Genomic DNA, 57671 nt, shown 5'->3' on the forward strand with positions numbered 1-57671 from the left:
CGAGGCATACGGATGGAGTAACTGACACCGGGATGGATCCTGCCCATACAGATCGCTGTTCACCTTCACGTCTCCGCAGAGCAGCGCCCGGGCATCAAACTCCCCGACAGCATGGCGTATTTTGTGCAGCATCAACCAAGCGGTCTTGTAGGTGACCCGGATCACCTGGCTCAGCCGCAGCGCCGAGATGCCATCAGGGAGCAGGAACAACTCCAGCGCCTGGAACCATTTCAATATGGGCAGATGCGTTCGTTCAAAAATCGTGCCGGCCAAAGCCGACGTTTGATGCCCGCACCTTCCGCACTCGAACAAGGGGATACGCCGGGAGGTCAAACGGCTGCACCGGGTGTGAGCGCAGCACGGGCAGACAAAGCCGTTAGGCCACTTCATCGCAATCAACGCATCCATGCAGGCCTGCTCGCTGTGATAACGGCGACTGAAGGGTTGAAGATCCGTTCCCATATTGACCTCCATGTCCGCTCGCCCCCGAATCAATAATTCACGCACATATGTTCGCTTTGTTTCATTATACCAAACGCACGTTCCTATTTCAAGCCGAAAATCTCATCTGAACCGCCTCATTTTTTTCCTTATCTCTTTTTTTATCCCTAACCCTCAACCCCTGCCCCCCCTGAACGAAAGGGATAATCGTGCAAAGCAGTGTGCAGGGACATCAAGATGCAACCCAATAGACAGTCACCAAAGCCACCGAAGTCCGGCATCCTGGAATCATTAGGGCCAAACTCCATAAAAAAGGTAGGTATGATAACCCTCAAAGATTCAATCATCTTTGCAATTACTAGCAGAACGCCATTGGGCGTTTTTTGTCGTTATAGGGCATTTACCGGCAACCTAAGGGAATTCCCTGATGGGAAGGCGAAGCGATCGACTCCATAATGGAGACAGAAGAATGAATAACCTTGGATTCCCCGTCAAAGGCATTCATTTAGGGCTATGAAGGAGTGATCGCTTCCGATGAAAAAAAGATCAGGGCTTACCTTTTTCAAAAAGGCGGAATCTGTTTCGGGAAATTGGACGAAAGTAGAAGAAAAAAGCCGGGAATGGGAGAACATGTACCGCGGCCGCTGGTCGCACGACAAAGTGGTGCGGACGACGCACGGCGTGAACTGTACCGGCTCTTGCAGCTGGAAGGTATTTGTGAAGAACGGCATCATCACCTGGGAGAATCAGCAAATCGACTACCCGTCCTGCGGGCCGGACATGCCGGAATTCGAACCTCGCGGATGTCCGCGAGGCGCTTCGTTCTCCTGGTACGAATATAGCCCGCTTAGGGTGAAGTACCCGTACATGCGCGGCCGCTTGCTGCGGTTGTGGCGGGAGGCGCTCTCGCGGCACAACGATAATCCGGTGGAGGCTTGGGCAAGCATCGTCGAGAACCCGGAAGCCGCCCAATCCTATAAACAGGCCCGCGGCAAAGGCGGCCATGTGCGCGTCACATGGGAAGAAGCCACCCGGCTGATATCGGCGCAACTTATCTATACCATCAAAAAATACGGACCCGACCGGATTGCCGGCTTCACGCCGATTCCGGCCATGTCGATGATCAGCTACGCTTCGGGCGCACGGTTCATTTCTTTGCTGGGCGGCGAAATGCTCAGCTTCTATGACTGGTACGCCGATTTGCCGCCGGCATCGCCGCAAATTTGGGGCGAGCAGACGGACGTACCGGAATCGTCCGATTGGTACAATGCCGGGTACTTGATCATGTGGGGCTCCAATGTGCCGCTGACGCGGACGCCGGACGCCCACTTCATGACCGAGGTCCGGTATAAAGGAACCAAAGTCGTATCCGTGGCGCCGGACCATGCGGAGAGCGTCAAGTTCGCCGACAACTGGCTGGCCCCGCACCCGGGAACGGACGCGGCGGTAGCCCAGGCGATGACGCATGTGATCCTGGACGAGTTTTACGTGCAAAGACGGGAACCGATGTTTCTGAGCTATGCCAAGCAGTATACGGACATGCCGTTCCTGATTTTTCTGGATCCGCATGAAGGCAAGCTGAAAGCCGGACGGTTCTTGCGGGCCAGCGATTTGGGACAAACGACCGAGCATGCCGAGTGGAAGCCGGTCATTTTCGACGAGGCCGCGGACGAGCTGGTCGTGCCGAACGGAACGATGGGCCAGCGTTGGGAAAAGGACGTCAAGTGGAACCTGATCCTGGAGCGCGAAGACGGGACGAAGATCGAGCCGGCCTTGTCGGTCGAGAACCACGGGGCGGAGTGGATCGAAGTCGTGTTCCCTTACTTCGATTCGGCCGGCAACGGCACGTTCACCCGGTCGATTCCGGCCAAAACGATTAACTTGGCGGATGGTACCACCCGGCTTGCCGCGACCGTCTACGATTTGATGCTCAGCCAATATGGCGTGAAGCGTCCGGGCGCGTCGCATACGGCTGCGGGCTACGAGGATGCGGAATCCCATTATACCCCGGCCTGGCAGGAGCCCGTGACCGGCGTCAAAGCGTCGCTTGTCGTACAAATCGCCCGCGAATTCGCGCAAAACGCGATCGATACCGGCGGACGTTCGATGATCATCATGGGCGCGGGCATCAATCACTGGTTCAACAGCGACACGATTTACCGCTCCATTCTCAACCTGGTCGTGCTGACGGCATCCCAAGGCGTAAACGGCGGCGGCTGGGCGCATTACGTCGGCCAGGAGAAATGCCGGCCGATCGAAGGTTGGTCGACGATCGCTTTCGCCCGCGACTGGCAAGCGCCGCCGCGGCTACAAAACGCGACTTCGTTTTTCTATTTCGCTACGGATCAATGGAAATATGAAGAGATGAGCGCGGATTCGCTGAAATCGCCGACGGGCGGCGACATCCCTTACAGCCATCCCGCGGATTACAACGTGCTGGCGGCTCGTTTGGGCTGGTTGCCGTCGTACCCGCAGTTCAACAAAAGCAGCCTGGCGTTTGCCGCGGAAGCGGCGGCTAAAGGCCAAACCGAAAACGCCGAGATCATCCAGCACGCCTATGAACAAATCGTTTCCGGCGAAACGAAGTTTGCGGTGGAAGATCCGGATGCGCCGGAGAACTTCCCGCGTTCGCTATTCGTCTGGCGCTCCAACCTGATTTCCAGTTCGGCCAAGGGGCAGGAGTTCTTCATGAAGCACCTGCTCGGGACGCACAACGGGCTGCTGTCGACGCCAAACGACGAGGAAAAGCCGGAGGAAATCGTCTGGCGCGACGAAGTGGAAGGCAAGCTGGACCTGCTGGTCGCGCTCGACTTCCGCATGACCGCCACGCCGATGTACGCCGATATCGTGCTGCCGGCGGCAACGTGGTATGAGAAGATCGACATTTCATCCACCGATATGCACCCGTTCGTGCATCCGTTTAACCCGGCGATCGATCCGCTTTGGGAATCCCGTTCCGACTGGGATATCTACCGCACGTTGGCCGGGGTCCTGTCGGACATGGCCAAGGAGCATCTGCCCGGCGTTTACAAAGATTTGGTCTCTTCGCCGCTCGGCCATGATTCCATGAGCGAAATCGCCCAGCCGTACGGCGAGGTGAAGGACTGGAAGCGCGGAGAAACCAAACCGGTCCTCGGCAAAACGATGCCAAGCTTTACTGTCGTTGAACGCGACTATACGCAAATTTACGATAAATACGTGACGCTGGGGCCGAATCTCGAAACCGGCAAGGTCGGCGCGCACGGCGTTACGTTCTCCGTGAAGGAAGAATACGAGGATTTGAAGAAGATCAACGGTTCTTATTACGACGAGACGATCAAAAACGGCCGTCCGAAGCTGCGTACGGCGAGACATGCGGCCAATGCCGTGCTGCATTTGTCCTCGGCCACGAACGGCAAAGTGTCGCAGCGGGCCTGGGAATCGGCCGAGCAGGATACGGGCGTGGAGCTTAAGGACATTTCCGCCGACCGCGCCGCCGAGCGGATCACGTTCGCGAATATCACCGCGCAGCCGCGGGAGGTCATTCCGACGCCGGTATTCAGCGGTTCGAACAAATCGGGACGCCGCTACTCGCCGTTTACGACCAATATCGAACGGCTGGTGCCGTTCCGAACGCTCACCGGCCGCCAGCATTTTTACCTGGATCATGAGATCTTCCTGCAGTTCGGCGAAGCCTTGCCGGTATTCAAACCGACGTTGCCGCCGATGGTGTTCGGTCCCCGCGACAAGCAGGTCGAGGGCGGGAAAGACGCGCTGGTGCTGCGGTATTTGACGCCGCACGGCAAATGGAACATCCACAGCACGTACCAGGATAACCTGCACATGCTGACGTTGTTCCGCGGCGGTCCGACCGTCTGGATCAGCAACGAGGATGCGGAGCAGCATCAAATAGGCGATAACGATTGGCTGGAAGTCTACAACCGCAACGGCGTCGTCACGGCAAGAGCGGTGGTCAGCCATCGCATGCCGAAAGGCACGATGTTCATGTACCATGCCCAGGATAAGCACATCAACGTACCGGGCTCGGAAATTACCAAGGAGCGGGGCGGCAGCCACAATGCGCCGACGCGCATCCACCTGAAACCGACGCAGTTGGTCGGGGGATATGCGCAGCTCAGCTACGGCTTCAACTACTATGGACCGATCGGCAACCAGCGGGACGTGTACGTAGCCGTGCGCAAACTGAAGGAGGTCGATTGGCTTGAAGATTAAAGCGCAGATCGCCATGGTGTTGAACCTGGACAAATGCATCGGCTGCCATACGTGCAGCGTGACTTGCAAGAGCACCTGGACCAACCGCGAAGGCGCCGAATACATGTGGTTCAACAACGTGGAAACGAAACCGGGCATCGGGTATCCGAAGCGCTGGGAGGACCAGGAGCATTACAAAGGCGGCTGGACGCTGCGCAAAGGCAAGCTGGAGCTGAAATCCGGCAGCAAGCTGTCCAAAATCGCCCTCGGCAAAATTTTCTACAACCCGGATATGCCGGAAATGAAAGATTATTATGAGCCTTGGACTTACGACTACGAGAAGCTGACGAATTCCGGAGAGAAAAAGCATCAACCCGTGGCGCGCCCGAAATCGGCCGTCACCGGCGATAAAATGGACCTCGAGTGGGGGCCGAACTGGGAAGACGATTTGGCCGGCGGCCATATTACCGGACCAAAGGACCCCAACATCGAGAAAATCGAAGAGGAGATCAAATTCAACTTCGAGCAATCGTTCATGATGTATTTGCCGCGGCTCTGCGAGCACTGCCTGAATCCGAGCTGCGTGGCGTCCTGCCCGTCGGGTGCCATCTATAAGCGCGACGAGGACGGCATCGTCCTCGTCGACCAGGAAGCTTGCCGCGGCTGGCGTTACTGCATGACGGGCTGTCCGTACAAGAAAGTGTACTTCAACTGGAAGACGAACAAAGCGGAAAAATGCACCTTCTGCTTCCCGAGAATCGAAGCGGGACTCCCGACGGTATGCTCCGAAACGTGCACCGGGCGCATCCGCTACCTGGGCGTGCTGCTGTACGACGCGGACCGCGTGCAGGAAGCGGCATCGACACCGAACGAGCAGGATTTGTACGAGGCGCAGCTCGGTTTGTTCCTCGATCCGCATGATCCGAAAGTCATCGAGCAGGCCCGCAAAGACGGCCTCTCCCAGGAGTGGATCGAAGCGGCTCAGCAATCGCCGGTCTATAAATTGGCGATCGAATACAAGCTGGCGTTCCCGCTCCATCCGGAATACCGCACGCTGCCGATGGTGTGGTACGTACCGCCGCTCAGCCCGATCATGAGCCATTTCGAAGGCAAGGATTCGATCCGGAATCCCGACCTGATCTTCCCGGCGATCGAAGAGATGAGAACGCCGGTGCAATATTTGGCCAATTTGCTGACAGCCGGAGATACGGCGACCGTGAAGATCGCCTTGCAGCGCATGGCAATGATGCGTTCGTATCAGCGGGCGCAATTCTCGAAGCAGCCGTTCGACGAAAGCCGCTTGGAACGGGTGGGACTTACCGCCCGGCAAATCGAAGAGATGTACCGGCTGCTGGCGATCGCCAAATACGAAGACCGGTTCGTGATTCCGACCTCGCACAAGGAAGGTTATATGGATCCGTACCGCGCTCAGGGCTCGGAAGGGTTCGGCATGGACTGCGACGGCTGCGGGCCGCCGACGCCGGCGACGCCTTCGAATTTCGGCAAAAGCGGCCGAGAGCAATACGAACAAAACTTTTACGGGGGGATCTGGCGTGATTGATCTGGTGAAGCTGCACGAGAACAAAGAATATTTCGGCTTTTTTGCCGGACAGTTGACCTACCCGGACAAGGAGACGTTTGCGCAAATCCGCGAAGGCGGGGAGGAGGCCATGCCTCCGTCCATTCTGGAACCGGTCGCGACATACCGGGAACGGATGCTTCAGCTCAGCATGGACGAGATCGAGGAAGTTTATGTGGATACCTTTGATTTCGAGAAAGCGTCGACGCTGTACATGACGTTTGCCAAATACGAAGATTCGAAGGAACGCGGCCAAATGCTGACCACGCTCAAAACGATCTATGAAATGTTCGGCATGGAAATGACGGACCGGGAGCTGCCGGACTGTTTGCCGCTCATGTTGGAGTTCCTGTACGCGGCCGATTGGCTGGATCATCCGCGAGGCGAGGTCGGCATGCATACGGTCATTACGGTCCTGGAGGATGGAAGCTATCAACTGATGAAATCGCTCGAGAAAGCGGAAAGCCCCTATTATTACCTCATCAAGGCGCTTCGGGAGACGTTCAAGCTGTGCCTCCAGCAGGAGGTGAGCGCATATGAACATGATTGATCAATTTATTTGGGTGATCTTTCCTTACCTGTGCATGATGACTTTCGCGGTAGGGCATATTTTCCGCTACCGCTACGATCAGTTCAACTGGACGGCGAAATCCAGCGAATTCATCGAGAAAAAACAGCTGATGATCGGCAGCCTGCTGTTTCATATCGGCATTATTCCGGTCGTCATGGGGCATGTCGCCGGACTCGGGATCCCGAAATCGTGGATGAACGCCATCGGGGTGAACGATCATTTGTACCATATCGGCGCCATGTACGGCGGGGGATTCTTCGGCGTCGTCACGTTTGCCGGGATGCTGATCCTGACCGCGCGCCGTCTGTCGAAGAAGAATGTCCGCCGCCTCAGCTCGGCTTCGGACATGATCGTCAACGGGCTGTTGCTGTTCATCGTGTTTATGGGAATGTTCTCCACGCTGGTCACGAATAACGTGCAGCCGGAGTTCGATTATCGGGAGACGATTTCGGTCTGGTTCCGCAATCTGTTGATTTTCCGCCCGGACGCTTCCTATATGGCGGAGGTTCCTATGTCCTTCCAAATCCACATCCTGGCGGGATTCCTGATCTTCGCCCTATGGCCGTTTACCCGGCTGGTTCACGTCTGGAGCGTACCCTTGAATTATGCCCGTAGAAGCTATATCCTTTATAGGAAGCATCGCCAGCATAATGCTGGGCAATAAGGATTAGAAGTTAGGGAGCCGTGTATATGAATCCAACCTCCTGTCAGTATCAGGCCATCATAGATCAATTAAAAGTGCGTATGGGCTACGACTTCGTCTCGCTGGCTTTTGCCGAGTCGGCGGTGAACGATTTCGTCATCACTTGGAAGTATGCCTCGGGCAATTTGAACAATCGCTATAAACGCATCGTCCTTCAGTCCGGAAAGGGGATTGCCGGTATCGTCTTCAAAACCGGCAGTCCCATGCTCGTTTCCAGCGTGGCGGACGAGTTGAAGTCCCAGGATTTGTTCAACTATCCGATCCTGGTCTCGGAACGGCTGACCAGCGTGGCGGCGATCCCCCTGTATTTGGCGGACCGCGTCGAAGGCGTGCTGCTCGTCGGCTACCGCGCGGATCAACGAATGTCGGAAGAGGCGTTCCGGCAGCTCCATGAATCGCTTCAGGGCAAGTTTGGCGATTTCGACATAAAGGAGTTGACGCTCCAATGATTCGGCAGCCCTTGAATCTCCCGTTCGAACTGCTCGCGAAAATGTATGAGAACAGCTCGGATTCGATCGTGTTCTTCGATGCGCAACATCGGATCATGGCGATGAATCCGCAGGCGGAAAGCTTATTGGATCGCCGGGTGCTTGAAGAGGATAATGAACCAAACGGCAACTCGTTTTGTTTTTCGTGCCGGGGATATACGAGCGAAGAAGAGCCGATGTCTTGCCTGAATTGCTATCTTTCCGACACGGAAAAGGACTTCAGCTCGTTCCAGCTCTATCTGGAAACCAAGAGCAAAAAGGTGGTCCCGTTTTCGGCCAGCTTCCATATCGTGGATGCAGAGGCGGGAATCCGGGTGCTGATGCTGCGCGATTTGACGAATCAACTGATGACGCAGCAGACGCTAAACCATAATACGATCACGAAAAGCATCATTAAGGCCCAGGAAGACGAACGCAAGCGGATTTCCCGCGAGCTGCACGACAGCGTGGCGCAGGAACTGATCAGTTCGCTCGTCGATCTGCGGGTTTTGAAATATTTGAACGTGCAGGACGAAGCCCTGCAGAAAATCCAGCAAACGGAGGCCTCGCTGACGCGGCTGCTGGAGCAAATCCGCAACCTGTCGGTCGAGCTGCGGCCGGCTTCGCTGGACGATCTGGGGCTGGACGCCGCCTTCCGTTCGCATTTCAAATGGATCGAGAAAAATTACGGCGTGCTGGTTCATTTTAATGCGGAGCTGGAGGGCCGGCGCTTTAACAGCGAAATCGAAACGGTCGTTTACCGGGTCTGCCAGGAATCGGTGCTGAACGCTTTGAAATATGCCGACGTGGACGAGATCGAAGTCCGCTTGTTTGCCACCAAACAAACGCTGGAGCTGACCGTTACCGACCACGGGAATGGATTCAACGTCTATTCCCGCGACCCGAAAGGCACCGGGCTTGGCTTATATGGGATGAAGGAACGGACAGAGCTCGTCAACGGTGAGCTTGCGGTCACCTCCGAGCCGGGCAAAGGCACGAAGGTATGCCTGCTGATTCCGACTGGAGATACCCGGTAAGACGGGAAACTAAGGTTGATCGGAAGAGACAAATCGTGGTTAGGAGGGACGATAGCGGTGAAAGTGGTAATCGCCGATGACCATGCGGTCGTCAGAAGCGGGTTTGCGATGATCATTAATTTTCAGGAGGATATGGAGGTCGTGGCGACGGCCGCGGACGGCTTGGAAGCCTACACGATGGTGGCCAAACACCGGCCCGACATTTTGTTGATGGACCTCAGTATGCCTCCCGGGGAAAGCGGCCTTATTGCAACAGCGAAGATCAACGAGGATTTTCCCGAAACCAAGATCATCATTCTGACGATGCATGACGACGAGGAATATTTATTTCATGTGCTTAAGAATGGCGCGCGCGGGTATGTGCTGAAAAATTCGCCGGACGAACAACTCGTTTCGGCCATCCGCATGGTGCATCAGGGCGGCGTCTATATCCATCCCAAACTGGCCACGTCGCTCGTTCGCGAGTTCGTGAACCAAAATCAGCAGGTGGACGAATCGAATCCGTACCAACTGCTGTCGACCCGTGAAATCGAAATTTTGCCGCTCGTCGCCAAAGGGTACGGGAATAAGGAGATCGCGGAAATGCTGCATATTTCCGTCAAAACCGTCGAAGCCCATAAAGCCAAAATGATGGAAAAGCTGAACTTAAAAACGAGACCGGAGCTGGTGGAATACGCGCTTAAGAAAAAGCTCCTGGACTTTTAACGGAGGTCGACTTCATGGAACAAGGAACGTTGTTATTTGAATCGCCCGCCACGCGCATTCTGGAAAATGAGCACCGCTATTTGACGCATCTGATGAACGAGTGGCACGCGATCGTGTTGGGGCTCCAGAACGATCGATACCCCTTGGAACAAGCCAGGGGACAATTGGTTCGCTTGCGCGAGCTGCTGACCCAATTCAAGGCACCATTGCGCAAACATTTTTCAAAGGAAGAGACATATTTTTTCAAAAGGTTGGGGCATCATATAGGATATGAGCAAGGCCCGATCGTAGCGATCGAGAACGAACACGAAGAGATCTTCGCTTACATCGATCACTTTTTGCACTATTCCGAAGGCGAATTTTCGCTGGAGCAGATGAGAGCTTTATCGCGGGATGCCGGCGAAGCGTTTGAAATTTTGACCGTCCATTTCGTCAAGGAAGAGACGGTGTTATTTCCGATGGTCATGCAAGTCATGAAGCCGTCGGAACGAGAGCAGTTGAATAAAGAGCTTTATACCCTGATTGTTGAATAGTTTCCCCGTTCAATGAGAAGCCCATAAACATCGTTAGGTGCTTATGGGCTTTTTCGTGTCCAAACGATGCGGTTAGGGAATTTCCGGGGCGATTCGGGGGAACTCCCTATTAAGGAGTCCGTTACGCTTAAGCTAAAATACGATTGGGGAATCTAATCGAGATTCATTCAGTAACTTGGAAAAGGTGATCGATTTGATAAGAAAAGTTCAATTGCCGCTACAAACGTTAAATCTGATTGTCGGCTTTGCGGTATGGGTGATCATCTCATCCCTGCTGTCCTTTATGGGGGACGACATCCAAATCCCGCCCGACAAAGTAGCCATCATTACGGCGATTCCCGTCGTACTGGGCTCCGTCCTGCGGATTCCGATCGGCTACTATGCCAACATTTACGGAGCGCGGATCGTCTTCCTGATCAGCTTCGTGCTTCTGCTGTTTCCGGTGTATTACATCAGCGAAGCGAACTCCTATATGGATCTGATCATCGGCGGGTTGTTCCTTGGGATCGGCGGGGCCGTGTTTTCCGTCGGCGTCACCTCGCTGCCCAAGTATTATCCGAAAGAACGCCACGGCTTGGTCAACGGCATTTACGGCCTGGGCAACCTCGGGACCGCGGTAACTTCCTTTTCGGCGCCGCTCGTGGCGACGCAAATCGGCTGGTCGATGACCGTCAAGCTGTATCTGATTATCTTGCTGGTGTTCGCAGGGCTAAATCTCTTCCTGGGGGACCGCAAGGAACCGAAAGTAAGAACTTCGCTCGTCGAACAGATCAAGGGCGTATACAAAAACGAAAAGCTGTGGTTGTTTTCGCTATTGTATTTCATAACGTTCGGTTCGTTCGTCGCGTTCACGGTGTATTTGCCGAATTTCCTGGTCACGAATTTTGATCTCGGCAAAGTGGATGCCGGCATGCGGACGGCGGGATTTATCGCTTTGGCCACCTTTATGCGTCCGGTGGGCGGATGGCTGGCGGACCGGTTTAACTCGCTGTATCTATTGATCGGCATTTTCTCGGCCTTTACGGTTGCCGCCATCATTCTGGCGTTCTCGCCGACGTTCACGTTGTACACGATCGGCTGCCTGGTCATCGCGACAGTCGCGGGTTGCGGGAACGGGGTAATCTTCAAACTCGTGCCGCAGTATTTCAACAAGCAGGCCGGGATCGTCAACGGGATCGTCTCGATGATGGGCGGGTTGGGCGGTTTCTTCCCGCCGCTGCTCTTGTCTTACATCCATTCGGTGACGGGGCAGTATTCGATCGGATTCATGCTGCTGTCGCAAGTGGCTTTGGCCAGCTTGATCCTCGTGCTTTGGATGGTGTACCACAACAAGCTGAGCTTGTCTTCGGAAGTGTTCAACAATACGGGACAAGGCATTCTCGTGACCGATCCGAAGGGGACGATCGTGGCGGTGAATCCGGCATTCACTTCGCTCACCGGATTTGCTGCCGAAGAAGCGGTGGGGCAAAAGCCGAACATCCTTCGCGCAAACCGGCAGTCCCCCGATTTTTACAAGGAGATGTGGAAGAGCATCAAGGAAACCGGCATGTGGCAGGGAGAGATCTGGAACAAACGCAAAAACGGCGAGGTTTATCTGCAAGTCCTAAATATCAGCGCCGTCAAGGATGAGACCGGGGAAGACATCCGGTATGTCGGGACGTTCGCGGAGCTCCCGGATACGAATGGCAAAAATCAATAATGCAGGCAACCTAAGGTTATTTCAGGGAGGGGAAACGGATGGCGGTTGGTCCATCGTTACGGCAGCGGCATGCCCATCAAGCAATCCATAGCGGCGGCTTGGCGGGTGCCCGGGACAAAACGGAAGAGGTCGAGCAGTACTATGCCGGCGGGCAGCTTGAGCAGGCGAATGCGGCAACCGACGAATTGCTGGATTATTGGGAGACGCGCATCTTGAGCCATGCCGACGCCGAAGAAGACGGTTTCTATCAGGAAGTGGCGGAACGGGATCCGGCGTTGCGGGAAACGGTCCTGCAATTGAAGCGGGATCACGACCTGATGCGAATCATCGTCAAAGATATTCACGATCTGCGGGAAACGACGGGAGTCACGGAGGAGATCCGGCGTAAGCTCCATGCGTTGCTCGTCGTCAATGAAATCCACAGCCGGGATGAGGAACGGTTGCTCTTTGAGTAATCCCCAAAAAGCGAGTAAACAGTACCAATCTGTTTGCTCGCTTTTTGCTTTTTTGTCGACTTTAGCTGGGCTTTAAATGACGTAGAAGTATTCCTTCGCTTGTTTATGCTGTATGCCGAATTCGAACGTGTCCTGACGGAGTCCGCGCCGCATCGTCTCCAGCGAAAGGATATCCTGGGGCTGAATGTTCCCCAAATGCACGCCCGGGCCGAATTTTCTCAGCAGCAGCACTTGCTGTTGTTTGAGCGGCGCTTCCCACATCAGTCTTTGTCTGTCCGGCACGAACTTGAGGATATTGTCGAGAATATCCAGGCGGCACTCGCCGTGCTCATCGAAAATGCCGACTCCCATTCCGGACTCCCGGGCTTCTACGGTCATCAGCTCGGCGCCGGCTTCGAGATCGGATTCCTGGGTTTCCGCCAGATGGGTGGCATCGATCAGGGAACCGGACAGTTTCTTGCCGAATTCGGTAACGACGCGCAGGCCGCGTTTCTTGCCTTCGGCGATCAGTTCCGTCCGCTGTTTGCGGGGGAGGTCGATCGTGCCGTCGGAGACTTCGATGCCGTTGAAGCCGAGGCGGCAGACCGTGTCGAAAAACGCGGGAACCACGTCCTGCTGAACCGCCGTTTCCAGCAAGGTCCCCCCCGGCATAACCATGATGCCGTGCCGTTTGGCCAGGCCGATTTTGTACATCAGCAGCTCCGTCGTGTACAGCGGGGCGGTGCCGAAACCAAACTTCACGCAGTTCACGTAATTAGCCGCAAGTTCTACGAAATCCGTAAACGCGCTTCGACCAAGCCCTTTATCGATGACCATCGTAAGCCCGGGGCCGGTTACCGGCAATTCGGGCAAACGCTCCTCCGTTTCGGAAGCTTGGCGTCGTCCGCTCGGGTCAAACAACTCGGAAGGCCATACAGCACGTAACGTACTTTTCATCTGGGATCTCCTCATTTCCTTAAGACTTATCGTTTTCATCCAATGACATAGGCATCATATGCGGATTTATCCCGACAGGTGCCCATGAGATTAACAAATATTGGAGAAAATTAGTCGATTTGACGAGGAGGTTTGATCATGAAAAACACAAGTACCAGCGTAGCCAAAGACAAAGCGGATACGGTGATGAACACGACGCGGTCGGATCTGTCCATCATCCAGCCGAACAGGGGCGGCCCGAAGGCCACGCCCAAGAACCGCAGGCTGTTGTAGAGGGAGGTGATCATTCCGCGTTCGCTTTTTTGCACCGCTCCCGTGATGATCGTGTTCAAACAGGGCAGAAGCAGGCCGGTACCGACACTACTGATCGTGAGCAGGCCGATGAAGACATAAATGTTCTTGAAAAAGAAGATCGTGGCCGCCAGCGCTACCGTCATCAGGACCAGCCCGATGTTCATGAGCCAGCGCATGAGCAGCCCCTTCTTCTTGATCAGGCTGCCGGTGGTATACGAGGTAATAACCATGCCGAGCAAGGGGATCGCCAGGATCGCGCCTTTCAGCACGCCTTCGATGTTGTAGGGCTTTTCCTCCAACGTATTGGACAAATAAAACAGCACGCCGAACAAAATGAACAGCCCAAGGGAACCGGCGAAAAACGAGGTGATCAGCCAGCTGCCTTTTTTGCGGAAAATTTGCCCGATGTTATGGACGTATTCCTTCAAGCGCTGCTTCTGCTCGTGTTTGGGCTCCTTGATCAGAAACAACACGGCAAGCAGCGATAAGGCGCAAAACACGGGAAAGGCGAAAAAGGAGGCATACCAAACGATCAACACCAGCAGGGAGCCGATGATCGGACTGAGCACTTTGCCGACCCCGTTGGAAGCTTCGATCAGGCCAAGCGCCTGACTTTCCGTCCCGCCTTTGTACAAGTCCCCCACGAGCGCCATGGCTATCGGAGCCGTACCTGCCGCGGCCATGCCCTGGATGGCTCTCGCCGATATAATGACCGCATAGGAGTCCCAGATGGCTCCGAAGCCGGCCAGGACCCCGGCGCCGCCATAAACGATGAGCGCGGGGACGATGATCTTTTTGCGTCCGAACTGGTCGGACAAGTAGCCGATGACGGGAATGAAAATCCCGGCGGCCAAAGAAAATATCGAGATGATCAAGCTGCTTTGGAATTTGCTGATGCCTAGCTGCCGTTGCATTTCGGGGAGCACGGGCACCAGCATGGAGTTGCCGAACACCAGCACGATCGGGATCGTCGCAATGGCGATAAATTCCTTGATTCGGCCCTTGGAGCCGCTTTCCGTTTTGTCATTCTGCTTCGCATAAGCCGTTCCGGCGTCTTCGCCCGGTTCGGCTTCGGGCAGGGAAATATCGCTTTGGAAGCTGATGTTCAGCCTCTTTCGCGCTTTGGTTTTGTTCATCGGTTTAGCTCCTCCGAATGATGGATTACGGATCGAGTGCATCGAGATCTAGTTCATTATTTGTTATTTGGAAGGGGGGTATGCATCGGGTTTGCACCGTGGACCGTCCTTGGGGCATAAGCTGATAACGTCCAGACAGGAAGGTAGGGGAAACATGATCCAAATCGTACAGGGACACAATCACAGGCTGCCGGATGCGGAGATCAACGTAGTGATCGACGTGATACGTGCTTTTACGGTAGCGCATTACGCATTTATTCATGGGGTGAAAGGCATGTATTTGGTTAAAACGACCGATGAGGCCTTCCGGCTGAAAGCAAACGATCCCGAAATCCTGCTCGCCGGGGAAATCCAAGGATTGGCGATTCCGGGGTTTGACCTGGACAATTCACCGGCGAGGTTACGGGAAGCGAATCTGAGCGGCAGGACATTGATTCAAAAAACGACCAACGGCGTCGAGGCTACGCTGAATTCACTCAATGCCGAGCATATTTACGTGACGGGATTTTCGAATGCGAGAACGACCTCGGCATGGCTTCGTACGCTGTGGAAGGAAAATCTTGCGGACATGACGATGCATTTGATCGCCTCGCATCCGACGGGTGATGAAGATCTGGCTTGCGCGGAATTTATGGCCGGGGTGTTGCTCGGGGAAGTTGAACCCACGGCGCAGCAAACGATTCGGCGGATTCGCGGCTCGGAGGCTGCGGCGAAGTTCTTCGACCCGGAGCAGCCGGCTTTTTCGCCTGAGGATATCGAGCTGTGCGCCTTGGAGTTGGACGCCGGGTTCGTGATGAAGGTGAATCGCGAGAACGAGATTCCAATGATCGAACCGGTGGAGGTAAAATAAGGGGGAATCGCGGACGCGAATCCCCCTTTGCAAGCGCTACTCCGGTTTTTTCACTTGGAGAGGTGGGGGTATCAGCCAGCCCTTTTCTTTGCTCATGCGTAAAATTTTCAGCGCAAGCGCGGTTTTGGTCACGTGGTACTTGGCATATAGCGCGCCGATATCCTCCCGGATCGATAAGCCCATGGCGGCGCTGCAAGCAGCTAATGAGGCGGCGGTGTCCATGGCGATTTTCACGGCGATTTCCGGATCGGCGAATCTGGCCCCCGGCGGGATATCCTCCAGCTTCGCCTCCGGTCTTTCCGGAAGCATAGGGAAAGGAGTAATCCCGTTGTCGGTCAGCAGTTTATCCAGTTCCTTGATCTCCAGCTTCGCCTGATCCATCAGCTCTTTCAACATGTCCTTCAAATCTTTGTCTCCCGCATGGTACGAAAACAGCTGATAGCAGGACAAAATCAACTTGGCCCCCATCGAGCTTTCCCAAGCGGCAAATATTTCGCCGTAATGCATCGGCTCGTTCTTCGGATTACCGTCCAAAACGCCCATTGATCGATCTCCTTCACTTTCAAATTTTAAGGTTGCCCGTGCGTAGTATGTCTCGCGACGCCCGGTTCATGCAGCGAATTTGCCTTGAAGCGCAAAACAAGGTGTAAGATGAGGATATTAAATTTTTTTCGGCAAGAGGCACATTTTGCGGGAGTTAATTGTTATACAGAATAGAAAACGGCAAGGGGGTGTGCAAAACGGGACGGGAGGAAGAAAAGAACGACCAACCGATCGAAGCGGTAATCGTTCGCGTACAGCAAGGGGAAAGGGAGTTGGATCGAGAAGTAGTCAGCTACCATTACCTGAATTAGTATAACGAGGAGTAGGATGCTTACTATACGTTAACCACATACGGCGGTCATGAGCTTTCAAAGGAGGAACTGCTCAAACTGGCGGGGCAATTGATTCGAAGCGGTTTGTACGCCGCCCGAAGGAACCCGATATCATGGGAATCCGTCAATGCCGTCATCGCAAACAAGCAGGTCGCGAAACGCGCTCTGCTTGTGCATGAATATTACTCCATAGGTTTAGCGGTGCAACGTGTACACATTCGCCTTACTCAAGCGGCGGACCGTTTCGACTTCCTCAGCGGTCAGCTCCGGAACTTCGGCAGCCGCGAGGTTCTGCAACAGCTGCTCGCGCGAGCTGGCCCCCGGAATGGCGGCGGCGACCGCCGGGTGGGCCAGGGAATAACGGATGGCCAACTGCGTGAGGGAACGCTCCGGCGTTTCAAGCTCCTGCAGCCGGCGGCGCAGTTCGAGCAATTCGGCCAGTTCGTAGTCGAGTACGCCTTTGTCCGTTCGGCGGTTAGCCGCAAGCGCCCCGCTGGCCAAAGGCCCGCGCGCAATGACGCCGATGCGTTGCTCCTGCAGCAGGGGGAACACGGTCTCTTCGCCGCGGCGATCCACGATGCTGTAGGGATTCATCACGCTGACGAGGGCTGAACGGGAGACGTATTCGCGAATGACGTTCGGACGAATCGAGGAGATGCCGTATTCGCGGATTACGCCTTCATGTTTGAGCTGCTCGAACGCTTCGATCGTTTCGTCGATCGGGTCCTCGATCGTCCCCCCATGCAGCTGATACAAATCGATATAGTCCGTGTCCAACCGGCGCAAGCTATCTTTGACGGCGGAGAGGATATGGGCTTTGGAAGCGTCCCAGCTCCAACCTTCCCGGCCGGGAATCCGCCGATTGCCAACTTTGGTCGCCAAAACGACGCGATCCCGACGTCCCCGGATCGCCTTGCCGACGATTTCCTCATTCCGTCCGCCATCGTATAAATCGGCGGTATCGAGTAAATTAACGCCTCGTTCCAGCGCCTCATGAACGATGGCAATCGCGTTGCTCTCCTCCGTCCCGAGCGACATGCAGCCCAGGCCGATTTCGCCGACGATGAGCTCGGAGGAGCCTAACCGGTTCATTTTCATCTCGTTCATCTCCTTTAATTTAAGGCTTCATTAAAAATCGGTGCTTGACGGTTAGTCAGGGGAATGAGTAACCGCTAGCCTTTTCGCGCTAACGGACTGAGACGACGCTACTCTAGATTTCCCGGCCTATTTCCATGGCTAACGGACCGAAAAGACCCTATTTGATCGAAAATAGGCTTAGATGCTCTATTTCCCCTGGAATAAGGTCTCTGGAGTCCGTTAAAAGTTGGAAGTCTGCCGATTTTACCCAAATAAGGTCTCTGGTGTCCGTTACGGCTCAAAAAGCGGCTCAAAAAAGGAGGAATTCACCGAAATCATGGCATTCCGCGGCATCCATGCATTCGTGCATCCGTGCATCCATGGACAGCCCTCCGATGCCTCGGTTTTTCGTAACTTTAATGCAGCGCGGGTTTCGGCAGGGCTTTTGTCAAGCACTGATTTTGGTTTCGAGCCTAATTGAATTGTGACTATTTCAAATTATAAGGGAAACGCAAAGAACATCTCAATCTCCGGTTTAAATCATCGGCGTTCGGAGGTGGAAGCGGAATGCTATATACTTGACTATATAGTCAAGTATTGTTATGATATCCCTATGAGCAGACCAAGAGAATTTGATGTCGATCAAGTGTTGAACCAGTCGATGGAAGTGTTTTGGACTAAAGGGTATAAAGCCACTTCCTTTGAAGACCTGACGGAGAAGACCCGCGTCAAAAAACAAAGCCTTTACGGGGTGTTTGAGGATAAACGCACATTGTTTCTCAGAGCACTCGCCCTGTACCGTGAGCAAAATCGCGAAACCTTGCAAGAGCTGATTTCCCGCGACGGTAGCCCGATTGAGATCCTAGTCGCGATCAAGACGACTTCGCTTTGTTCGGCCACGGAGGAGACCCATAGAGGTTGCCTGATGGTGAACAGCGCGCTGGAGTTCGGCGTCAGCGATGAGGACGTAAACCGGGAGATCGAGCGAATGTTCAACGATGTACAGCTTGTCCTGGAGGAGGTTATCAGCAAAGGGCAGGCAGCCGGCCAAATCACGATGCGCTTCACTAGCCGGGAGCTGGCCGCCCATTTAGCGAACGCCTTGCGAGGTGCCAGAATTCTGGAGAAAACAGGAGCCCCGGCCGAATATATAAAGATGGTACTGGACACCGCGTTTGGGTTGATCCAAAGCTAATTTTTTTTACTCTTTTTTTGACTACATAGTCAATAATGAATGAGCGGTTATAGGCTATGCAACCCGGCCGCCGCGATCGGAGAAGTCGACCCGGAGCGGTTGACTTCTCGCTGGTTCGCCGATATTATAGACATTACAAGTCTGAGTAAGGAGAAACAAGCATGAAATTTTCAAAAGCGACGAATTACGCGCTGCATACGATGCTGTCGTTGGTAATCGACCCGTCGATGAAGCCGGTGGGCGTCCAAGTATTGGCCGAGGCTCAAGACGTCTCGCCTACGTATCTTTCTAAAATATTAACCAAGCTGGTCAAAGCGGGCATGCTCGAATCGGTGTCGGGGGCGAATGGGGGATACCGTCTGACGCGGAAGAAAGACGAGATCACGTTTCTGGACATTATCCATGCCATCGAAGGCACGGCATCCTTATTCGAATGCCATTTCGACCATGGGGAAGAATGCTTGATCCAACAGGTGATGGTCGAGGCCGAGACAAAGATGGAGCTGCATCTCAAACAAACCAAGCTTATCGATTTGGCGGCGAAGATGAAAGCGCACGTCTAAATTTTTAGGCAGAAAAGAGGCGCGTCCCGCATGCCTGCAACAATCGCAAAAGGGCACGCGCCATCCTCCCCAAGGCCGCCGATCGATGTTCACATATACAGGCTGGCCAGCAAAATCCCCAGACTTTCTTCGTATATTTCGTCAAACTGCGAGAGCGGCAGCGGGTTAACGCCGCTCCCCAGCTCGACCGTAAAGCCCGGCCGCCGCCAATCCTGGATAAACCAGTCTTTGTATCCGGCGTAACTCTCGATATTGCGTATCGGCTCATAGCCACTGACCCTGGCAAACTCGTTCACGATCGTCTCGGCGTACGGCGGTTCCTTATTTTCAAACCCCCAATAGATGACTTCGCCTTGCGTGTGGAAGGCCAGCACGTGGGCAAAATTGCTCTGCCGCGTCAACTCGGCCATCGCGATCGCCTCCGGTTCGGTGAGCGGGGCGGTGCCCGGATAATCCCTCGGCCCCCGCTCCGTAGGATTGCGCGCGACCTCGCGTTCCCACAAGGCAGGGAATTGGTCGTTCAAATCGACGCCGTTGATATTCGCTTTCCAGTCCTGAAAATCGGTGTTCCCGTTATTGTAAGACAACACGTTGCTGCGGAAAGGCTCCTGCGCCGGAAGCCCGTGTATCGACAGGTCGACGCCGTCGGGGTTGACCATGGGCACCATGGACATGCTAACCCCCTCGTAATACGGCCACATGGCCAGGCCCCGAATGGTACCGCTGTTGGTGACGGCGAGCAAATACTGGTTCAGGAACTTGATCAGGACCGGCGTGGTGATCCACTCGTTGGCATGGAAAGCCCCGTTGACGTGCACCTGCTTGGTGCCTTTCCCGATGCGCAATTCGGGGATCGGCTTGCCCATGACCGTGTTGCCGATGTTGCGATAGGCGATAAACGGGTAAACGTCCGCCAGCCGATCAAGGTCCGCCCTTAACGCCGCATAGTCGTATGATTTGCGGATCTCGACCACGAACCAGGTGACCCGCAGCGGAAGCTGCAGCTGCTCCCCGACGGTTAGGCGATTGGGATTCACCGCTTGATTCAGCAGCAGCAGCGCATCCATCGGATAACCCCGCTCCCGGGACAGCTTCCAAATGGAGTCGCTGGCCTTGATGCGGTATTCGCTGACCAAAAAGCCGGGAATGTGAATTTCCTGGCCGACGTTCAGATTTGCCTCGTTCAAGCCCGGATTGGAATCGACGATCAGTTGCAACGGCAGGTTAAACAGCTGGCTGTAATACCATAACGTATCTCCGGACCGCACACGTATCCGCATAACATATCCCTCCTGCACGATTCTGCCTTATAACAGCCTATGTAGTAGGAAGCGCGATCCATGCCATCTTCCATCATTTCAAATTTGCAATATTCAAAAAAACGCTTCGTCCAGCCTGCTGATCGGCCGCGGCTTGGCTGCCCTTGAACGCGCCCGCGGGCTCGGTCGGCGGCTTGTCCCGGAGATCAGGCGCAACTTTCACTTCACAACATCCGATCTTTAAGGTAAAATTTAGAAGATTGATTGTTAACCCAGAATTTTAATTCAGGTTAACAATCAATCTTCTTTTGCTGTAGAGCCAATAGATCAATAGAAAGCTGGGATGATGGATGAACCAACGCATGACGGAAGGAAAGAGCTGGGACGCCTTTGCCGAAAAAGCCCTAAGCGGGGCGGCGTTAACTTTGGAGGAGGGGCTGGCCGTTTTGCATGCCGACGACGATCAATTGCTGCCGCTGATGGAGGCGGCGTTTCGGGTCAGACGGCATTACTATGGAAAAAAAGTCAAGCTGAACATGATCATCAACGCCAAAAGCGGGCTATGCCCCGAAGATTGCGGCTACTGCTCGCAATCCTTGGTCTCGACGGCTTCGATCCCTAAATATCCGCTGCTGGACAAGGAGACGTTGCTGGCCGGGGCTCGCGAAGCGCTGCAGCGTAAGGCGGGAACGTATTGCATCGTGGCTTCCGGCAAAGGGCCGACCGACAAGGAGCTGGAGCAGGTAACGGAAGCGGTCGCCGAAATCCGCGCGACGATGCCGCTGAAAATTTGCGCCTGCCTCGGCATTTTGCGGGAGGAGCAGGCGCAGAAGCTGAGCGAAGCCGGGGTTCACCGCTATAACCACAATTTGAACACGAGCCGGGCGAACTACCCGTCGATCACGACGACCCATACGTACGACCAACGCGTGGCGACGGTCGAAACCGCAAAAGCCCACGGGATGTCTCCGTGCTCCGGCGTTATCATCGGCATGGGCGAATCGGATGAGGAAATCGTGGAGATGGCTTTGGCGCTGCGCGAGCTGGATGCCGATTCGGTTCCGGTCAATTTCCTGAACGCCATTCCCGGCACGCCGCTCGAACGGGCGGGACGGATACCGGCGCTCAAGGCGCTTAGAGTGTTGGCTTTGTTCCGTTTCATCTGCCCGTCGAAGGAAATCCGCGTGGCCGGCGGCCGCGAAGTCAGCCTCCGCACGCTGCAGCCGCTGTCCTTATATGCGGCGAACTCGATCTTCGTCGGCGACTACATGACGACGGAAGGGCAAGACGTATCCCTGGATCACCGGATGATCGAGGATCTGGGCTTCGAGATCGAGCTGACGGCCATTTAACGGGAGGATAGCGCTGCGCCTCGTTTTCCATTAAACTGGATTAGGTAAAGAATCCAAAAAACGTGGTGATTCGCTTGTTTAACATTATGCTGATTGAAGACGACCGGACTCTTTTTCAAGAAATCAAGGAACGGCTGCTGCAGTGGTCGTATGGCGTGCACGGGGTGCAGGATTTCGGGAACGTGCTGCAGGAATTCACGGAAACAAGGCCGGATCTGGTCATTATTGATATTCAGCTGCCGAAGTTCGACGGGTTTCATTGGTGCCGGATGATCCGGGCCCATTCCAACGTACCGATCATTTTTCTCTCCTCGCGCGACCACCCCACCGACATGGTCATGTCCATGCAGCTGGGGGCGGACGATTTTATCCAGAAGCCGTTTCATTTCGACGTGCTGATCGCGAAAATCCAGGCGACGTTGCGCCGCGTCTATAACTACAACACGGAGCGGGTGGAGCTGCGAACATGGCGCGGGGCTACCGTCGAATACGTGCGAAATACGATTGCGAACAGGCAGGGGACGATCGAGCTGACCAAAAACGAAATGCTGATCCTCAAGCTGCTGGTGGAGCGGAAAAACCAGATCGTCAGCCGGGAGGAACTGATTCGCAGCCTGTGGGACAATGAGCATTTCGTCAGCGACAACGCCTTGACGGTGAATGTCAACCGGCTGCGCAAAAAGCTCGAGGAAATCGGCCTGGGCGCTTATGTCGAAACCAAAGTGGGCCAAGGGTATATGGCGACGGAAGAGGCGGTCCCCTTATGATCTCCAAATATTTGCGGGAACGGCTGAGTTGGATCGCGCTATTCATCGCCTGGCAAGCGATGCTGTTGTTCGTCGCCGCCATCGACGGCTCAATCCCGTTCCCGCCGATGCTCTATATCGTTTTCTTGTCGTTGTTGGTTTTTGCGGCCTTTCTCTTTATCCGGTATCCGAAGGAAACGCGGTTTTACCAGAGTTTGTCCGCCTGGGATGATACCTACGACCTGAATTCGATTGCCGCGCCCGAAAGCCCGTTCGAGGCGCTGACCATGGATCGGTTTAGCGAACAGACGGACAAGCACCGCAAGGAAGCTACGCTGCTGGCGGCACAGCTGGAGGAGGAGAAGGACGAGCTGATGTCCTGGATCCACGAAGTGAAGACGCCGCTTACCGCCATGCAGCTCATGATCGACCGTCTGGGCGACGAGCCGCTCAAGTCGCAGCTCAGGTACGAGTGGCTGCGCGTCCATCTGCTGCTGGACCAGCAGTTGCACCGGAAGCGGATGCTGTTTATCGAAAACGACCGGTATATCGAGCAGGCGGCGCTCGAGCCGCTGGTGTTCAAGGAGATCAAGGAGCTCCAAGCCTGGTGCATGCAAAAAGGCATCGGCTTCGACGTTACGCTGACCGCCAAGGAAGTGTTGACGGATGCGAAATGGCTTGGCTTTATTCTGCGCCAGCTGCTGAGTAACGCGGTCAAATACAGCGAAGCGTCCGATATCGTCATCGAGAGCGGCATTTCTCCGAACGGACAGGCTTGGCTGCGCGTCTGCGACTTCGGACGAGGCATCGATCCGAAGGACCTGCCGCGTATCTTCGATAAGGGGTTCACGTCGATGGCCCGGCACGGGGATCAAGCGGCGACGGGGATGGGGCTTTATTTGGCCAAAAAGGCCGCGGACGCTTTGTCCATCCGAATCGAGGTCGACTCCAGGCCGGGGGAAGGCGCAACCTTTACGTTGATTTTTCCCCAAAGCAACGCCTTCGTTCGTACCCTGGGCATGTGACAACATTGTCACATGCCCGGCCTGCTTTGTTCGGCGAATCGCGGGAAACGGCGAAGCGGTTCCGTTAAGATAAAGGCAGGACAAAGGAGTGATGAACCCATGGCGATTCTCGAAGTGAGCAAAATCCATAAGAGCTATGGAAACAAATTTAACCGGCAGGAGGTGCTGAAGGGCATCGACCTGCACGTCGAAAAAGGCGAATTCGTCAGCATCATGGGGGCCTCGGGCTCCGGCAAAACGACGCTGCTGAACGTGTTATCCTCCATCGACAAGGTCAGCCTCGGCAGCATCAAAATAGAAGGCAAGGAATTTACGGGGCTGAAGGAAAAAGAACTGGCCGAATTCCGCAAGCATCATTTGGGGTTTATTTTTCAGGAATATAACTTGCTGGATACGTTGACCGTCAAGGAAAACGTGCTGCTGCCGTTATCGATCAAAAAGGTGTCCCGGAAAGATGCGGACCACAAATTTCAGCAGATTGCCACCGAATTGGGCATTTACGAGATCAAGGACAAATACCCGAACGAAATCTCCGGAGGACAAAAGCAACGGACGTCGGCCGCTCGAGCGTTCATTCATGACCCGAGCATCATATTCGCCGATGAACCGACGGGAGCGCTCGATTCGAAATCGGCTTCCGATTTGCTGGGCAAGCTCAGCGAGCTGAACCGCAAAATCGCGGCTACGATCATCATGGTCACCCACGATCCGGTGGCGGCGAGCTACACCAGCCGGGTCGTCTTCATCAAAGATGGGCAGATCTATTCGCAGCTGAATAAAGGCGAGGAATCCCGGCAGTCCTTTTTTAACGACATCATCAAGGCTCAAGGCGTATTGGGCGGTGTGCAGGGATGAATCTAACCCATCTGATTTACCGAAACTTGAAGAAAAACCTGAAAAACTACTATCTGTACGTGTTTGCCTTAATCTTCAGCGTTGCGCTCTATTTCGCTTTCGTCACCTTGCAGTACGACCCGGCGCTGGACGAAATGAAGGGCTCCGTGAAGGGCGCCGCCGGATTGGCTGCGGCTTCGGTGCTGCTCGTCGCGATCGTGGCCATCTTTTTGCTCTATGCCAACACCATCTTCATCAAGCGTCGCAGCAAGGAAATCGGGCTGTTTCAATTAATCGGGTTAACGAAGGGGAAGATCTTTCGCATCCTCAGCAGCGAGAACCTGATCCTATACTTCGGCTCGATGCTGATCGGCATGTTCATCGGGTTTTCCTGCTCCCGGCTGCTGCTGATGATATTGTTCCGAATCATCGGCGTGGACGCCCAGGCTTCGCTGCGCTTCTCGCCGCAGGCGCTGCTGCAAACCGTGATCGTGTTCGCGGCGATCTATTTGCTGATCATGCTGATGAACTATACCTTCATTAAACGGCAGAGCGTTTTGTCGCTGTTCCGGGTCGTGTCCACGACGGAAAATACGTACCGCAAAATGCCTTTATCCGAAATCGTCATCGGCGTACTGGGCATCGGCCTGATCCTGTACGGATACCGGGTGTCGGCCAATTTATTCAGCGGCGATGTTAGCGAGATGAGCAAGCTGTTTATGGCGATGATCCTGATTTTGGGGTCGGTCATCATCGGTACGTATCTATTTTACAAGGGGTCGGTCAGTTTTGTATTTAACCTGGTGCGCAAAGCGAAGGGCGGTTACTTGTCGTTGAACGAGGTGCTGTCGCTATCCTCGATCATGTTTCGGATGAAGTCGAACGCCTTGCTTCTGACGATCATTACGACCGTATCGGCGCTGGCGATCGGCCTGTTGTCGCTCAGCTACATTTCCTACTATTCGACGGAGAAAACGGCAGAGCAGACCGTTCCCAATCATTTTGCCCTGTTGGCCCCCACGGACGTGTCCGATTTCGAGCAGGCCCTTGGGAAGGCCGGGATCGAGGTTCGAGAAACCAAGCGCCATGTGCTGATGGCCGACGCCGACGTTTCGCAAATCTTCGGCTCCTCCACGGAAGAGCAAAAGAGCGGGATCATGACGCTTGCGGTCGTCGACGAATCAGAGGTCGAAGGTACGGACATCGGTTCGGAAGAAGCCCTGCTCGCCGGCTCGAGCAATGCCATGGAGCAGTTCATGGGCATGCGTCCGAAAGGGGAGATCACGCTGAAGGGCTGGTCGGAAACCATGACCGTGACGGTGACCGATACGAAAAAGGACGCGATCGTGTCCAGCCATTTCTCGACCGGGATGCCTGCGGTGATCGTCGATCACGCCATGTTCGAGCGATTGGCAAAAGACGTGAATCCGGATCTTCAACGCCAATCTCCGGTTTATTACGGGATCGATGTGGTTGACCCCGGCTTGCTGGATCAAGCCGACCGGATTTTTCAAGACATGGGCTTGGAAGAACGTATGGGCGCGATGTCCCAGCCTGAACGGATCGCGAGCCAGAAGGGCAACATGGGGCTGATCATGTTTATCGTTGGGTTTCTGGGGTTAACCTTCCTGATCACGTCGGGCTGCATCTTGTATTTCAAACAAATGGGCGAAGGGGAAGAGGAGAAGCCGAGCTATACGATTTTGCGGAAGCTGGGTTTTACGCCGGGCAACCTGCTGCGCGGCATCCAGTTCAAACAGGTGTTCAATTTCGGCATTCCGCTGGCCGTCGGCTTGTCGCACAGCTACTTTGCCGTCCAATCCGGCTGGTTTTTGTTCGGAACGGAGCTATGGACGCCGATGATTCTCGTCATGCTGCTGTATACGGCGCTGTATTCGATCTTCGGTCTGCTGTCGGTGTTGTTTTATAAGCGGGTAATAAAGGAGTCGTTGTAGCACGGTGGTCTAAAATTGCGAAAAACAAAGCGGAAGCCCAACTGGGGCTAACCGCCTTGTTTGTTTGGTTACTCGCCGGATTAGGGTTTCCGCGGAAGTCCGTAGGCTTCCCGAATCAGGGCGAAGTATTGATCGGCCAACACGACTTCATATTCCGGTCCGAGCGATTCCACGATCGCCACGACATCCGCTGGTTTCATACTCCAGGCGTTGATCCCTACCGAAATAAACGTCGGCGAGCTGCCGTCCCAGGTTGCTTTGAACTCATTTAAGATGTTCATGCCGTCTTGAACGGTGGCGGTGCCGCGGAGAAAGGACACGGGCAGATTCCCGTTGACGATTTCTACCCCCATTTGGTTACCTGCTCCGAGGAAAAGGCCCGGCACTTTTAAGTATTTTACGTAGGCATCTGCTTTGGAGCTTGTGAGCGGAACGTCCCGGGCAACTTCACGGTTCAGCACGTAGGGATAAGACATGCCGGATTTTTTCAAGTAAGGGTAGGAATCTTTCATGAATTGGGCATAGCTTTCTTCCGGCCATACCTGCGGGCTGAAGTAACCGGCTCCGGACGGCCCGGCTACCAGTTGGTCATTCTCCGTTGCTGTTGACCGGTAATAGCCCAGAATCGCGGGCGCGGCATCATACAGGAGCGGGCTGGCCGTCCAGTTGATCGGCACTTGGCCGCGAGCGGGATCGTCCCACAAATTGCGCATGTGATTTTGATCGTATTGCAGATTGTCCCCCTCGCCGAACGTGAAGGTCACGTAGATTTTGTTTTCCAGCTCGGGCGTTTCGGGTTTGTCGGTACCGGCCGGCTGCACTTTCGTTCCCGAGAATACCGTCATGTTGTGGAACCAGTCGGCAGGCAGGACGTAAACTCCATGTTGCGACGCCAGATCGATGCCGGCGACTTCGCCTTCAAAGTCGTTATCGAACCATCCCAGATACGGCGTCCCCGGTTCAACGTCGGATAATATTTTCTCGAACAGCGCCTTTTGCTCGGGCACGCCGGACGAGAGCCAGAAGACCATCGCCTTGTTGGCGACCGCGTAATCGCGGAGGTATCCGAAGGGTTCTTTTTGTTCGGAGGAGAGCGGTTTAACGCTGCTGGCCGAGACCGTGTACTGGTTCCACAATTCCACGGCCACGGTTAATTGCTCCGTCCCGGCCGGCGGAACGAATTCGTACACGAAATAGTTGCCGTTATCGGCAAATCGATGATCGCTGCCCGGCAAGAATTTGGAGCCTTGGCGGTCATACAGATACGCTTCCTCTTCCGGCGTGCCGGTTTCGAAGCGCATGATTTCCTCGCCGTCCGCCGTGACGCTGATTTCGTGAACCGCAGGCCCCCAGCCGTCTTGCGGGAAGGCATCCTGGAAGCGAAGATAGACGGCATCCTCTCCTAAAAACTCGGACAAGTCAAGGTCATACGTGCTCCGGTTGCTCGCATCGCGAATTTGTTCCGATTCGGAGGCTATCGTCCGGAACGCATCGAAATTATCCGGGGGAAGCGGGATGGACGTGTTCGGGCTTAGGCCGATTAGCATTCGTTTCGTCGTTTGGCTCCATAAATGCTCATACTGCCAAGTATACGCATCCATCCGATCCCGGAATTTCCCCTGCAGATCCTCAATCACCTTCATACGATAAGGGGCCGCAGCCAACTCTTCGGCCAACTCGGGGCTGGCCACGACGGCGTCTTTCAGCCCGGCGAGGGTCGTGGCCACATTGATGGAGTCGGGAACGGCCGGATCGTAGACGATGACACCCTTAACTTCCCGGGCATAAGCTTTGACGATGTCCATGGCGTCGTCATGAATCCGATAAGGAACCCGAATATCGTTCAACCAGGGATCGGTCTCGTTTTGCTGCACGTAGATTTTCGGCTCCTTGCGGTTCACAATGCCTTGAAGCGTCGTCAGCAAAATTTTGATATCGCCTGACGCATCGTACACTTGGGCCACGTCCAGACGCTGAGGTTTCGCGAACGTAGGAAGCTCTTGATTTTTCGGCCATACGATGTCCCTCTTGTGCGAATCGGTTTGTGCGGAGCTTTCGGCGGATACTCCTAACGGTAAGGTAAAGGTACAAATCAAGGCCAAACTTAGCATGATCCATTTGCGAATCATCAATCGTCACCTCTCTTAGTTTAAAATGGGTTACGGGGACAGCTGCGTTCGAGGTTCCACCTCCTAGCGAATCTAATAAGGGCTTGAATGAGAGTTCTTACAAGATATATTTAATATATCCATTAATATATTTCAATACTTTCGACAAAACTTCACATCGATCGAGGGAAAGTTACAGATAAACCCTAAGTTATCAGCGCAGTCTTTCAGGGCAAAACACCACCTTTCACAAGAGTAATACAGTTTTTCTAACATATCATATATATCATATAGTGGTTATTTGATTCTGGTTCCCATGGGATGGGAGCGTTGATGATTTAGCGGTTCTGCATGAAAAGGAACGGGAGGGGAGATTCTATTTCCCATAAAAGGGGGGATTGGATTATGCCTAATCGCGATCGGACGCCGATCGAAACGGATGGAGATCCGCGCACGATTTATGAAGACACTACCCCGCATACGCGGTCCGGTTTTATGCCGGAACAGCCGGACGTCACCGCCTTTGTTCCCGGCGAAGAAGAGGCGGAACGAGAACAAGAGCAATCCTAGCTGCAAAGGGGCCTACGATCCGAAAGGAGAGAGGTCCTTTTTTTTGTTGAGTACGGAAAAGTCTCTTTTCTTGAGCGGCGGGACTAGGGAATCAAAGCGGGAGCATGGGTTTAGGGGGGGGGGACGAAGATCCCACGATTTTGTCCTCACCGCGGCCTCTCCATGGTATGATCTTCATTGGAGGGGACAGCCATGCGCGAAACCAATGAAAACTCATTATTGCTCCTATCGAAAATCAATTTGCCCGAACCGGTCCAGGCGTCCGTGCCGCGGCCCCGTCTGATCGATCGGTTAAACGAGGGATTGGGCTGCAGAGCCACGTTTGTCGAGGCTCCGGCCGGATATGGAAAAACGACCCTGGTCAGCGAGTGGGCCAGGCAATTGACCCGACCGGTAGCGTGGCTGTCGCTGGATGATAAAGATAATGATTTGATCCGATTCTGGCATTACGTCACGGAGGCGATCGAACGTTCGGCCGGCCGGTTATCCGAAGCGTTTCAAGCGGCTGCAACTTCGCTGAGTCCGGGCCATTACGAACCGATGGTCATCGCTTTGCTTAATGATCTAAGCGGCTTACCGCAGCCGCTTGCCTTGATCCTGGATGATTGGCACGCGATCCGCGACCCGGATATCTTGGCTTCCGTCTCCTTCTTTCTGGAGTATCTGCCGCAGGGGACGCATGTTGCCTTTGCCAGTCGAAGCTGCAACGAATTTATCAAGGCCCGCTGGATCAGCCGGGAGTGGGTTTACCGGATTCCTGACATACAGATGCGTTTCGATTTGCCGGAAACGGTGCAGTTTTTTCGGTTGGCGGCCCAAAAAGAGCTGAGCCGGGAACAGCTTGAACGCGTGCTGAAGCAAACCGAAGGCTGGGTGACGGGATTGAAGCTGATTTCGCTGTCCTGGCGCCATGCAGAAGGGCCGGACGCGCTGAAGCTGCCGTCTCCCGAGCATAGCGGCGTGGAGTATTATCTGTTCGAAGAGGTATTCGCCTCATTGGACGAGCCGATCCGGCAATTCCTGCTCGAAGTCTCCGTGTTGCAGCGAATGAGCCGCTCCCTTTGCCAAGCGGTCGCCGGTGATCGCGGGGCGGAGATGCTCGATGAAGTTTCGCGGCTTAACCTGTTTATGCTCCCGCTGGATGATTCCAGACAGTGGTACCGATTCCACCATTTGTTCGGCGATTTCTTGCGTAAGGAGCAGGCGCGCCGCCACCCAAGGAAAACCGCGGAGCTTCTTCGGGCCGCGGCGATTTGGTGCGAATCCCGGGAGCTGTTGGAGGAAGCCGTGGATTATTATTTGGCCGGGGCTTTCTACCATGAAGCGATCCGGCTGCTGGAGCAGATGCGCAGTTTGTTGATCCGCCGGGAATTTTCCACGATGAAGACGTGGCTGTCGGCGATACCCGAACACATGCTGATGCGCCACCCGTATCTTTATTTTTCCTACACTTATTCCTTGTTGTGGGCGCAGGACGTCGACCTTGCGGAACAGCATTTGCGCCGGGCGGAACAGCATTACGAAGCGGCTTCCTCCGACTGGGAGCCGGAGGAGAGCAATCGTTATTTGGGTTACCTGTATTACGTCAGGAACTTCAAAGCGACCCAATTCGAGATGGATATGGCGAAGGGACTGAAATATATCCAGCTCTCTTTGGAGCACAGTCCGCAGGGGACGGACCTGATCTTTGCCTCCCCGCTAATGCCGCTGTCGCCTTCGGTTTACCGGTCTTATAACGGGAAGCGTGGCCAGCATTTGCCGCGGGGGCTATCCGACGCCTTTTTCGTGAACATGATCGATTTCATGGGGCGGATGGGCTTGCAGGATTCGGTGGTCGTGTGTTACGGGGAGCTGCTGTATGAACGCAACGAACTGGAGCAGGCGGAACATTATTTGAAACGGGGCTTGCAAGGCCGGAGCCAGGCGCATTACCAGCCGGAAAAAGTGTACGTTCCCGCATCGTTGTTCCTGTCCCGCATCTGCCAGGCGAGACGGGATGATGCGCAGGCCGAGGGATGGATCGCGGAAGCTTATCGGCGGGCGGTCGAAGGCGGCGCTCACGAGGCTTTGATTTTGCTGGATGCGGAGTTGGCGGCGCTGCAGCTGCGTCAGGGAGACTTGAGCAAGGCGCTGGAATGGAAGGAGCGCTACGGCTTATCGGCGGAGGACCCGGTATCGGTGCACCAACTGTTTGTATACACGTTCCTGGTTCGGGTGCTGATCGAAATCGGCCATCTCGCCGAGGCGTGGCTGCTGTCCGACAAGCTGCTGTCCGTCGCGATAAAAGGCCACCGTCCGATGGACGCGCTGGATATCGAAGCGCTGCAGGCGATCATCCTGCAGTCGTCGGGCAAGCCGCAGGAAGCGCTGCTCAAGCTGGAAACGGCGCTGAAGCACGCGAAACCCGACGATTACGTCCGGGTATTCTCGGATAAAGGGCAGCGGCTCGCCGAGCTTCTCGCGGTTTATGTCGAACAGCGGCAAAAAGGGAACCTGCGCGACGACGAAGCCCCGCCGCTCGAGTACGTACGCAAAGTGTTGGCCAGCTTTGAGCGGACGGGGCAGGGAACGGCGCCTTCGGCCAAGGCCTTGGAAACGCTGCTCACGCCGCGGGAACTGACGATATTCCGCTGTATGGAGGAAGGGATGGATAATCCTTCGATCGTTCAGGCGCTCGGCATCGGCATGGGGACGTTAAAAGCCCATATCAACCGGATTTACGGCAAATTGCAGGCGAAAAATCGCGTCGAGGCCATCAAACGGGGCCGGGAAATCGAAGGATTGGGTCCTAGGAGAACGAATACGTTACGCCCGTGAGCCGTTCCGATACTTCCCAAAGCTTCCGCGAGGCGTCCGGATCGTACAGTTGTTCGGCGATCGCCAGCTTTTCCGGATAGCCCTTCAAACCGCCCCAGCCCTTTGGCCCGATATATTCGCCTCCCCGGATCGACGGCTCGGTTGCCGCGTAAAGGGAGGGAAGCGCCCCCATTTCCGCCGATTGGCTGATCAGACCGTAAACTAAGCGGAGCCAGGGATTGGCCGCTTTCCCAGCTCCGAAGGAAATGACGTTCGTATTGGCCATGCCCGGATGGCAAGCGATGCTCAGGCAATCGATGCCGCGCTCGCGGAACTTGGTTTGCAGCTCCAACGCAAACAACAGGTTGGCCAGCTTGCTCGTTCCGTAACCTTTCAGCTTGTCCTGCGGCAGGAAGGCCTCCGTTTGATTGAATTCGAGGCGCGCGTTCCGCGCCGTGTTGCTGCTGACGGTGACGACTCGCGATTTCGGGGTGGAAATCAAGCGCCCCAGCAGCAAGCCGGTCAGCGCGAAATGGCCCAAATGGTTGCAGCCGAACTGCATTTCGAAGCCGTCTTGCGTATAACGCGTCTTGGGCGAAAGCACGCCTGCGTTGTTGATGAGCAAAGACAAAGAGTCGTACCTCGCCAGAAAATCGGCCGCAAACCCCCTGATGCTGGCCAAATCGCTTAAATCCATCGCCATGACGCTGACGTCGGCTCCGGGAAAACCAGCCTTGATTTTGCCGGCCGCCGCGGTGCCTTTGTCCGCGTTCCGGACGGCGAAGACCACGGTGGCCCGCTTTTCGGCCAAAGTCTTTGCCGTTTCATACCCAATTCCGCTGCTTGCTCCCGTAACAACCGCTACTTTTCCGTATAGATCCCCGATGTCGTTTTTCGTCCATGATTGGCCCATGAAATTTCTCAACTCCCTTGAGATCCTGATCGGTTCATTTGCCGATATGGATAAATCGTAGCACGTCAGAGCGAGTTTGGCGATGCCGGAAGTCATGAAAAAAGCAGCGGTACTTAGCGCCGCTGCCTTGTTTTCGATTAACCGCGTTATTCATTTTTTCAATAGATTAATATGGTCCAGATCCGTGCTGCCGTTAAAAACGAATTCCATTTTGTAATCGCCGCGGATATAGGTTAGCTTGGTTTGCTGCGCCGTTGCGACGCCGCCGGACGCTGCCCACGAGCTTACGCCGACGATGCCCGCCGCGAAAAGGGCGAAGACGGTCTTTTTGACGGTAATCTTCTGCTTCATGTTCTTCATCTCCTTGGTCACCCGATTCGGTTTCGTCTGGCAATGAACACATTGCATATGATAGAGGAAAAGGCGGGGGGAACAAGTAACGATCCGGTTAAAATTGAATTTCAGTTTAGAAAGGACTTCGGGATTCGAAGATAAAATATTTTCGAAAGTGGATTTACATTTTTCAAAATGAGGAATATACTAAAATCATAAAGTTGCACTAAGGAAACTTTAATGGATATAGACAACTTTGGATCGCGCAAGGGAGGGATAGTCATGTTGGAACAAGGTATTGCGCATCAAACAACTCAAATGGAACCGAATGGAATGGGAATGACGGCATCCGCACATGCTGCATTAAACGGTCAGACGAAGGGACTAAAACGTCTGTTGCCGTTTCTTGGCCCCGCGTTCATCGCCGCGGTGGCCTATATCGATCCCGGCAATTTCGCCACGAATATCACCGCGGGGTCCAAATACGGGTATCTGCTGCTGTGGGTCATTTTTGCATCCAATCTGATGGCGGTTTTGATCCAGACGTTATCCGCCAAGCTGGGCATCGCCACCGGCAAAAACTTGCCCGAGGTGGCGCATGAACGCTTCCCCAAAGGCGTATCGATCTTTTTATGGATTCAAAGCGAACTGGTCATCATCGCCACCGATTTGGCCGAGTTCATCGGCGCGGCGCTGGGGCTTTACCTGCTGTTCGGCATTCCGATGCTGCCGGCCGCCGTCATCACCGCGCTTGGCTCGTTCGCAATTCTGGAGCTGCAACGCCGGGGTTACCGCTCGCTGGAGGCCGGGATCGCGGCGATGGTGCTGATCGTTGTTTTGGCCTTCGCCTTTCAGGTGATTGCGGCCAAGCCGGACCTCGGCGTGGTTGGCGCCGGCATCGTCACGCCCCGGTTCGAGGGAGTGGACAGCATCTTGCTGGCCGCCGGTATTTTGGGCGCGACGGTGATGCCTCACGCGATTTATTTGCACTCTTCGCTGACGCAAAATCGCATCGTCGGCAGAAACGAAGCGGAGAAGAAGAAAATCTTCAAGCTGGAATTTTTCGATATCGTCCTGGCGATGCTGATTGCCGGAGCCGTCAATATGGCAATGGTCGTCGTATCCGCGGGATTGCTCTTCAAAAACGGATTGGTGGTCGAGGATCTGGACGTTGCCTTCCGGCATTTCGGGGAAATCGCTGGACCGGTGACGGCGATTTCCTTCGGACTCGGCCTGTTGATCGCCGGCCTGTCCAGTTCTTCGGTCGGCACGATGGCCGGGGACGTGGTCATGCAAGGTTTTATCAACAAACGGATCAATCTGTATCTGCGGCGGGCCATTACCACGATTCCGCCGCTGGCGATCATTATTTCGGGCGTGAATCCTACCAACGCTTTGGTCATGAGCCAGGTGATTCTGTCGTTCGGCATCGCTTTTGCTTTGATTCCGCTCATCCTGTTTACCTCGAATCGCCAAATCATGGGCGGGCTGGTCAATCGGTGGATCACCACCTCGCTGGGCTGGATCATCTCCGCTTTGGTCGTCGGGCTTAATCTGTTTCTGGTATGGCAAATGCTGGTTTGAAACTAGTCCGGAAAACAAGCACTCTGCGAAATAATAAAACCCTCCAAGTTTTTGCACGAAGCTTGGAGGGTTTTCACTATGGCGGGCTGACCGGGAAGGATGCCCTTTTATGGCGCGGATTTTTCGGGTTGGGCGAAAAAGTACTTCATCATCGGCGGGGTGACGATGGTGGTGATCAGCACGACCAGCACGATCACGGCAAACATGTCCGGGTTCAGTAAACCCGCCTCCTGGCCGATGGCGGCGATGATCAAGGCGACCTCCCCGCGCGAAACCATGGCCGAGCCGATGCCAAGCGCGCTTCGCCAGCCGAAACCGGCGAGTTTCGCGCCATATGCGGAGCCAAGCAGTTTTGACGCGATCGCCACGGCGCTTAATCCGGCGATCAGGGGAATTTGCGAGGCAACGCCGGTAAAATCCACCTTCACGCCGATCGTGGTAAAGAAGACCGGGACGAAGACCGCATAGCCGATCGTTTCGATTTTTTCGGTGATCTCATGCTTGTAATCGGTCAAGCTGAGGGCTACGCCGGCGATATAGGCGCCGATGATGGCCGCAACGCCGGCGAACTCAGCCATATAGGCAAACAGGAAACAAATGATCAAGCCTGCGGAAATGACCGATTCGGAAACACGCAGCGGCGAAAACTTGCGCATGACCCAAGGCACGACCTTCCAGCTTAAGACGATGGCGACCGCAAAAAAAGCGAATTTCTTCAGAATCACCATGCCCAGGTTAACGTCGCCGCCCGCGAAACTCATCACAAAGGCCAGCAGGATGATGACGAGAACGTCATCGATGACGGCTGCCCCGAGAATCGTCGTGCCTTCCCTTGATTTCAGCCGGCCCATTTCTTTCAAGGCCTGTACGGAAATGCTGACGCTCGTCGCCGAAAGCAGCAGTCCGAGAAAGATCGCTTCAAACAAGGGCATGCCCAGCAGAATTGCCGTCAAATAACCCAGTCCGAAGGGGAGCGCAATGCCTGCGAGGCCTACGAATGCCGACGCTTTACCGGTTCTTTTAAACTCGTCAACATCCGTTTCCAAACCCGCGATGAACATGAGCAGGATCACGCCGATCTGGCTGATCTCCTCCAGAATGTCGGTTTCGTTAATCCAACCGAGGATTGCGGGACCAAGCACGATCCCGATCAACAATTTTCCCAATACCGCCGGCTGCCTTAATCTGACGCTCAGGTCGCCGGCTAGCTTGGAAGCAATCAAAATGATGGCCAATTCAAAAATCAACAATGTTATCATCCTCCGTTGCCGTTAATTTGTGGAATAAATCAAAAAAAAATACACAAAGAGCCTGCGACCACGGGCGGCAGCATACCGAAAACGGCACAATACCCCCTTGGTGACAGGCTCCTCCGGGCGAAACATATCAAATTTTAACCAACTAATCTTATTATAGCAAATACTCCCGAAAGGCACCAGCTTTTCGCATTTCCATCACTCCGCAAGACCGGGACTCGCCTGCTATACTCCTTTGCCGAGCAACCGGAATATCCTCGTTTTGTATTCCTCCAGCTCCTCGCAGCCATCGTACATGCGATTTGCGATCGTGCTCCCGTTGCCGAAGAAAAAACGCTCGAACTGGTTTTGCCTGCCGCCGAATGCGCCGCCGCCCAGCTCCCAAGCCAGTCTGAAAAGTGCGGTTCGTTCCTTGGCCAGGCTCGACAATCCTTGTAAATAGAGCGCAAGGTAAGTTTGGTTGACCGAATCGAAATCCGCCGCAAACGGGTTCATGACCAGCTGGCTGGCGCTGAGCGTTTGGATCATCCGCAGCACTTCCGCGTGAAGGTCGGGAAACTGGATTCCCGCCGCGGTAAGCGGAGCAAGAGCCGGGACATAGTGGCCGAAAGGGGTATACGTCCCGCCGGATTCCGCAGCAAGCCGCAGCGCTTTCCAATTTTCCAGCATGGCCATAACTTTGACGATTCGGCTGACGAACGATGGCTCGGCGTCCGTATTTTGCTCCTCCGCCAGCGCCTGCAGGAGGCCGAGAAAAAATTCGGTTTTGGCAATATAACGGGTAATGATGTGATGTCCCGCATAAGCGTGAAAGTGCCCCTCGTGAAACAGGTGATCGTACATTCGCTCGTCCCCGTAATAAAATACCCGCTCGTGCGGAACGAGGACCCGGTTAAAAATGACCAAGGTGTCCATCTCCTCATATCGGCTGGAAAGCGGATGGTCGATCGCCGAGGCGTGGGACAAGGTGATGTCATTGTCCCGGCAGTATTCGTAGTAACTCCTCATGTTCCGGGCATGTTCCGGCGAGATTTCCTCCAAGAGGGGCGCGGCGGTATAAAACGACATCAAGGCGGTGTTCATGTAGTCGGGCGAGCGGCCGAGAAACCCATGGTGGATCCCAGCCCAGGATTCGGACATCCGCCTTCTGCGGATCAGGTCTTCGGGGCTCTCCGGCGGCAAAAAAGAAAGGCCGACGCGTTCGCCGGTTAAAGGCGATGTATAAGTCATGATGTCGCGAAGGCTTTCCTCGCACTGCTTATCGTACATCCCGGCCTGCGTCCGGATCAGCCCGCGAAAGGCGGGGTGTCCGGACAACGGATCGGTTACTTGCTTGCCGTTATACCAGACGTTGATGCGTTGACGATCAATGCGCTCCATGTACTGCTTGCCGTTTTTTATTGGCATGGATACATTCCCTTTGCATGGATTTAAGACGTGCGCAGAGTTTCTTGAATGGTCCTGATATACGCTTGTTTATATATATTGCAAAGGAGACATTACGTGTGAATCGGGAAGCGTTAAGTTATCCACTTGCTTTCCCCATGGTTTCTTCATACTTTCCACAAAGTGAACTAGTATTCTTGAGCCATACCGAATCCAATCCATATCGCTTAACGAAAAAGGAGGTGAGAAAACAATGAAAGCCGTAGGCCGTACAACGGAGGGAAGCCAAATGAATGTCCTCGGATCCTTTGGAAACTTGTATATGGCAGTCCTATTGATTATTCTCGTCATTGGTTTGCTTTTTGCCGCTTACTATCTGTTAAAAAAAACCTACGGCTATATTCGCGGTGATCGCGAACAAAAAGGAACTAAAGCAAAAACTACCAGTACAATTGGAGGAATGACTATAATGAAAACGAATGGTAATGAAGCTCCGGAAGCATGGGCGGCATGATGTAAAGAGAAGCGGCATGTAAGGAAAAGGGGCGGCGTTCGGATTGGATCGCGCTGAACCTCGGGAAAGGTCCGACGGAGGCTCGCGCGCTTCGCAGAAACCGGATGATTCAGGCGGGATCTATGTAATAGCAACAGGATCATGTAGGAGATACCTACTGATCCTGTTTTTGTTATAGCCTGGCTTCGGATTAACCGGTGAAGATATGGTTCCCGATCTTGAGCTTTTGCGGCCGCGACCAAATCCATTCGCTGGTGGCCGTGTTCGGGTTGAAGTAATATAACGAGTTATACGTCGGGTCCCAGCCTCGGACTGCGTCGAGCGCGGCCAGATAAGCCGTACGATCCGGCGTGAGCCAATATTGTCCGTCATTCACTGCCGTAAACGCGCCGGGCTGGAAAACGACCTCCCGAATCGTATCCGGGAAAAGATCCGATTGGATCCGATTCATGACAACCGCCCCCACGGCGACTTGTCCCTTATAGGGCTCGCCTCTGGCTTCGCTGTAGATGACCCTGGCCAGCATGTCCATTTCGCTCTGGTTCAGAGAGTTTTTTTTCAAAGCCGTCCAGGTTTGCGGTCCTGCCGACCCGTCAATTTGAAGCCCGTAACGCGATTGGAAGGTTTGAACAGTGGTTTTGGTATACGATCCGTAATAACCGGTAAGCTGTTCATCGTATATGCCCATCGCTTTGAGCCTGTATTGAAGATCCCATACATCGCCGCCCGTGCTGCCGACCTTTAACGTGCCGGCGGCTGCATGCGTCGTTTCGCTGAACATCCCTAAGCTAAATGCTATGATCGCAAGCAAAAGGAATCCTCGGAATGTCTTCATCTCGAATGACCTCCTTTCCAATACACATTGTAGGGGGAGACCGGGAGCCGGACAACCCACAACATTTGGCATTGGGGGATACCGCTAACACATACATGCATTATTTTCAAAAAAAGAACGGAAGATTATTTAGATGTCTGATTACTAACTAGTGTACAGATCAATCAAAAGGTTTTCATGGGGAAGACGTGGAATTAATTAAAAATTGGGATCAAGAAGAGAATTCGTGACTTGTTGTCTCTACATGCTGCTTTGCACGATTATCCCTTTCGTTAAGGGAGTAAGTCGGGGGTTAGGAGAAGTAAAGCAGACCGGACAGGAGATTAAGGACAAGGCGCGGTGGAAACGAAAAGACCTGATTTTGCTGCAGTCTGGACCTTCCGTCTGTGGTAACGCCTGCATTGTCATCATGCTAACCCCTCAACCTGTCTCTTTGTCCTAAGCCCGTCTCGTGGTCTCAAGCCGATCTGTTTCTCCGCTACCTGATTAAATGGGATAATCGTGCAAAGCGTCCGAACAGTGAGTGTTAACCTAACGTCCAAATCGATTTCTTTATTGGAAGCTATTCATATTAGGCTGCTTAAGCTGCTTGAGGGCCTGAGCTCAAAGGACTAAAAGGAGGGCCTATGAGGAAATTTCTTTTTCTCGTGTTAATAAGTGGAGTTGCTATTTTAGGTTACTTTTTCTTGAGTAATAATTCTTCGTCTACCCCAATTAAGGCCATTGAGAAGGCCAGGTTAGAGTCAAATGTTGGTCAATTATTGAATGAGATTGAAATAGGGAAGGGAAAAGTCGTTTTTTTACTCCGTGATTTAACCGACAGTCAGACTATTAGTGCAGAATATGTTCGAAAAACATTTATGGGTTGGAAATGGGGGTATGGAGGAGGGCATACGTTTCATTCATACAATGCAAACGATAAAGACAGTTTTTGGTCTCAACAATATTTGCCAAGCACAAAAGGGACTGAATTTATATCACCATATCCATTACTTTTTGGTGTAATTACCGATCATAATATCGATTCGATTAGCGTTCATAGCTATGCTACAAACGAGAACCTAAGGGCTTCAATAATTAATACAAAAAAGTCCGAGGAACAGGGGGGAAGATTTGAGATATTTGCACGATCTGACGATAACCAGATCATTAGTTCAAAGATTCTGGAAGGATGAACAACGTATTTGTGTGAGTACCAGATGTGACTCGAATATTGATGCTTACTCTGATGAGCATTATTATGGAGGATTTGGGACATGGAATGAGAAAACCTGAAAACTGTTCCACGTAATCAGAAGAAAATTATATAGTGAGTGAGATATTAGGTAGCCGTGAAACGGGAGATAGCGGACAGTGGAAGGTAATGTACTATAGACAGATAAAGTCGTATAATGACAGGATTTTTTTTAATAAACAGGTTACCATTTGTTTGAGCAGGAGGTAATGTGAGTTGTATTGGATTGACGATATTCAGAAAGCCATTAATTACATTGAAGAAAATTTATTGAAGGATATCAGCGTTGAGGATGTTACAAATAACATACATTCCTCAAAAGATTATTTCCAAAAAGTATTTAATGTAGTCACAGGTTTTTCTATTAGCGAATATATCCGCAACAGAAGACTGTCTCTCGCTGGTCAAGAATTGTTCAGGGGAAAAGCAAAAGTGATTGATGTGGCACTTAAATACTATTACGAAACGCCTGAAAGTTTTTCGAAAGCGTTTTCTCGTTTTCATGGTGTAGCGCCCTCGTCCATACGGACACGGGAACGGTTAAAAACGTTCAACCCGATTACCATTCAAATCAATATTCAAGGAGGATTCAACATGTCTGTAAAACTTGACGTAAGGAGTGTAGGATTTCTTCCGAATCTAAAAAATGATATGCGATCGCCGGAAAGCTTTGCCCTGCCCGCTTGTATGACATCATTGATGGAGTACATCGGAGAGGATGCGAAGTGGCAAACGATCCACGCCCATGACCGTGAGTACACAAAACGTAAGCTATACGATGCGATTTTGGCCGCAACCGGAATGGCTTTCGGACTGCTTTGGCATAAAGAGAATTGTCCGAGCAGTTTCGATTTGACGCAAGTAAATGACCATAACGCAACCCTATTTTACGCATTCGACTATGTTGGTTACAACTGCGAGATCGTGGATAAGACAGCCTCGAATTTTGACGAAATGAAGAGTTTGATAACCCAAAGCATTGACGCAGGTCGGCCCGTGCTTGCCTTCGGCATTGTGGGGCCACCGGAATGTTCGATTGTGTGCGGCTATGATAGCGGCGGTGACACGCTTTTTGGCTGGAGCCATTTTCAATCCTACCATCCCGCCGACTGTGAAAACAACGGAATGTTCCGTAAATCCGACTGGTATACTGACATATGGAAAATCGTATTATGCAGAGATACAAAAGAGCCAAAGACTGATTTAAAAGACATCATTCGGCGCGGCATTGCCATAACGACAGCAAATGAATTGGATGGTTATTGCTCCGGCGCGACGGCTTATGACGCTTGGGCTAAATACGTCGCAGATCCGGCCTATGAAGCAATGAGCGACGAAGAGTTGCGCGACAAATATTGGTTTCACCATACTTTGGTTGGGAATCACGCTGAAGCAAGATGTTATCTCGGTGACTTCCTGCACGAAACAGCGGAAAACGATGAACATCTCCATAAAATCGCGGATCTTTATAGCAAAATACATGATACCTGTTGGCAAATCTGGGGGGTTGCGGGAGGCATAAACGCTCTGGATGGGTACAAGTGTCTCCGTGACAAGACAAAGCGGGGCGAGCTTGTGGATTTAATAAGGAAAATAGAGAAACTTGACTTTACGGCGGTTAAAGAACTAAGAGCTTGGCTTAAATAGTGAGTTCTTATAAATACAGTTCCCGGAGATTCAATACATCATGGTACCGTGCATGTGTCAGGAATTAAAGATGATTCGAGGGATTCCTTCGTAAAGATCAAAACCATAAATGATCTATCGTTTCTGTTTATTATGTCAGATAAAACGTTAGAAGAGAAATTGTTAGAAAAATAAGAGGCGTCAGGCGGTGAGAGGACGATATTTCCAAACAAACAACAACCGCGCTCTGGATGTCCTACGCTTGCAGCTTCTGGAAATACTTGGTACGCTAATTTGAAGGTTTCCGCTCAGGAAACCTCTATTTACATGGGAGGGATTTATATGATAAAGAGTGTTTTTCACTGTGCGCGGTGTTCTTCGGGAAGGAGGGGAAATCTACTATGAACCCTAGTTCCTTGGATCAGATTTCCCGAACACAACTTCTTCATCAGCTGGTTATGCAAGTCAATTTCTATGAACTAAATCTCATAGATGACGGGAAGTTGAAATATGCAGTCATTCTGGCCAAATACAATGACCAGTGGGTTTATGTGAAACATAAGGAGAGGCAAACATGGGAGATTCCTGGGGGAAGAAGGGAAGCAAACGAATCTATCGAAGCTACGGCTAGAATAGAACTGTTTGAGGAAACGGGCGCGTTGACCTTTAATTTGTCGCCCTTGAGCGTGTATTCGGTAAAGCGTGATCGTGACGACGAATCATATGGCGCTTTGTTTTATGCGGAAGTATTGGAGCTTGGTCCATTGCCTGCCGATAGTGAAATAGGGCAAATCAGAATCATGCAAGGATTACCAAGCGATTAAAGGAGGGAATGTTATGCGCAATTACGGTGAAGACCTGTTTAAAGATACAGCTTGGTACTATTCCAGGTATCGGCCTTTATATCCTTCATCGCTTATTCGGTATTTAGTTCATAAATTTTCGCTGAATGGTGAAGGCCGGTTGCTTGACTTGGGATGCGGAACGGGGCAGTTCACTCTAAGATTTGCCGATTGGTTTCATGAAATTACCGGCATCGATGCTGAACCGGAGATGCTGGATGAAGCAAAACGTTTGTCCTTAGAAAATAGAGTGGAAAATATCAAATGGTTGTGCGGCAAGGCGGAAGATTCAGTTCAGGCGCTGGCCCCAATTCGCCTTACAGTCATAGCCAAAGCATTTCATTGGATGGATAGGGATGCGGTCCTTCAAATTCTATACAACAATACGGATGAAAATGGCGGTATAGCGATCATTGATCCTTATCATGAGGAACAAGAAGCATTATCGTGGCAACTCAAAATAAATGATGTTTTAAAACGTTGGCTAGGCCCCGAAAGAAGGGCAGGCAACGGCATTTACATTCCGCCCCAAGAAAAGTATGAAGATATCGTAGCCCGATCAAATTTTAAATACGTTGAAAAACATGCACTACCCGATGATTCATACACGTGGACGGTTGATTCGATCATTGGGAATCTGTACTCAACTTCGTATGCCTCCAAACGTTTTTTTAATCATAACCATGAGCAGTTTGAAGAAGAATTAAAAGCTGCTTTATTGGAAGTTGATGCTACGGGCGTATTCAGCGAAAAAATATCGATATCCGTTGTTACGGCGTTTAAATAAAGGATTCCAGTTAGGAGAAACGTTATGAAAGCATGGAAGGTTTGTTTGTATTTGACAATGATGCTTATCGTTTTAACGGCATGCAATAGCAAGGATCAACCGGTTGAAGATGGTTTAGTTCTATACACAACTTATTCGTTAGGCGGAGAGGATTTAAAGGTTACTGAGGTTTCTTACTCGGTGAATCTATCGAATCGAACAAATCATGCCATATACCTACTATCTATAGAACCGGTGATAAGTGAATCGTTATATCCTCAACTCATCGATACTGAATTAAAAATGAATGCAAATCAAGAAATCCTGCCGATGTCCGCTAAGGAGATTAAGGGCGAATTTAAAGTGGATACGGCAGGTCTTGATAAGGAGCAAATAGCTGACCTGATTCAATTGAAGCAGTTTAAGGTAATAACCGAGCAAATCGTTGGTGGGGAAAATCATTGAAAGAGAGTCGGTGATTCGTTATTAAGCAAATCATTAGAATAAATGTTGTCAGCATACTTTATGCTTTCTTTATATTTGGACCCATTGAGCTTATGTCGGCGCCGAATTGATAAAAATCGTCTTGTAAACGCAAAATTAGCGCCCTCCCTCGACTTATTGTAATATGCTCTCTTCAAAAAGAGATATTAGATGAGGAACAATGAAGAACAACATCATTAATGAATTCAGAAAAACAAAAGACTAAAGGAAACGGCTAATACATAAGTTTAACTTACTAAACCGTTGAGGGGCGATGGGTTATGGTTGCAGGCTTTTGGATCAGGCTTGGGGCATCCTTATTGGATGCCATCATTTTCGGGATTCCGCTAGCCATCCTTTCTTATATTGTGACTGGCGATGCGGAAAGCATTTTTTCTGATGTGATATCCTTCTTGTATGTATTGCTCCTGCCTGTTTTTTGGGATGGATATACCATCGGGAAACGCATATGCGGAATTAAAATTAGAAAAATCTATGATCACTCTTCTCCAGGGATCGGAACCATGTTATTACGCAACCTAGTCGCAGGTTTACTTTATGGTTTGACTTTTGGAATTTGCATCCTTATCAGCGCATTCATGGTTGGTCTTCGTGAGGATAAAAGATCGATTCATGATTTTATTGCTGGTACGGAAGTCGTATACGATAAATAACTTACTTAAAAAATTGCGCCCTACGACCATTTGATGCTATACTTTGCGCATGAAATGTGATTGGGGGTTTTACAGATGGCAATGCCGAATTGCTCATTTGCTAGGAAGTCCTCATGCAAAGTGATCCAGAAGTTCTTGTGAACTTACTGGATCATTTTTTGTCTGACTACTTATCGGGTGGAGTTAGGGAGATGTACCAGTTAAATGGGGCTCGAGTGAAGGAAAATGCACATTTTATAGTAAATGGCAATCTCCAATTAAGAAACATTGTGGAAGTCATCAAAGAAGAAATGTTAAGATCTACCCATAATTGATAACGGCGGCGGGGCTACCCCCCTTTGGTTGACCGATGTATAATCATGGAAGAAACGAGAAGTTAGAAGGACGGATGATCACAGAAGTCCGATCGATGAAAAGAGCCAAAAACTTAGAATTCTTATGGATAGAAACGCGTGAATCTGCACTTCTGCAAGGAAATAAACAAGGAGGTACCGGAATGATTAACATGGATCAGATCTATCTCATCACGGATATACCGGGGTATTCGCCGCAAATTGGACGTTTGTTGTCGATGATGAACTATGCAAGATACACGACCCTGGAAGCCGCGAAAAATTTGACCGTAGAGCAGTTGGATTTTCTTTTGGATTCCGAAAGCAACTCCATCGGCGCATTGTTGTTGCATTTCGCTGCAGTAGAATACGCTTATCAAGTGGAGACGTTCGAGACAAGGGAGCTAAATGATGAAGAGATGTCGATCTGGGGCGCGGCTTTAGCTTTGGGTGAAGAAGGACGGACGAATATTAAGGGACATGAGTTAAAATATTATGTTGACCGATTAAATCAAGTTAGCATCGGACCTATGAATTATTTAAAACTGTTAGTGATAGCTGGTTATATCAGGAAGAGGAGTTCTGGTATCAAAAACAAGCAAATCATTATTTCATGTGGTTTCATGTTTTTGAAGATGAGATCAATCATCGAGGCCAAATCAGAATGATTAGAAAGAGACTGAAGGTATGAGGATCGATGTTGCAACAGAATACGATTATGAATACATTTTGCAAAGGGATCAACACGTTGCCGAAAGACTGGTGCGAACCAAAATAAAGAGATCGCGAGATTTTCGTGCTCAGGGAGTCGGATCGGGAAATCGGCTGGATGCGATATGGTTACTTTTGGGATAACACCCCGTTTATGAATTTGATCTGGTTAGACGAAGAATTTCGGGGAATGGGCTATGGCAAACAGGTTGTGCTCCACTGGGAAGCACTGATGAGACAACAAGGATTCAAAACTGTCATGACATCGACGCAATCGAATGAAGAGGCTCAGCACTTCTATAGAAAGCTTGGCTATAAGGACATCGGTTGTTTATTGCAAGAAAATGATCCGCTAGAAGTGATGCTGGCCAAGAACATCGTCGCAAATCCATCGGCGGGATAGGAGGGGTTCGCACTGAAAAAAGGACGTTTGTTTATCGCTCTGATCATGGTGGCGTTGTTCGCTTTAGCAAATAACCACCTAGGACATTCCCTGGGCGATCGCATTTTTACTATATTTGGAGTTTCGCCTTGGACAGGGCAGGAACGGACAGGTTTGCATTTGCCGGTCGTTTTGGGATTGATCCTATTGGCGGTTGGGGTGGCGGGCACCCTGAGAGTATATCGGGACAAATACCCCAAAATGGGGCGATGGATATTTCTCGGGGGGATTGCCTTTTTCCTTATTTACCCGGTTGCAACGGAGAAAACGATGTTTATTTTTAAATTCTATGCAACAGGAGTATCTTCACTGGATTATGCTCAAAAGGAAAGTCAATGCTCCCTGCAATCGGAGGGAAAGCAAGTCAAGGCGAATTGTTCTTTTACCATTTATAATTACGGTCAAGTCGAAGAAATAACATTAAAACCCTTATTTTCCGATCACTTTGCCGATATTGAATTCGAGCCAAGCGCAATCTCATTGCAGCCTCATCGCAAAATGAAGATGAATAAGGAGTTTTACGGCAAGTTAATAGAAGACACCGGCTTTTCCGGATTCATGCAAGATTTTGCGGCCGAAGTGGAAGTCAACGGAACAAAGAGGAGGTTTGAGTAGTACATCATGAACGATGATAACCCAGGACTCATATTAGTTACGGGCATCATGGCCAGCGGCAAGTCAACCGTTGCGCAGTTACTGTCTGAACGATTTGCGAAATCGGTGCATTTGCGGGGAGATATATTTCGCCGAATGATTGTTAATGACCGCAGGGAAGTACGCCCCGACGCAGCAGCGGACGAGTTGGAGCAATTGAGGCTCCGGTACCGATTAGCCGCACAAACTGCCGACGTCTATTTTGAAGCAGGATTTACCGTCATTGTCCAAGATGTTGTCGTAGGTCCCATGCTTGACGAATTTATATCCTTCATCAAGAATCGTCCGCTTTATGTCGTGGTTCTTTGCCCCAAACCGTCCGTCGTTGCCGAGAGGGAAGCGACCCGCCTCAAGAAAGGCTATGGGGTGTGGACGGTCGAAGCCTTGGATCAAGTGTTGAGAAAAGAAACACCGCGCATCGGCATGTGGCTGGATTCGTCCGAACTGACGCCGGAAGAGACGGTCGCCGAAATTTTGAGAAAATTGCAAGATGAGGCCAGAGTTAGGGACTAAACGAAATCAACGCTTAGAAGCCGATGTTTGGTATTGCTTGGGAGCAGAGGGGAAACGAGATTGTTTGGCTGAGACCGTTTAACCTCACGGCCATGCTGCGGCAGATGAGCCATCGGCAAACAAAATCCCCCTCCATCAGAGGGGGGAAAACTATCGGTTAGCTGGAGCTGTGCCTCCTGGATTTATAGTATCCCTGGCCCATGTGGCCATGCCGGCGCTTGTAATCGGAGGAGGAACCCATCATTGGCCGCGCGTACCCGTGGCTGCTGCTGTAGCGCTTTCCGTAATGCTTGGCGGAGCTGCTGTAATGCCTTCGATGGCTGTGCGATGCGGAATGAAGCAATTTATTGATGAATCTTCTCAGCATGTCATAAACCTACCTTTCTGATTTGAGATGCTTACATTCTATTGTATTCGTTGTTGGACATAAAAGAAACCAGGCGATCAACGCGGGGACAAAAATGCCCGCAGCGCCGCCATCGCTTGCGACGCATTTGCATAGGGCTCCCGCAGCTGAAGCAGACGTTCGATGATTTCGATCAGCTCGGGGGAGAGCGTCAGCTCCTCCTGCCAGCTTCGCTCCCGGGTGTCCAGAGCGGAATGAGGCGATTCAAAAGTCGAGTAGAGCAGAAACAGCATGAAATGACCGATATCGAGCAGATCGGATTGCGGCTCTGCCGGGCTTGATAATCGGGAAGCTTCGGGATCCGGGATCGATTTGCTACGGAACGGCTGAAATGGCTGAGACGGATGAAACGAGATCGGAAGTTCGCCAATGGTTCGTGCCAAGCCGAAATCGATCACGCTTAGTTTTCCCTCATGCAGCAATACGTTGGGAATACGCAAATCGAGATGAACAACACCCTGTTGGTGGATGGAGTGAACCAGCTCGAGCAGTTGCAGCGTGATCCGCGCGCTATCCGCTTCTCCGTATCGCCGGCCTTGTTCAAAGATCAAGCCCTCCAGCGTTTCTCCGCTTAATATGGACATCACCAAATAGGTATAGCGGCCTTCCGTCATGAAATCCATGCAGACGGGGATACCGCGGTGACTCAGGGACTTCAGGATGCGAGCTTCCCTCTTCAGAAGCTGCCTCGCCAGCAGTCCTTTGCTGGGTCTGGCTTGTTTCACGGCTACGAGACTTTCGTCGGTTTGATCGATGCCCAGGTAAGTGATCCCATAGCTGCCTTCACCGATAACCTCTTTAAGAAGATAACGCCGTCCCAGCAACGTGTTCGGCTCTGCCCGATAATCCCGCCATGCAGCCCAAAAGGACCCTAGGAATGAAACTAACCGCATGTCCGCTATAACCTCTCCTTCGGTACTCCTAGACTTTGGTCCAGTGTGAACACAGACCATTGCCGTTTTTGAACTTCAGTATTTTATACTATTATAGAGGATAACGATCCTGTATGATAAGCTAGAACAAATTTGAACGAACGGAAAATGATAAGCTGAGGGATGCAGTTATGACGATAATGAATGCAAATACAGAGCTGGCGGACAGGTGGTATCGGCAGGCTGAAGACAAGGCGGCCCATTATTTGGACTCGCTTCAAGGACAGATCCGCGAGAAGAGCTACGTGCCAACGCTGCTCGAGGATTTCAAATGGTGGAAAAAAAAGCATCTTCCGCATCGGACGTGGTTCCCGCGATTAGGCCGCAACGCCAAGCCGCCCGATTCAGCGGAGGGTTCGCGATATATCGCGTGGCTGGCCCGTACCGGAAAGCTGGACGATTATTTGGAGCGGAGCGTTTCGTATATGTATCTGCGGGATTTGGGCCAAGATTTGGCCGACCCGCAAACCCGGACGAAGATTCAACGCCTGATCGCCGGGATGAAGCAGCACATCCTTCGTCCCGCCGAACAAACCGGTAACCATGCGCCGGATTTCTTCAGTTTGGCTTCACTATATCGCTGGGCCCAGCGCGAGGGCGTGGAAGAGGCTACAATTTGGGTCATCGGGCGGTTAAAGCGAGTTTCTTCCCATCTGCCGCCGGAAATGAATGCCGAGGAAGCCGAACGCAAGCTGATCAAAATCATCTTCGGGGTCGTCATGCATGTCATCGACGAGATGGGCGACGAAGTAGCCTATGCGGAACGGTCTCGCCGTCTGGGGGAAGCGATGAAGCTGGGGTATTTTTACGGACTGACCTACCCCTTTATTGACGACTTGCTGGATTCCGGTGCCTTGGACGCAAACGAACAGGAACAGTATTCGCGAATGATTCGCACCACGATCCGGACAGGAATCGTGCCGGAACGCGGGGAGTGGACCGGAAGCCATCAGGAAATGGTCCGGTTTATTCATGCCGAACTGCGGGAGGCGTATGAATTTATTCGCGGTTATCAGAGCCAGGATACGCAGGATGTTTTCTTCGAGCAATCGTCTGTTTTTTTTGAGTCGCAGGATGCCGACCGGTGCAAATCACTGGACCATCCGCATTATTCGAACGAGGAGCTGTACCTTCCGATCATTTTGAAGTCGGCATCGTCGCGGCTCATTGTACGTTCCGTGATTTCCGCCCCGCAGGATGAAGGCTTTGACCAGAGAGTTTTTTATTATGGCCTGTACAACCAGCTGGCCGACGACTTTGCCGACATCGCCGACGATCGGGAGGCCGGAGCGGTTACGCCTTATACGTATTATTTGACTTACCGGCACGAACGGCCCGACCTGATCAATCCGTTTGAATTATACTGGGCGGTCATTTCCCATCTGATCCACCATGTTTACCGCGCGGAGCCCCAAACGCGCGAGATCATTCTTGCCCGTGCCGTCAACGGCCTCAAACGTTATCGAAGACGCGTCGGAACGGAGCGGTTTAACGAGCTTATGGAGATTTTTTCGTTGGGGAACCCGGAGCTTGAGCAGCTTATCCTGCTTCTGGTACGTCAAGCGGTAGACGTGGATTTCTACGACAAGCTGCTGCGGGACCAACTGCTGGCCACGATGAGAACGAACCATCGAGAGAAAGAACACTTTATCCAAACCGTCAAAACGGCTCGCATGCACATTAATGCGTTATTACCAATCCCCAATACATCATCCTCTTCGTTGACGAACGAACTGTTGGTCGATACGGCGAATTACAGTCTGGAAGGAAGCGGAAAGCGACTTCGCCCGGTCCTGGCTTGGGTGATGGGGGTGCAGGTGTACGGACTGGAGCAAAATGCCTTGTCGCCGCTATTCCGGGCGCTGGAATACATGCATACGGCTTCCTTGATCTTTGACGATCTGCCTTCCCAGGATAATTCGGCGACCCGACGCGGTCGGCCGACCCTGCATGAGGTGCACAACAGCGCGATTGCCGAGTTGACCGGCATCTTCCTGATCCAGAAGGCGATTGAAGAGCAGGCGTCCATAAAGGAGTTTGATAGCAATTCCGTGCTTACGCTTCTGCAATATCTATCCCGGAAGGCCGGGGAGATTTGCATCGGGCAAGCGATGGATTTGAATGCCAAGGGCAAGGTGTTAACCGTGGCGGAGCTCAACCGGGTTTGCTTCTACAAAACGGGGATCGCTTTTGAAGCTTGTTTGGTGGCGCCGGCCATTTTGGCCCGTGTCCCGGAAACGGAAATCGCCGTCTTGAAAAAAATCGCCTACCACACGGGCATCGCCTTCCAAATCAAAGACGATCTGCTGGACGGGGAAGGGGATCAGCGTTTGCTGGGCAAACCCGCCGGGAAGGATGTCGAGAACGACAGCTCGACTTATGTTACGGTGCTGGGGCCGGCCGCAGCGAACAAAGCGATGTGGGAGCACTATTGCCTGGCAATGGAAGCGTTGAAGGAACTGCCCCGTAATGCCATATTTCTGAAGCATCTGCTCAATTATATCATCAGCCGGGAAAGCTAACGAACTCTTTATTCCACTTATACTGAACTGGCTCGATTCGTACATCTTGCTTTTATAGCGCTCCTTCCCTAACGGAAGGGGCGCTTCTTTATTAGGTACGGTAATGGTTCGGATAGCTCAAGCGGATGAATAAAATTTTAAATAAAGACTTGATAAATGTTCCGCTCTCTATTACAATCCTAATTGATAGTGATAATCAATATCAATTAGGAAAAGGATAAGGGGGAAACGAGGTCACCATGTTAAAATTCAGGAAAAGGTTTCTTGGTTATACGGCACTTCTTTTGGTTATTGCGGCATTGGCCGGCTGTGCAGCCGGCGGGACGTCGGAAGGGACGGCCAATACCGGCAGCCAGGCCGGCGCGCCCGCCGGTGCGAATCAAGCGGCGGGCGGCGGGACGGACGCGAGCGCCGGGGAAGAAACCCGGATCGTCAAACATGCCATGGGCGAAACCGAGATTAAAGGAACGCCGCTGAAGGTCGTGACGCTGTTTCAAGGAGCCACCGATGTGGTCGTGTCGCTTGGCGTGAAGCCGGTCGGCGTTGTGGAGTCCTGGGTGCAGCAGCCCGTTTATGAGTATTTGCGGGCCGATCTGGAGGGAGTTCCGATCATTGGCCAGGAGACGCAGCCGAATCTGGAAGAAATACATAAACTCCAGCCCGATCTGATCTTAGCCACGAAGACGCGGCATGAGGATATTTACGAACAGCTGTCGCAAATCGCGCCGACGGTCATGACGGAAACGCTTTTCGACTGGAAAGAAACGTTGGCGAAGACAGGTGAGGCGATGAATCTCCAAGACAAGTCCGACCAACTGCTCGCCGATTGGGAGGCGAGAGTAGCCGACTTCAAGCAGAAAATGGGCGACCGCTTGCCGATCGAGGCGACGATAACCAACTTCAGGGCCGATCAGGTGCGGATTTTTTATATGGGATATGCGGGGAAAATTCTCAAAGATCTCGGCTTTACAAGACCACCCGGTCATGATGATGAAGCTAGCTGGGGCGTTCAACTAGCTTCCAAGGAGAGCATCCCGGATATGAACGCCGACATGATTTTTAACTTCAATTCCGGCACCGATACCGAAGCCATTCAGAAAAATTATGAAGAATGGACCAAGAGTAAGCTCTGGACCAACCTGGACGCGGTCAAAAACGGCAAGCTGGTTCAGGTGGACGAAGTGGCGTGGAACAGCGCGGGCGGGTACAAGACAGCCAATATGGTGCTCGATGACCTGTACGAGTATTTCGAGTTGAATTAATCGCAGCAGGGAGGCCGGCCATTCAACGGGTGGGCCTCCCCGTATTTCAAAATGACGAAAGAGTGAGGCCATGTTTCCGCTTTTTGCACAGGAGAAGTCGAAAATACTGGGACTCGCGGCGCTATTTATCTTACTCGCGGCTGCGTGTACCGCCAGCATGATATTGGGACGTACGGAAATTACTTTCTCCACGGCGGTGGAGGCCTTCCGGCATTATGATGAGGAATCCGTCGAACATATCGTGCTTCATACCGAACGGCTGCCCCGGACGGTCATTGCCGCCGTTGTAGGTGCCGGACTTGCGGTTGCCGGAGCGCTCATGCAGGCTTTGACGCGCAATCCGCTGGCGTCGCCGAGCGTGTTCGGGATCAATGCCGGAGCGATTTTTTTTATCGTGATGGCGATCGTGCTGCTGTCCGTGTCCTCCTTAACCGCGATGATGTGGTTCGGTTTCGCCGGGGCGGCGATCTCAGCGGTTATCGTATATGCGCTTGGCTCCGTCGGACGGGATGGCTTAACTCCGATCAAAATCGTTCTGGCCGGTACGGCGATCACCGCCTTGTTTACGTCATTTACGCAGGGGATGCTCGTTTTAAACGGGACCGGACTGCAAGATGTGCTGTTCTGGCTGGCCGGCTCCGTCAGCGGGAGAACGCTGGAGATGTTGTACCCGGTGCTGCCGTATATGGCGGCGGCTGCCGTGGTCGCCCTATTCATGGGCCGGGCGATCAACTTGCTGACGACCGGCGATGACATCGCCAAAGGCATGGGGCAGAATGTTCTGCTGGTCAAAACGCTCATGGGGGCCGTAATTGTATTTCTAGCGGGAGGGTCCGTCGCCGTCGCCGGCTCCATCGGCCTCGTCGGTCTCGTCGTCCCCCATATCATGCGCGCTCTGGTCGGAAACGATTATCGCTGGCTCATTCCCTACTCTTTGTTGGGCGGAGCGCTGCTGCTGCTAGGGTCCGATGTGTTCGCGCGGCTGATTATCCTGCCCGAGGAACTTCCGCTGGGGGTCGTAACCGCCCTGATTGGCGGACCGTTCTTCGTCTATATCGCCCGCAAGGGAGGGACGAAGATATGAAGGAAACGCTCGTTGTTCGCTCAAGGAAGGAAGCGGTATCCTTTCTCATCGAACGTAAGGCGGTGATTGCCATCGCCGCGCTGGTTCTCCTGGTCTTAATCGCCGCTGTGGCCGGAACCAGCATCGGCAGCGATATGATTTCGCCGCAGGATGTCCTCAGGACCATCTTTGGCCTTAACGCCGGGGAGCATGATTTCGTCGTGCTCACGCTCCGGCTGCCGCGCGTGCTGTTGTCCCTGCTCGTGGGGGCGGCACTAGGCATGTCAGGCGCCATCCTGCAGGGGATCATCCGCAATCCGCTAGCCTCCCCGGATGTTATCGGCATCACCGGCGGCGCGGCCGTAGCGGCGGTTGGTTTCGTCACGCTGTTGGGCGGCGCGATCAGCATCAAGCTGTTGCCGGTATTCGCCGTCGCCGGCGCCATCGCGACTTCGCTAGTCATTTACGCGCTGGCATGGAAAGCCGGGGTGACTCCGATTCGCCTGGTGCTGATCGGGATCGGCATCTCCGCCATTACCGGCGCCGGCACCACGTTCATGCTGATCCTGAGTCCGTTCTTCATCGCCGGGCAAGCCTACATTTGGCTGACGGGCAGCGTGTACGGCGCTTCATGGACCGATGTATACACCCTGGCTCCGGTGATCCTGGTTGTCGTGCCACTGGCCCTTTGGCTTGCACGAAGCCTGAATGCGCAGGCGTTCGGCGACGAGCTGGCCACCGGGCTTGGCGCCGCCGTCCAACGGCAACGGCTCGGGCTTCTTCTGTGCAGCGTGCTGCTTGCCGGGTTTGCGGTATCCGTTGCCGGTACGCTCGGCTTTGCCGGTCTGATCGCGCCGCATATCGCGAGAAGGCTGGTGGGCCCCCTGTTTGGCAGGCTGCTCCTCGCGTCGGCGCCGATCGGAGCCCTGATCGTGCTGGGGGCCGATTTGATCGGACGCACCGCTTTTCTGCCGCTTGATGTGCCGGCCGGGGTGTTCACGGCGGGAGTGGGAGCGCCTTTCTTCTTATACTTGCTGTTCAAGAACAGAAACCAAATATGAATAGGGGGAGAACCGTGAGCATTTTGGAAGCCCAAGACCTTACCATCTCTTATGGAGCAGAACCCGTGATCGAGAATCTGAATTTGACGATACCGAAAGGCAAAATCACGGTGCTGATCGGCAGCAACGGCTGCGGTAAATCCACGCTGCTGCGGACTATGGCACGCTTGCAGAAACCCCGCTCGGGCGCGGTGCTGCTGAGCGGGGAAGAGATTGCGAAGCTGCCGACCAAGGAAATCTCAAAGCGGATGTCCATTTTGCCGCAGGGCCCTTCCGCCCCGGAAGGCCTGACGGTAAGCCAACTCGTCAGGCAGGGAAGATATCCGCACCAGAGCTGGTTGAAGCAGTGGTCGCGCGAGGACGAACGCATGGTTCGCCTTGCGCTTAAATCCACGCGCCTGACGGAACTGGCGGATCGTCCGGTGGACGCGCTGTCGGGAGGACAACGCCAACGCGCCTGGATTGCCATGACGCTCGCCCAGGGAGCGGAAATGCTGCTGCTCGACGAGCCGACGACCTACCTCGATATGAGCCACCAGATCGAGGTCCTCGATTTGCTGTTCGAATTGAACGAGCAGGAACACCGCACGATCGTGATGGTTCTGCACGATCTGAATCTGGCCTGCCGTTACGCCCATCATATCGTCGCCGTCAACGACAGGTCCATTTACGCCCAGGGACGGCCGGAGGATATCGTAACCCGCGAGATGGTCCAAACCGTCTTTCGGATGGATTGCGAGATTGCCGTCGATCCGCTGTTCGGCACGCCTTTGTGCATTCCACATGGAAGGGGCAGGAACGTTCATGAAGAAACGCGATACAGCCACATGGCTTGAGCCGGAACAATTTCAAGCGTTGGCCGCCGACTATCGGCTGACCCGGGAACCCTCCGCCGACCGGACGTTCTCCATTCCGTTTGCCGACTTGCTGAATCCGGAGCAAAGCTTGGCCTATTTTCGCGGGGTAAGCGGCATTTTCGAGACCGATTCGCAAACGGCTGCCGTGTCGCTGTTCGCCAAACGGTATGCTTTTCTCGTCATCGCCGCCAATTTATATGCGATATCCCGCTTCAACAAAGGATTGAACCTGGAGCTTGCGAACGGCTGGATCGAGTCGAGCTATCAGGGGGAAGCCTGGCTGCCCAAGGCGCGGCTCAACGATTGGCAGGTCAGCGAACCCTTGGCCATGCAGCGCGAGGAGTGGCGCGACAGGGTCTTCGAACGGATGTTCGCCGGAAATTTGTCGCGGGTATGGACTGCCGTTTCCCAAACGGCCAAAATCTCCAAAGCGTTGTTATGGGAAAATACGGCGATTTATGTCTACTGGCTGTACGAAAAGAAACTTGCCGAAGGGGCCGATCCCGAGCAAAAGCGGCGGATGGAGGAGGATTATCACTACCTGCTCCATAACGCGCCGCCCCGCTTATTCGGCGAATCGCGGAATCCGCTGAAGCAATTCGACAGTCCCAAAGTGCTCAGGAACGGTTATGAGAATCCGTTAAGAGTGCGCAAAACCTGTTGTTTTTATTACTTGACGTCGGACGAACCGGCCGATTATTGTTCGACTTGCCCCAAAAGAACCTCGTAAAGTTGTTTCAACCAGAGTTCCGCGCTAACGGCCTGCACCCCGATAAGGGAGGGAAGCGGGCATGAGAAGAAGCTCCTTCGGCCGTTAGCCCGTTCATGGCTCATCTCCACTGAATACCTCATGACACTATACCCAACCTCTCGGAATCCGCCTGTATATTAACATCCGCCATACTGCATCCGCTTTCATTTTACTTGCTGCTCATCATGTCTTTCTCTTATTTGGTGACAGGCCTCTCTTCGAAAAGCGCGTTCCTGCGCCCAATATTCCCTTATCCCACTTAATCCCGCTCTACGAAAAGAACAAATTACCTTTAAAGTTTAATATTGACAATTTAATCTGTACTAAACTAAGATGGTTTTAATGATAGTGATAATCATTATCAATAAATTGGGCGTTGAATCTCCCGTAACTAAGTTTTAGCGAGGTTCATCGGTTATCAGGGAGGGGTTAACGTTGACGTATCTGACAGGGAGCCAAAACACGCTTAACCGGCTGATTATCGGCAAAGCCAGGAAAATGGGCATGGGCTGCCGGCTGCTCCTTGCGGGATGCGAGGATTTTTTGGAGCTGACTTATAAGGGAAGAAGCCTCGTGATCAATAAAACGAGATCGCATCGGCTGTCCCTGGTAGCCGGACTGCTGGCCAAGAACAAGGAGGCCACCAACCTGCTGCTAGAGCAACGGGGGCTTCCCGTACCTCCGTTTATGGTGGTTTCGGAACCGGGAGCGGAGGCGGGCCGGTTCCTGGAGGCCCATTCGTCCGTTGCGGTCAAACCGCTCGACGCCAGCGGCGGCGCCGGCGTCACGTTGGACGTCCGGACCGGTCCGCAGCTGGAGGCGGCCATCCAATGGGCGAGCCGCTACGGCAGTAAGGTCATGCTTCAGCGTTTCGTGCCGGGAGCGGACTATCGCGTCCTCGTCATGGACTACCGGATCGCGGCGGTAACCGAGTATCGCCCCGCTTTCGTGACCGGCGACGGCTCGTCGACGGTAAGGGAGCTGGTCCGGCGCCTGAATGAAACCCGGATCCGCGGCAGCGAGATCGGCGAAATCGAGGCGTTTGCCGAAATCAGCTACGATTCGGAACGCTTGCGATCGGCGCTGGACCGGCAGGGGATAGCGCTGGACGATATCGTTCCGGCAGGGCGGCCGGTGCAATTGCAAGACATTCGCAACGCTCCGGCCGGGGAAATCAGCGAAATCTATGCCGACCGCACGGATTCCATCTGTCCGGCCAACGCGGCCATGGCCATCGAGGCTGCCAGGGCGCTGCAGATTGACGTCGCCGGGATCGATATACGCTGCCGGGATATCGGTGCTCCTATCACGGAAGCGTCCGGCGGTATCCTGGAGGTTAATGCCTTGCCTGACATGACCCATCATGTTTTTCCGCATGAAGGCGCCTCGCGCGACGTTATTCGTTTGTATTTGGAATACTTGTTCGAAGAAGCGCTTTCCCTGAATCCATAGACGAGAATAAAAGGAGCGAAAGCCCAATATGTCAGCAGAGGTCCAGAATATCCAAAATGAATATTTAAGGCGTCAGGAAGAAAAGGAATCCAATGCCCGCTCGTATCCCCGGCACTTTCCGCTGGTCATCGGCAGCGCAAAAGGCACGATGGTGACGGATACGGAAGGCCGGACCTATTATGACTGCCTGGCCGGCGCCGGCACGCTGGCGCTGGGGCATAACCATGATACGGCGCTGGACGCGATTCGCGGCGTGCTGGAGCGGCAAATCCCGCTGCACGCCTTAGACTTGGCCACTCCGCTCAAGCTGGCTTT

General features: G+C 53.0%; 52 protein-coding genes and 2 pseudogenes (1 of these 54 running past the window's edge). 40 read left to right on the forward strand and 14 right to left on the reverse strand.

Features of this window, described 5'->3' with window-relative positions:
- Positions 1-474: transposase (locus tag ACQ4N8_RS07805; RefSeq protein WP_430703780.1), on the reverse strand; the 474-nt coding region annotated here is incomplete at its 3' end.
- Between the two features lie 501 nt (positions 475-975).
- On the opposite strand from ACQ4N8_RS07805, the gene ACQ4N8_RS07810 reads away from it, so the two are divergent.
- The 10 genes from ACQ4N8_RS07810 to ACQ4N8_RS07855 all read left to right on the forward strand — a co-directional run bounded on the left by ACQ4N8_RS07810 (position 976) and on the right by ACQ4N8_RS07855 (position 12381).
- The gene (locus ACQ4N8_RS07810; protein ID WP_430703781.1) at positions 976-4653 is read left to right on the forward strand and encodes a nitrate reductase subunit alpha; all 3678 of its coding nucleotides are present in this window, start codon (positions 976-978) and stop codon (positions 4651-4653) included.
- On the forward strand, positions 4643-6193 hold the full coding sequence (gene narH / locus ACQ4N8_RS07815; RefSeq protein WP_430703782.1) for a nitrate reductase subunit beta: 1551 nt from the start codon (positions 4643-4645) through the stop codon (positions 6191-6193). The genes ACQ4N8_RS07810 and narH overlap by 11 nt, the downstream gene beginning before the upstream one ends.
- Entirely contained in the window at positions 6186-6761 is a 576-nt protein-coding gene (narJ, locus tag ACQ4N8_RS07820) for a nitrate reductase molybdenum cofactor assembly chaperone (RefSeq protein WP_430703783.1), read from the forward strand. The genes narH and narJ overlap by 8 nt, the downstream gene beginning before the upstream one ends.
- A complete protein-coding gene (gene narI, locus ACQ4N8_RS07825; protein WP_430703784.1) occupies positions 6748-7446 on the forward strand; it encodes a respiratory nitrate reductase subunit gamma in 699 nt (232 codons plus the stop codon). The genes narJ and narI overlap by 14 nt, the downstream gene beginning before the upstream one ends.
- Before the next feature lie 26 nt (positions 7447-7472).
- Positions 7473-7934, forward strand: a complete 462-nt coding sequence (locus tag ACQ4N8_RS07830) for a GAF domain-containing protein (protein ID WP_430703785.1) — start codon at positions 7473-7475, stop codon at positions 7932-7934.
- On the forward strand, positions 7931-8989 hold the full coding sequence (locus tag ACQ4N8_RS07835; protein WP_430703786.1) for an ATP-binding protein: 1059 nt from the start codon (positions 7931-7933) through the stop codon (positions 8987-8989). Before ACQ4N8_RS07830 ends, ACQ4N8_RS07835 begins: the two co-directional genes overlap by 4 nt.
- A 57-nt stretch (positions 8990-9046) precedes the next feature.
- Complete coding sequence (locus ACQ4N8_RS07840; protein WP_430703787.1) at positions 9047-9694, forward strand: response regulator; 648 nt, start codon at positions 9047-9049, stop codon at positions 9692-9694.
- Between the two features lie 14 nt (positions 9695-9708).
- Complete coding sequence (locus ACQ4N8_RS07845; RefSeq protein WP_430703788.1) at positions 9709-10227, forward strand: hemerythrin domain-containing protein; 519 nt, start codon at positions 9709-9711, stop codon at positions 10225-10227.
- A 193-nt stretch (positions 10228-10420) separates the two neighbouring features.
- Positions 10421-11926 (forward strand): nitrate/nitrite transporter, encoded by a 1506-nt coding sequence (locus ACQ4N8_RS07850; RefSeq protein WP_430703789.1) that lies wholly within the window; start codon positions 10421-10423, stop codon positions 11924-11926.
- Positions 11927-11964: 38 nt separating this feature from the next.
- Positions 11965-12381, forward strand: a complete 417-nt coding sequence (locus ACQ4N8_RS07855; protein ID WP_430703790.1) for a hemerythrin domain-containing protein — start codon at positions 11965-11967, stop codon at positions 12379-12381.
- Between the two features lie 72 nt (positions 12382-12453).
- Here ACQ4N8_RS07855 and ACQ4N8_RS07860 read toward each other — a convergent pair whose 3' ends face one another.
- Together ACQ4N8_RS07860 and ACQ4N8_RS07865 are read right to left on the reverse strand one after the other, a co-directional pair.
- Complete coding sequence (locus tag ACQ4N8_RS07860) at positions 12454-13317, reverse strand: phosphosulfolactate synthase (RefSeq protein ID WP_430703791.1); 864 nt, start codon at positions 13315-13317, stop codon at positions 12454-12456.
- 110 nt (positions 13318-13427) lie between these two features.
- Positions 13428-14747 (reverse strand): MFS transporter, encoded by a 1320-nt coding sequence (locus ACQ4N8_RS07865; protein ID WP_430703792.1) that lies wholly within the window; start codon positions 14745-14747, stop codon positions 13428-13430.
- A 154-nt stretch (positions 14748-14901) separates the two neighbouring features.
- On the opposite strand from ACQ4N8_RS07865, the gene ACQ4N8_RS07870 reads away from it, so the two are divergent.
- Positions 14902-15597 (forward strand): 2-phosphosulfolactate phosphatase, encoded by a 696-nt coding sequence (locus ACQ4N8_RS07870; protein ID WP_430703793.1) that lies wholly within the window; start codon positions 14902-14904, stop codon positions 15595-15597.
- Between the two features lie 36 nt (positions 15598-15633).
- On the opposite strand, the gene ACQ4N8_RS07875 is transcribed toward ACQ4N8_RS07870, so the two are convergent.
- Both ACQ4N8_RS07875 and ACQ4N8_RS07880 read right to left on the reverse strand, forming a co-directional pair.
- Entirely contained in the window at positions 15634-16140 is a 507-nt protein-coding gene (locus tag ACQ4N8_RS07875) for a DUF3231 family protein (protein ID WP_430703794.1), read from the reverse strand.
- A 527-nt stretch (positions 16141-16667) separates the two neighbouring features.
- The gene (locus tag ACQ4N8_RS07880) at positions 16668-17570 is read right to left on the reverse strand and encodes an aldo/keto reductase (protein WP_430703795.1); all 903 of its coding nucleotides are present in this window, start codon (positions 17568-17570) and stop codon (positions 16668-16670) included.
- A 592-nt stretch (positions 17571-18162) separates the two neighbouring features.
- Between ACQ4N8_RS07880 and ACQ4N8_RS07885 the strand changes: the two genes are divergently transcribed.
- Positions 18163-18744, forward strand: coding sequence for a TetR/AcrR family transcriptional regulator (locus ACQ4N8_RS07885; RefSeq protein ID WP_430703796.1), 582 nt, complete (start codon positions 18163-18165; stop codon positions 18742-18744).
- A gap of 161 nt (positions 18745-18905) precedes the next feature.
- Complete coding sequence (locus ACQ4N8_RS07890; protein ID WP_430703797.1) at positions 18906-19307, forward strand: RrF2 family transcriptional regulator; 402 nt, start codon at positions 18906-18908, stop codon at positions 19305-19307.
- Positions 19308-19396: 89 nt separating this feature from the next.
- On the opposite strand, the gene ACQ4N8_RS07895 is transcribed toward ACQ4N8_RS07890, so the two are convergent.
- Positions 19397-20587, reverse strand: a complete 1191-nt coding sequence (locus ACQ4N8_RS07895) for a M14 family zinc carboxypeptidase (protein ID WP_430703798.1) — start codon at positions 20585-20587, stop codon at positions 19397-19399.
- A gap of 341 nt (positions 20588-20928) precedes the next feature.
- On the opposite strand from ACQ4N8_RS07895, the gene bioB reads away from it, so the two are divergent.
- The 5 genes from bioB (at position 20929) to ACQ4N8_RS07920 (ending at position 26478) form a co-directional block, all read left to right on the forward strand.
- Positions 20929-21918, forward strand: coding sequence for a biotin synthase BioB (gene bioB / locus ACQ4N8_RS07900; protein WP_430703799.1), 990 nt, complete (start codon positions 20929-20931; stop codon positions 21916-21918).
- A 74-nt stretch (positions 21919-21992) separates the two neighbouring features.
- Positions 21993-22685 carry a response regulator transcription factor gene (locus ACQ4N8_RS07905; RefSeq protein ID WP_430703800.1) on the forward strand — a complete coding sequence of 231 codons (693 nt, stop codon included), beginning with the start codon at positions 21993-21995 and terminating at the stop codon, positions 22683-22685.
- Entirely contained in the window at positions 22682-23689 is a 1008-nt protein-coding gene (locus ACQ4N8_RS07910) for a sensor histidine kinase (RefSeq protein ID WP_430703801.1), read from the forward strand. The genes ACQ4N8_RS07905 and ACQ4N8_RS07910 overlap by 4 nt, the downstream gene beginning before the upstream one ends.
- Positions 23690-23788: 99 nt before the next feature.
- On the forward strand, positions 23789-24544 hold the full coding sequence (locus tag ACQ4N8_RS07915; RefSeq protein ID WP_430703802.1) for an ABC transporter ATP-binding protein: 756 nt from the start codon (positions 23789-23791) through the stop codon (positions 24542-24544).
- Positions 24541-26478, forward strand: a complete 1938-nt coding sequence (locus ACQ4N8_RS07920; RefSeq protein WP_430703803.1) for an FtsX-like permease family protein — start codon at positions 24541-24543, stop codon at positions 26476-26478. Before ACQ4N8_RS07915 ends, ACQ4N8_RS07920 begins: the two co-directional genes overlap by 4 nt.
- Before the next feature lie 80 nt (positions 26479-26558).
- Here the strand turns inward: ACQ4N8_RS07920 and ACQ4N8_RS07925 are convergent, their stop codons facing one another.
- Positions 26559-28607 (reverse strand): GxGYxYP domain-containing protein, encoded by a 2049-nt coding sequence (locus ACQ4N8_RS07925; protein WP_430703804.1) that lies wholly within the window; start codon positions 28605-28607, stop codon positions 26559-26561.
- A gap of 384 nt (positions 28608-28991) precedes the next feature.
- On the opposite strand from ACQ4N8_RS07925, the gene ACQ4N8_RS07930 reads away from it, so the two are divergent.
- Together ACQ4N8_RS07930 and ACQ4N8_RS07935 are read left to right on the forward strand one after the other, a co-directional pair.
- Positions 28992-29156: a hypothetical protein gene (locus ACQ4N8_RS07930; protein WP_430703805.1), complete on the forward strand. Its 165-nt coding sequence runs from the start codon at positions 28992-28994 to the stop codon at positions 29154-29156.
- A 192-nt stretch (positions 29157-29348) separates the two neighbouring features.
- The gene (locus tag ACQ4N8_RS07935; protein ID WP_430703806.1) at positions 29349-31973 is read left to right on the forward strand and encodes a LuxR C-terminal-related transcriptional regulator; all 2625 of its coding nucleotides are present in this window, start codon (positions 29349-29351) and stop codon (positions 31971-31973) included.
- Here ACQ4N8_RS07935 and ACQ4N8_RS07940 read toward each other — a convergent pair.
- Together ACQ4N8_RS07940 and ACQ4N8_RS07945 are read right to left on the reverse strand one after the other, a co-directional pair.
- Entirely contained in the window at positions 31945-32865 is a 921-nt protein-coding gene (locus ACQ4N8_RS07940) for an oxidoreductase (RefSeq protein ID WP_430703807.1), read from the reverse strand. The two genes, ACQ4N8_RS07935 and ACQ4N8_RS07940, sit on opposite strands and share 29 nt — an antisense overlap.
- A gap of 150 nt (positions 32866-33015) precedes the next feature.
- Positions 33016-33216, reverse strand: a complete 201-nt coding sequence (locus ACQ4N8_RS07945; protein ID WP_430703808.1) for a hypothetical protein — start codon at positions 33214-33216, stop codon at positions 33016-33018.
- A 300-nt stretch (positions 33217-33516) separates the two neighbouring features.
- On the opposite strand from ACQ4N8_RS07945, the gene ACQ4N8_RS07950 reads away from it, so the two are divergent.
- Complete coding sequence (locus ACQ4N8_RS07950; RefSeq protein WP_430703905.1) at positions 33517-34782, forward strand: Nramp family divalent metal transporter; 1266 nt, start codon at positions 33517-33519, stop codon at positions 34780-34782.
- Positions 34783-34889: 107 nt separating this feature from the next.
- On the opposite strand, the gene ACQ4N8_RS07955 is transcribed toward ACQ4N8_RS07950, so the two are convergent.
- Complete coding sequence (locus ACQ4N8_RS07955; protein WP_430703809.1) at positions 34890-36032, reverse strand: cation:proton antiporter; 1143 nt, start codon at positions 36030-36032, stop codon at positions 34890-34892.
- A 231-nt stretch (positions 36033-36263) separates the two neighbouring features.
- Entirely contained in the window at positions 36264-37445 is a 1182-nt protein-coding gene (locus ACQ4N8_RS07960; protein ID WP_430703810.1) for a 4-hydroxyphenylacetate 3-hydroxylase N-terminal domain-containing protein, read from the reverse strand.
- A gap of 232 nt (positions 37446-37677) precedes the next feature.
- On the opposite strand from ACQ4N8_RS07960, the gene ACQ4N8_RS07965 reads away from it, so the two are divergent.
- On the forward strand, positions 37678-37938 hold the full coding sequence (locus tag ACQ4N8_RS07965; protein ID WP_430703811.1) for a hypothetical protein: 261 nt from the start codon (positions 37678-37680) through the stop codon (positions 37936-37938).
- 190 nt (positions 37939-38128) lie between these two features.
- Here the strand turns inward: ACQ4N8_RS07965 and sleB are convergent, their stop codons facing one another.
- Positions 38129-38773: a spore cortex-lytic enzyme gene (gene sleB / locus ACQ4N8_RS07970; protein WP_430703812.1), complete on the reverse strand. Its 645-nt coding sequence runs from the start codon at positions 38771-38773 to the stop codon at positions 38129-38131.
- Positions 38774-39399: 626 nt separating this feature from the next.
- Between sleB and ACQ4N8_RS07975 the strand changes: the two genes are divergently transcribed.
- The 10 genes and pseudogenes from ACQ4N8_RS07975 to ACQ4N8_RS08020 all read left to right on the forward strand — a co-directional run bounded on the left by ACQ4N8_RS07975 (position 39400) and on the right by ACQ4N8_RS08020 (position 47050).
- Positions 39400-39948 (forward strand): hypothetical protein, encoded by a 549-nt coding sequence (locus ACQ4N8_RS07975; protein ID WP_430703813.1) that lies wholly within the window; start codon positions 39400-39402, stop codon positions 39946-39948.
- 275 nt (positions 39949-40223) lie between these two features.
- Entirely contained in the window at positions 40224-41654 is a 1431-nt protein-coding gene (locus ACQ4N8_RS07980; RefSeq protein WP_430703814.1) for a helix-turn-helix domain-containing protein, read from the forward strand.
- Between the two features lie 380 nt (positions 41655-42034).
- Entirely contained in the window at positions 42035-42457 is a 423-nt protein-coding gene (locus ACQ4N8_RS07985) for an NUDIX hydrolase (RefSeq protein ID WP_430703815.1), read from the forward strand.
- A 13-nt stretch (positions 42458-42470) separates the two neighbouring features.
- Positions 42471-43262: a class I SAM-dependent methyltransferase gene (locus ACQ4N8_RS07990; protein ID WP_430703816.1), complete on the forward strand. Its 792-nt coding sequence runs from the start codon at positions 42471-42473 to the stop codon at positions 43260-43262.
- Between the two features lie 24 nt (positions 43263-43286).
- A complete protein-coding gene (locus ACQ4N8_RS07995) occupies positions 43287-43706 on the forward strand; it encodes a hypothetical protein (RefSeq protein WP_430703817.1) in 420 nt (139 codons plus the stop codon).
- A 299-nt stretch (positions 43707-44005) separates the two neighbouring features.
- Positions 44006-44398 (forward strand): RDD family protein, encoded by a 393-nt coding sequence (locus ACQ4N8_RS08000; RefSeq protein ID WP_430703818.1) that lies wholly within the window; start codon positions 44006-44008, stop codon positions 44396-44398.
- 496 nt (positions 44399-44894) lie between these two features.
- A pseudogene (locus tag ACQ4N8_RS08005) lies at positions 44895-45421 on the forward strand (DinB family protein).
- Positions 45418-45844: pseudogene (locus tag ACQ4N8_RS08010) on the forward strand (GNAT family N-acetyltransferase). The pseudogenes ACQ4N8_RS08005 and ACQ4N8_RS08010 overlap by 4 nt, the downstream one beginning before the upstream one ends.
- Positions 45845-45871: 27 nt before the next feature.
- A complete protein-coding gene (locus tag ACQ4N8_RS08015; RefSeq protein ID WP_430703819.1) occupies positions 45872-46498 on the forward strand; it encodes a hypothetical protein in 627 nt (208 codons plus the stop codon).
- A 6-nt stretch (positions 46499-46504) separates the two neighbouring features.
- The gene (locus ACQ4N8_RS08020; RefSeq protein ID WP_430703820.1) at positions 46505-47050 is read left to right on the forward strand and encodes an AAA family ATPase; all 546 of its coding nucleotides are present in this window, start codon (positions 46505-46507) and stop codon (positions 47048-47050) included.
- A gap of 157 nt (positions 47051-47207) precedes the next feature.
- Here the strand turns inward: ACQ4N8_RS08020 and ACQ4N8_RS08025 are convergent, their stop codons facing one another.
- Entirely contained in the window at positions 47208-47417 is a 210-nt protein-coding gene (locus tag ACQ4N8_RS08025) for a hypothetical protein (RefSeq protein ID WP_430703821.1), read from the reverse strand.
- A 77-nt stretch (positions 47418-47494) separates the two neighbouring features.
- A complete protein-coding gene (locus ACQ4N8_RS08030; protein WP_430703822.1) occupies positions 47495-48349 on the reverse strand; it encodes a serine/threonine protein kinase in 855 nt (284 codons plus the stop codon).
- Positions 48350-48519: 170 nt separating this feature from the next.
- Between ACQ4N8_RS08030 and ACQ4N8_RS08035 the strand changes: the two genes are divergently transcribed.
- From ACQ4N8_RS08035 to ACQ4N8_RS08070, 8 genes are all read left to right on the forward strand, one after another.
- Complete coding sequence (locus ACQ4N8_RS08035) at positions 48520-50910, forward strand: polyprenyl synthetase family protein (RefSeq protein ID WP_430703823.1); 2391 nt, start codon at positions 48520-48522, stop codon at positions 50908-50910.
- Positions 50911-51149: 239 nt separating this feature from the next.
- Positions 51150-52172 carry an ABC transporter substrate-binding protein gene (locus ACQ4N8_RS08040; RefSeq protein ID WP_430703824.1) on the forward strand — a complete coding sequence of 341 codons (1023 nt, stop codon included), beginning with the start codon at positions 51150-51152 and terminating at the stop codon, positions 52170-52172.
- A gap of 70 nt (positions 52173-52242) precedes the next feature.
- Complete coding sequence (locus tag ACQ4N8_RS08045; RefSeq protein ID WP_430703825.1) at positions 52243-53256, forward strand: FecCD family ABC transporter permease; 1014 nt, start codon at positions 52243-52245, stop codon at positions 53254-53256.
- Positions 53253-54296, forward strand: a complete 1044-nt coding sequence (locus ACQ4N8_RS08050; protein ID WP_430703826.1) for a FecCD family ABC transporter permease — start codon at positions 53253-53255, stop codon at positions 54294-54296. The genes ACQ4N8_RS08045 and ACQ4N8_RS08050 overlap by 4 nt, the downstream gene beginning before the upstream one ends.
- Positions 54297-54310: 14 nt before the next feature.
- Complete coding sequence (locus ACQ4N8_RS08055; RefSeq protein ID WP_430703827.1) at positions 54311-55132, forward strand: ABC transporter ATP-binding protein; 822 nt, start codon at positions 54311-54313, stop codon at positions 55130-55132.
- Positions 55101-55883 (forward strand): IucA/IucC family C-terminal-domain containing protein, encoded by a 783-nt coding sequence (locus ACQ4N8_RS08060; protein WP_430703828.1) that lies wholly within the window; start codon positions 55101-55103, stop codon positions 55881-55883. The genes ACQ4N8_RS08055 and ACQ4N8_RS08060 overlap by 32 nt, the downstream gene beginning before the upstream one ends.
- Before the next feature lie 456 nt (positions 55884-56339).
- Entirely contained in the window at positions 56340-57356 is a 1017-nt protein-coding gene (locus ACQ4N8_RS08065) for a hypothetical protein (RefSeq protein ID WP_430703829.1), read from the forward strand.
- 28 nt (positions 57357-57384) lie between these two features.
- A protein-coding gene (locus tag ACQ4N8_RS08070; protein ID WP_430703830.1) for a diaminobutyrate--2-oxoglutarate transaminase crosses the window boundary here: on the forward strand, positions 57385-57671 show its 5' end (the start). The gene runs 1087 nt beyond the window's last position; the window shows 287 of its 1374 coding nt (coding positions 1-287); its start codon is at positions 57385-57387; the stop codon falls past the right edge of the window.

The organism is Paenibacillus macerans (assembly GCF_050565405.1).
GTDB classification, from domain to species: domain Bacteria; phylum Bacillota; class Bacilli; order Paenibacillales; family Paenibacillaceae; genus Fontibacillus; species Fontibacillus macerans_B.

Coding starts and splice junctions, on each gene's coding strand:
- ACQ4N8_RS07920 (WP_430703803.1), top strand. CDS start 24,541: ATGAATCTAACCCATCTGATTTACCGAAACTTGAAGAAAAACCTGAAA.
- ACQ4N8_RS07810 (WP_430703781.1), top strand. CDS start 976: ATGAAAAAAAGATCAGGGCTTACCTTTTTCAAAAAGGCGGAATCTGTT.
- ACQ4N8_RS07910 (WP_430703801.1), top strand. CDS start 22,682: ATGATCTCCAAATATTTGCGGGAACGGCTGAGTTGGATCGCGCTATTC.
- ACQ4N8_RS07880 (WP_430703795.1), bottom strand. CDS start 17,570: ATGAAAATGAACCGGTTAGGCTCCTCCGAGCTCATCGTCGGCGAAATC.
- ACQ4N8_RS08020 (WP_430703820.1), top strand. CDS start 46,505: ATGAACGATGATAACCCAGGACTCATATTAGTTACGGGCATCATGGCC.
- ACQ4N8_RS07960 (WP_430703810.1), bottom strand. CDS start 37,445: ATGCCAATAAAAAACGGCAAGCAGTACATGGAGCGCATTGATCGTCAA.
- ACQ4N8_RS08060 (WP_430703828.1), top strand. CDS start 55,101: ATGAAGAAACGCGATACAGCCACATGGCTTGAGCCGGAACAATTTCAA.
- ACQ4N8_RS08000 (WP_430703818.1), top strand. CDS start 44,006: ATGGTTGCAGGCTTTTGGATCAGGCTTGGGGCATCCTTATTGGATGCC.
- ACQ4N8_RS07875 (WP_430703794.1), bottom strand. CDS start 16,140: ATGGGCGTTTTGGACGGTAATCCGAAGAACGAGCCGATGCATTACGGC.
- ACQ4N8_RS07870 (WP_430703793.1), top strand. CDS start 14,902: ATGATCCAAATCGTACAGGGACACAATCACAGGCTGCCGGATGCGGAG.
- ACQ4N8_RS07975 (WP_430703813.1), top strand. CDS start 39,400: ATGAGGAAATTTCTTTTTCTCGTGTTAATAAGTGGAGTTGCTATTTTA.
- ACQ4N8_RS07935 (WP_430703806.1), top strand. CDS start 29,349: ATGCGCGAAACCAATGAAAACTCATTATTGCTCCTATCGAAAATCAAT.
- ACQ4N8_RS07915 (WP_430703802.1), top strand. CDS start 23,789: ATGGCGATTCTCGAAGTGAGCAAAATCCATAAGAGCTATGGAAACAAA.
- ACQ4N8_RS07890 (WP_430703797.1), top strand. CDS start 18,906: ATGAAATTTTCAAAAGCGACGAATTACGCGCTGCATACGATGCTGTCG.
- ACQ4N8_RS07925 (WP_430703804.1), bottom strand. CDS start 28,607: ATGATTCGCAAATGGATCATGCTAAGTTTGGCCTTGATTTGTACCTTT.
- ACQ4N8_RS08050 (WP_430703826.1), top strand. CDS start 53,253: ATGAAGGAAACGCTCGTTGTTCGCTCAAGGAAGGAAGCGGTATCCTTT.
- ACQ4N8_RS07830 (WP_430703785.1), top strand. CDS start 7,473: ATGAATCCAACCTCCTGTCAGTATCAGGCCATCATAGATCAATTAAAA.
- ACQ4N8_RS07945 (WP_430703808.1), bottom strand. CDS start 33,216: ATGAAGCAGAAGATTACCGTCAAAAAGACCGTCTTCGCCCTTTTCGCG.
- ACQ4N8_RS07950 (WP_430703905.1), top strand. CDS start 33,517: ATGGAACCGAATGGAATGGGAATGACGGCATCCGCACATGCTGCATTA.
- ACQ4N8_RS07835 (WP_430703786.1), top strand. CDS start 7,931: ATGATTCGGCAGCCCTTGAATCTCCCGTTCGAACTGCTCGCGAAAATG.
- ACQ4N8_RS07885 (WP_430703796.1), top strand. CDS start 18,163: ATGAGCAGACCAAGAGAATTTGATGTCGATCAAGTGTTGAACCAGTCG.
- ACQ4N8_RS07965 (WP_430703811.1), top strand. CDS start 37,678: ATGAAAGCCGTAGGCCGTACAACGGAGGGAAGCCAAATGAATGTCCTC.
- bioB (WP_430703799.1), top strand. CDS start 20,929: ATGACGGAAGGAAAGAGCTGGGACGCCTTTGCCGAAAAAGCCCTAAGC.
- narI (WP_430703784.1), top strand. CDS start 6,748: ATGAACATGATTGATCAATTTATTTGGGTGATCTTTCCTTACCTGTGC.
- ACQ4N8_RS07990 (WP_430703816.1), top strand. CDS start 42,471: ATGCGCAATTACGGTGAAGACCTGTTTAAAGATACAGCTTGGTACTAT.
- ACQ4N8_RS08045 (WP_430703825.1), top strand. CDS start 52,243: ATGTTTCCGCTTTTTGCACAGGAGAAGTCGAAAATACTGGGACTCGCG.
- ACQ4N8_RS08035 (WP_430703823.1), top strand. CDS start 48,520: ATGACGATAATGAATGCAAATACAGAGCTGGCGGACAGGTGGTATCGG.
- ACQ4N8_RS07985 (WP_430703815.1), top strand. CDS start 42,035: ATGAACCCTAGTTCCTTGGATCAGATTTCCCGAACACAACTTCTTCAT.
- ACQ4N8_RS07930 (WP_430703805.1), top strand. CDS start 28,992: ATGCCTAATCGCGATCGGACGCCGATCGAAACGGATGGAGATCCGCGC.
- ACQ4N8_RS08025 (WP_430703821.1), bottom strand. CDS start 47,417: ATGCTGAGAAGATTCATCAATAAATTGCTTCATTCCGCATCGCACAGC.
- ACQ4N8_RS07865 (WP_430703792.1), bottom strand. CDS start 14,747: ATGAACAAAACCAAAGCGCGAAAGAGGCTGAACATCAGCTTCCAAAGC.
- ACQ4N8_RS07845 (WP_430703788.1), top strand. CDS start 9,709: ATGGAACAAGGAACGTTGTTATTTGAATCGCCCGCCACGCGCATTCTG.
- ACQ4N8_RS07995 (WP_430703817.1), top strand. CDS start 43,287: ATGAAAGCATGGAAGGTTTGTTTGTATTTGACAATGATGCTTATCGTT.
- ACQ4N8_RS07860 (WP_430703791.1), bottom strand. CDS start 13,317: ATGAAAAGTACGTTACGTGCTGTATGGCCTTCCGAGTTGTTTGACCCG.
- ACQ4N8_RS07940 (WP_430703807.1), bottom strand. CDS start 32,865: ATGGGCCAATCATGGACGAAAAACGACATCGGGGATCTATACGGAAAA.
- ACQ4N8_RS07895 (WP_430703798.1), bottom strand. CDS start 20,587: ATGCGGATACGTGTGCGGTCCGGAGATACGTTATGGTATTACAGCCAG.
- ACQ4N8_RS08040 (WP_430703824.1), top strand. CDS start 51,150: ATGTTAAAATTCAGGAAAAGGTTTCTTGGTTATACGGCACTTCTTTTG.
- sleB (WP_430703812.1), bottom strand. CDS start 38,773: ATGAAGACATTCCGAGGATTCCTTTTGCTTGCGATCATAGCATTTAGC.
- ACQ4N8_RS07855 (WP_430703790.1), top strand. CDS start 11,965: ATGGCGGTTGGTCCATCGTTACGGCAGCGGCATGCCCATCAAGCAATC.
- ACQ4N8_RS08030 (WP_430703822.1), bottom strand. CDS start 48,349: ATGCGGTTAGTTTCATTCCTAGGGTCCTTTTGGGCTGCATGGCGGGAT.